Origin of the sequence: Micromonospora sp. NPDC050795 (assembly GCF_044456785.1) — a bacterium.
Lineage (GTDB): Bacteria > Actinomycetota > Actinomycetes > Mycobacteriales > Micromonosporaceae > Micromonospora.
Genome location: NZ_JBITGE010000024.1, coordinates 57,285 through 112,814, shown reverse-complemented (window position 1 = coordinate 112,814; position 55,530 = coordinate 57,285). Strand labels below are relative to the sequence as shown.

General features: G+C 70.6%; 53 protein-coding genes, 2 tRNA genes and 1 riboswitch (1 of these 56 cut by a window edge). Of the genes, 22 read left to right on the top strand and 33 right to left on the bottom strand.

The genetic code is table 11. The features are described from left to right. Nucleotides 1-91: 91 nt before the first annotated feature. The 3 genes from ACIBEF_RS21570 to ACIBEF_RS21560 form a co-directional block, all read right to left on the bottom strand. A complete protein-coding gene (locus ACIBEF_RS21570; protein ID WP_396794973.1) occupies nt 92-1,948 on the bottom strand; it encodes an acyl-CoA dehydrogenase in 1,857 nt (618 codons plus the stop codon). A 129-nt stretch (nt 1,949-2,077) separates the two neighbouring features. Continuing rightward, entirely contained in the window at nt 2,078-3,202 is a 1,125-nt protein-coding gene (locus ACIBEF_RS21565; protein WP_396794979.1) for a PP2C family protein-serine/threonine phosphatase, read from the bottom strand. 104 nt (nt 3,203-3,306) lie between these two features. Then, nucleotides 3,307-3,945 (bottom strand): septal ring lytic transglycosylase RlpA family protein, encoded by a 639-nt coding sequence (locus ACIBEF_RS21560; RefSeq protein ID WP_357228011.1) that lies wholly within the window; start codon nt 3,943-3,945, stop codon nt 3,307-3,309. 187 nt (nt 3,946-4,132) lie between these two features. Between ACIBEF_RS21560 and ACIBEF_RS21555 the strand changes: the two genes are divergently transcribed. Genes ACIBEF_RS21555 through ACIBEF_RS21545 form a run of 3 tightly spaced genes read left to right on the top strand, consistent with a single transcriptional unit; the run spans nt 4,133 to nt 6,241 of the window. After that, nucleotides 4,133-4,684, top strand: a complete 552-nt coding sequence (locus ACIBEF_RS21555; protein ID WP_396794972.1) for a phosphoribosyltransferase family protein — start codon at nt 4,133-4,135, stop codon at nt 4,682-4,684. A gap of 33 nt (nt 4,685-4,717) precedes the next feature. After that, entirely contained in the window at nt 4,718-5,752 is a 1,035-nt protein-coding gene (locus ACIBEF_RS21550; protein ID WP_396794971.1) for a questin oxidase family protein, read from the top strand. Between the two features lie 57 nt (nt 5,753-5,809). Continuing rightward, on the top strand, nt 5,810-6,241 hold the full coding sequence (locus ACIBEF_RS21545) for an ASCH domain-containing protein (RefSeq protein WP_396794970.1): 432 nt from the start codon (nt 5,810-5,812) through the stop codon (nt 6,239-6,241). 66 nt (nt 6,242-6,307) lie between these two features. On the opposite strand, the gene ACIBEF_RS21540 is transcribed toward ACIBEF_RS21545, so the two are convergent. Next, complete coding sequence (locus ACIBEF_RS21540) at nt 6,308-7,189, bottom strand: LLM class flavin-dependent oxidoreductase (protein ID WP_396794968.1); 882 nt, start codon at nt 7,187-7,189, stop codon at nt 6,308-6,310. A gap of 47 nt (nt 7,190-7,236) precedes the next feature. On the opposite strand from ACIBEF_RS21540, the gene ACIBEF_RS21535 reads away from it, so the two are divergent. The 3 genes from ACIBEF_RS21535 to ACIBEF_RS21525 all read left to right on the top strand — a co-directional run bounded on the left by ACIBEF_RS21535 (nt 7,237) and on the right by ACIBEF_RS21525 (nt 9,115). Then, nucleotides 7,237-7,656 carry a hypothetical protein gene (locus ACIBEF_RS21535; RefSeq protein WP_396794967.1) on the top strand — a complete coding sequence of 140 codons (420 nt, stop codon included), beginning with the start codon at nt 7,237-7,239 and terminating at the stop codon, nt 7,654-7,656. Nucleotides 7,657-7,733: 77 nt separating this feature from the next. Continuing rightward, complete coding sequence (locus tag ACIBEF_RS21530; protein WP_396794966.1) at nt 7,734-8,438, top strand: dihydrofolate reductase family protein; 705 nt, start codon at nt 7,734-7,736, stop codon at nt 8,436-8,438. A 32-nt stretch (nt 8,439-8,470) separates the two neighbouring features. Further along, entirely contained in the window at nt 8,471-9,115 is a 645-nt protein-coding gene (locus ACIBEF_RS21525) for a dihydrofolate reductase family protein (protein ID WP_396794965.1), read from the top strand. A 24-nt stretch (nt 9,116-9,139) separates the two neighbouring features. Here the strand turns inward: ACIBEF_RS21525 and ACIBEF_RS21520 are convergent, their stop codons facing one another. Beyond that, nucleotides 9,140-9,481, bottom strand: coding sequence for a VOC family protein (locus ACIBEF_RS21520; protein ID WP_396794964.1), 342 nt, complete (start codon nt 9,479-9,481; stop codon nt 9,140-9,142). Between the two features lie 99 nt (nt 9,482-9,580). Beyond that, a complete protein-coding gene (locus ACIBEF_RS21515; RefSeq protein ID WP_396794963.1) occupies nt 9,581-10,165 on the bottom strand; it encodes a TetR/AcrR family transcriptional regulator in 585 nt (194 codons plus the stop codon). Nucleotides 10,166-10,262: 97 nt separating this feature from the next. On the opposite strand from ACIBEF_RS21515, the gene ACIBEF_RS21510 reads away from it, so the two are divergent. Both ACIBEF_RS21510 and ACIBEF_RS21505 read left to right on the top strand, forming a co-directional pair. Further along, entirely contained in the window at nt 10,263-11,198 is a 936-nt protein-coding gene (locus ACIBEF_RS21510) for a 2-dehydropantoate 2-reductase N-terminal domain-containing protein (protein ID WP_396794962.1), read from the top strand. Nucleotides 11,199-11,392: 194 nt separating this feature from the next. After that, nucleotides 11,393-12,331, top strand: a complete 939-nt coding sequence (locus tag ACIBEF_RS21505; protein ID WP_396794978.1) for an LD-carboxypeptidase — start codon at nt 11,393-11,395, stop codon at nt 12,329-12,331. A 125-nt stretch (nt 12,332-12,456) separates the two neighbouring features. On the opposite strand, the gene ACIBEF_RS21500 is transcribed toward ACIBEF_RS21505, so the two are convergent. The 3 genes from ACIBEF_RS21500 to ACIBEF_RS21490 all read right to left on the bottom strand — a co-directional run bounded on the left by ACIBEF_RS21500 (nt 12,457) and on the right by ACIBEF_RS21490 (nt 13,781). Continuing rightward, a complete protein-coding gene (locus ACIBEF_RS21500; protein ID WP_396794961.1) occupies nt 12,457-12,777 on the bottom strand; it encodes a hypothetical protein in 321 nt (106 codons plus the stop codon). Between the two features lie 103 nt (nt 12,778-12,880). Then, nucleotides 12,881-12,954 (bottom strand) — tRNA-Gly (locus ACIBEF_RS21495). A gap of 269 nt (nt 12,955-13,223) precedes the next feature. After that, complete coding sequence (locus tag ACIBEF_RS21490) at nt 13,224-13,781, bottom strand: pyridoxamine 5'-phosphate oxidase family protein (RefSeq protein WP_396794960.1); 558 nt, start codon at nt 13,779-13,781, stop codon at nt 13,224-13,226. 96 nt (nt 13,782-13,877) lie between these two features. On the opposite strand from ACIBEF_RS21490, the gene dcd reads away from it, so the two are divergent. Beyond that, nucleotides 13,878-14,456, top strand: coding sequence for a dCTP deaminase (dcd, locus tag ACIBEF_RS21485; protein WP_030332009.1), 579 nt, complete (start codon nt 13,878-13,880; stop codon nt 14,454-14,456). A 61-nt stretch (nt 14,457-14,517) separates the two neighbouring features. Here the strand turns inward: dcd and ACIBEF_RS21480 are convergent, their stop codons facing one another. Next, nucleotides 14,518-15,558 (bottom strand): NlpC/P60 family protein, encoded by a 1,041-nt coding sequence (locus ACIBEF_RS21480; RefSeq protein WP_396794959.1) that lies wholly within the window; start codon nt 15,556-15,558, stop codon nt 14,518-14,520. Between the two features lie 13 nt (nt 15,559-15,571). Next, nucleotides 15,572-15,707, bottom strand: a riboswitch (cyclic di-AMP (ydaO/yuaA leader). 235 nt (nt 15,708-15,942) lie between these two features. On the opposite strand from ACIBEF_RS21480, the gene ACIBEF_RS21475 reads away from it, so the two are divergent. Beyond that, a complete protein-coding gene (locus ACIBEF_RS21475) occupies nt 15,943-17,925 on the top strand; it encodes an N-acetylmuramoyl-L-alanine amidase (protein ID WP_396794958.1) in 1,983 nt (660 codons plus the stop codon). 107 nt (nt 17,926-18,032) lie between these two features. Here the strand turns inward: ACIBEF_RS21475 and ACIBEF_RS21470 are convergent, their stop codons facing one another. The 5 genes from ACIBEF_RS21470 to ACIBEF_RS21450 all read right to left on the bottom strand — a co-directional run bounded on the left by ACIBEF_RS21470 (nt 18,033) and on the right by ACIBEF_RS21450 (nt 24,303). Continuing rightward, on the bottom strand, nt 18,033-19,046 hold the full coding sequence (locus tag ACIBEF_RS21470) for an NlpC/P60 family protein (protein WP_396794957.1): 1,014 nt from the start codon (nt 19,044-19,046) through the stop codon (nt 18,033-18,035). Between the two features lie 167 nt (nt 19,047-19,213). Then, entirely contained in the window at nt 19,214-20,215 is a 1,002-nt protein-coding gene (locus ACIBEF_RS21465; RefSeq protein WP_396794956.1) for a hemolysin family protein, read from the bottom strand. Continuing rightward, nucleotides 20,208-21,530 (bottom strand): hemolysin family protein, encoded by a 1,323-nt coding sequence (locus tag ACIBEF_RS21460; protein WP_396794955.1) that lies wholly within the window; start codon nt 21,528-21,530, stop codon nt 20,208-20,210. Before ACIBEF_RS21460 ends, ACIBEF_RS21465 begins: the two co-directional genes overlap by 8 nt. A 106-nt stretch (nt 21,531-21,636) precedes the next feature. Next, on the bottom strand, nt 21,637-23,835 hold the full coding sequence (locus tag ACIBEF_RS21455; RefSeq protein WP_396794954.1) for a (Fe-S)-binding protein: 2,199 nt from the start codon (nt 23,833-23,835) through the stop codon (nt 21,637-21,639). A 204-nt stretch (nt 23,836-24,039) separates the two neighbouring features. Beyond that, on the bottom strand, nt 24,040-24,303 hold the full coding sequence (locus tag ACIBEF_RS21450) for a cell division protein CrgA (protein ID WP_112583988.1): 264 nt from the start codon (nt 24,301-24,303) through the stop codon (nt 24,040-24,042). A 221-nt stretch (nt 24,304-24,524) separates the two neighbouring features. Here ACIBEF_RS21450 and ACIBEF_RS21445 point away from each other — a divergent pair, with 221 nt between their 5' ends. The 4 genes from ACIBEF_RS21445 to ACIBEF_RS21430 are packed head-to-tail and all read left to right on the top strand — an operon-like array spanning nt 24,525 to nt 27,940. Next, nucleotides 24,525-25,325, top strand: coding sequence for a DUF881 domain-containing protein (locus tag ACIBEF_RS21445; RefSeq protein ID WP_396794953.1), 801 nt, complete (start codon nt 24,525-24,527; stop codon nt 25,323-25,325). After that, nucleotides 25,322-27,001 (top strand): class E sortase, encoded by a 1,680-nt coding sequence (locus ACIBEF_RS21440; RefSeq protein WP_396794952.1) that lies wholly within the window; start codon nt 25,322-25,324, stop codon nt 26,999-27,001. The genes ACIBEF_RS21445 and ACIBEF_RS21440 overlap by 4 nt, the downstream gene beginning before the upstream one ends. Nucleotides 27,002-27,005: 4 nt before the next feature. Continuing rightward, complete coding sequence (locus ACIBEF_RS21435; RefSeq protein ID WP_112583986.1) at nt 27,006-27,287, top strand: hypothetical protein; 282 nt, start codon at nt 27,006-27,008, stop codon at nt 27,285-27,287. 2 nt (nt 27,288-27,289) lie between these two features. After that, on the top strand, nt 27,290-27,940 hold the full coding sequence (locus ACIBEF_RS21430; protein WP_396794951.1) for an aminodeoxychorismate/anthranilate synthase component II: 651 nt from the start codon (nt 27,290-27,292) through the stop codon (nt 27,938-27,940). Nucleotides 27,941-27,995: 55 nt separating this feature from the next. Here the strand turns inward: ACIBEF_RS21430 and ACIBEF_RS21425 are convergent, their stop codons facing one another. From ACIBEF_RS21425 to ACIBEF_RS21390, 8 genes are read right to left on the bottom strand one after another with little or no spacing between them, the layout of a single operon-like run. Beyond that, the gene (locus ACIBEF_RS21425) at nt 27,996-28,682 is read right to left on the bottom strand and encodes a vancomycin high temperature exclusion protein (RefSeq protein WP_396794950.1); all 687 of its coding nucleotides are present in this window, start codon (nt 28,680-28,682) and stop codon (nt 27,996-27,998) included. Between the two features lie 5 nt (nt 28,683-28,687). Next, nucleotides 28,688-30,505 (bottom strand): Stk1 family PASTA domain-containing Ser/Thr kinase, encoded by a 1,818-nt coding sequence (gene pknB, locus ACIBEF_RS21420; protein WP_396794949.1) that lies wholly within the window; start codon nt 30,503-30,505, stop codon nt 28,688-28,690. Continuing rightward, a complete protein-coding gene (locus ACIBEF_RS21415) occupies nt 30,502-31,911 on the bottom strand; it encodes a protein kinase (RefSeq protein ID WP_396794948.1) in 1,410 nt (469 codons plus the stop codon). Before ACIBEF_RS21415 ends, pknB begins: the two co-directional genes overlap by 4 nt. A 1-nt stretch (nt 31,912) precedes the next feature. Continuing rightward, a complete protein-coding gene (locus ACIBEF_RS21410; protein ID WP_396794946.1) occupies nt 31,913-33,418 on the bottom strand; it encodes a peptidoglycan D,D-transpeptidase FtsI family protein in 1,506 nt (501 codons plus the stop codon). Further along, nucleotides 33,415-34,908, bottom strand: coding sequence for an FtsW/RodA/SpoVE family cell cycle protein (locus ACIBEF_RS21405; RefSeq protein WP_396794945.1), 1,494 nt, complete (start codon nt 34,906-34,908; stop codon nt 33,415-33,417). The genes ACIBEF_RS21410 and ACIBEF_RS21405 overlap by 4 nt, the downstream gene beginning before the upstream one ends. Before the next feature lie 30 nt (nt 34,909-34,938). Next, on the bottom strand, nt 34,939-36,414 hold the full coding sequence (locus ACIBEF_RS21400; protein ID WP_396794944.1) for a protein phosphatase 2C domain-containing protein: 1,476 nt from the start codon (nt 36,412-36,414) through the stop codon (nt 34,939-34,941). Beyond that, complete coding sequence (locus ACIBEF_RS21395; RefSeq protein WP_366609941.1) at nt 36,411-36,896, bottom strand: FHA domain-containing protein; 486 nt, start codon at nt 36,894-36,896, stop codon at nt 36,411-36,413. The genes ACIBEF_RS21400 and ACIBEF_RS21395 overlap by 4 nt, the downstream gene beginning before the upstream one ends. Nucleotides 36,897-36,902: 6 nt before the next feature. Further along, nucleotides 36,903-37,691 carry a DUF3662 and FHA domain-containing protein gene (locus ACIBEF_RS21390; protein WP_007454122.1) on the bottom strand — a complete coding sequence of 263 codons (789 nt, stop codon included), beginning with the start codon at nt 37,689-37,691 and terminating at the stop codon, nt 36,903-36,905. 206 nt (nt 37,692-37,897) lie between these two features. Here ACIBEF_RS21390 and ACIBEF_RS21385 point away from each other — a divergent pair. The 3 genes from ACIBEF_RS21385 to ACIBEF_RS21375 all read left to right on the top strand — a co-directional run bounded on the left by ACIBEF_RS21385 (nt 37,898) and on the right by ACIBEF_RS21375 (nt 39,966). After that, nucleotides 37,898-37,983: transfer RNA gene (locus tag ACIBEF_RS21385), tRNA-Leu, on the top strand. 64 nt (nt 37,984-38,047) lie between these two features. Further along, nucleotides 38,048-39,163 (top strand): NAD-dependent epimerase/dehydratase family protein, encoded by a 1,116-nt coding sequence (locus tag ACIBEF_RS21380; protein ID WP_396794942.1) that lies wholly within the window; start codon nt 38,048-38,050, stop codon nt 39,161-39,163. Next, nucleotides 39,160-39,966, top strand: a complete 807-nt coding sequence (locus ACIBEF_RS21375) for a WecB/TagA/CpsF family glycosyltransferase (protein ID WP_396794941.1) — start codon at nt 39,160-39,162, stop codon at nt 39,964-39,966. Before ACIBEF_RS21380 ends, ACIBEF_RS21375 begins: the two co-directional genes overlap by 4 nt. A 67-nt stretch (nt 39,967-40,033) precedes the next feature. Here the strand turns inward: ACIBEF_RS21375 and ACIBEF_RS21370 are convergent, their stop codons facing one another. Next, complete coding sequence (locus ACIBEF_RS21370; protein WP_396794940.1) at nt 40,034-41,590, bottom strand: S8 family peptidase; 1,557 nt, start codon at nt 41,588-41,590, stop codon at nt 40,034-40,036. A gap of 216 nt (nt 41,591-41,806) precedes the next feature. Between ACIBEF_RS21370 and ACIBEF_RS21365 the strand changes: the two genes are divergently transcribed. After that, a complete protein-coding gene (locus tag ACIBEF_RS21365; protein ID WP_396794939.1) occupies nt 41,807-42,406 on the top strand; it encodes a hypothetical protein in 600 nt (199 codons plus the stop codon). On the opposite strand, the gene ACIBEF_RS21360 is transcribed toward ACIBEF_RS21365, so the two are convergent. The 3 genes from ACIBEF_RS21360 to ACIBEF_RS21350 form a co-directional block, all read right to left on the bottom strand. After that, complete coding sequence (locus tag ACIBEF_RS21360) at nt 42,374-42,772, bottom strand: hypothetical protein (protein ID WP_238658498.1); 399 nt, start codon at nt 42,770-42,772, stop codon at nt 42,374-42,376. The genes ACIBEF_RS21365 and ACIBEF_RS21360 overlap by 33 nt on opposite strands. A 214-nt stretch (nt 42,773-42,986) precedes the next feature. Continuing rightward, a complete protein-coding gene (locus tag ACIBEF_RS21355; protein WP_366609951.1) occupies nt 42,987-43,208 on the bottom strand; it encodes a DUF397 domain-containing protein in 222 nt (73 codons plus the stop codon). Further along, nucleotides 43,178-44,059, bottom strand: a complete 882-nt coding sequence (locus ACIBEF_RS21350) for a helix-turn-helix transcriptional regulator (RefSeq protein WP_091396372.1) — start codon at nt 44,057-44,059, stop codon at nt 43,178-43,180. Before ACIBEF_RS21350 ends, ACIBEF_RS21355 begins: the two co-directional genes overlap by 31 nt. 626 nt (nt 44,060-44,685) lie before the next feature. Between ACIBEF_RS21350 and ACIBEF_RS21345 the strand changes: the two genes are divergently transcribed. After that, on the top strand, nt 44,686-44,970 hold the full coding sequence (locus tag ACIBEF_RS21345) for a hypothetical protein (protein ID WP_091396374.1): 285 nt from the start codon (nt 44,686-44,688) through the stop codon (nt 44,968-44,970). A gap of 103 nt (nt 44,971-45,073) precedes the next feature. Beyond that, complete coding sequence (locus ACIBEF_RS21340; protein WP_396794938.1) at nt 45,074-45,529, top strand: hypothetical protein; 456 nt, start codon at nt 45,074-45,076, stop codon at nt 45,527-45,529. 7 nt (nt 45,530-45,536) lie between these two features. Here ACIBEF_RS21340 and ACIBEF_RS21335 read toward each other — a convergent pair whose 3' ends face one another. Beyond that, nucleotides 45,537-46,352: a PASTA domain-containing protein gene (locus tag ACIBEF_RS21335; protein ID WP_396794937.1), complete on the bottom strand. Its 816-nt coding sequence runs from the start codon at nt 46,350-46,352 to the stop codon at nt 45,537-45,539. Between the two features lie 157 nt (nt 46,353-46,509). Further along, nucleotides 46,510-47,190, bottom strand: a complete 681-nt coding sequence (locus ACIBEF_RS21330) for a PASTA domain-containing protein (RefSeq protein ID WP_396794936.1) — start codon at nt 47,188-47,190, stop codon at nt 46,510-46,512. 123 nt (nt 47,191-47,313) lie between these two features. On the opposite strand from ACIBEF_RS21330, the gene ACIBEF_RS21325 reads away from it, so the two are divergent. Next, nucleotides 47,314-48,738 (top strand): hypothetical protein, encoded by a 1,425-nt coding sequence (locus ACIBEF_RS21325; protein ID WP_396794935.1) that lies wholly within the window; start codon nt 47,314-47,316, stop codon nt 48,736-48,738. A 123-nt stretch (nt 48,739-48,861) separates the two neighbouring features. Here ACIBEF_RS21325 and ACIBEF_RS21320 read toward each other — a convergent pair whose 3' ends face one another. Together ACIBEF_RS21320 and ACIBEF_RS21315 are read right to left on the bottom strand one after the other, a co-directional pair. Beyond that, nucleotides 48,862-50,340: a glutamate--cysteine ligase gene (locus tag ACIBEF_RS21320; protein WP_396794934.1), complete on the bottom strand. Its 1,479-nt coding sequence runs from the start codon at nt 50,338-50,340 to the stop codon at nt 48,862-48,864. Nucleotides 50,341-50,651: 311 nt separating this feature from the next. Further along, nucleotides 50,652-51,233, bottom strand: coding sequence for a YceI family protein (locus ACIBEF_RS21315; protein ID WP_357222303.1), 582 nt, complete (start codon nt 51,231-51,233; stop codon nt 50,652-50,654). Nucleotides 51,234-51,332: 99 nt separating this feature from the next. Here ACIBEF_RS21315 and ACIBEF_RS21310 point away from each other — a divergent pair, with 99 nt between their 5' ends. Next, nucleotides 51,333-51,851 carry a MarR family winged helix-turn-helix transcriptional regulator gene (locus ACIBEF_RS21310; RefSeq protein ID WP_396794933.1) on the top strand — a complete coding sequence of 173 codons (519 nt, stop codon included), beginning with the start codon at nt 51,333-51,335 and terminating at the stop codon, nt 51,849-51,851. A gap of 285 nt (nt 51,852-52,136) precedes the next feature. Here the strand turns inward: ACIBEF_RS21310 and ACIBEF_RS21305 are convergent, their stop codons facing one another. Next, the gene (locus ACIBEF_RS21305) at nt 52,137-54,788 is read right to left on the bottom strand and encodes an ATP-binding protein (RefSeq protein WP_396794932.1); all 2,652 of its coding nucleotides are present in this window, start codon (nt 54,786-54,788) and stop codon (nt 52,137-52,139) included. A 133-nt stretch (nt 54,789-54,921) separates the two neighbouring features. Continuing rightward, nucleotides 54,922-55,530: the 3' portion of an acyl-CoA dehydrogenase family protein gene (locus ACIBEF_RS21300; RefSeq protein WP_396794931.1), read on the bottom strand. Its footprint extends 540 nt past the window's final position; 609 of the gene's 1,149 nt are visible here — the last part of the coding sequence; the start codon falls outside the window, past its right edge — the gene reads right to left on this strand; it ends in the stop codon at nt 54,922-54,924.

The following is a 55,530-nucleotide window of genomic DNA, read 5'->3' as shown; positions in this document are numbered from 1 at the left end:
CCACCCGCTACGACAAACTGGCCGTCCGCTACGAAGCCACCCTGACCATCGCCGCCATCAACCAGTACCTCCGAGCTTTATGAAACACGGGCTAGAAGGCCTCCTCCGAGAGGTCCATGATGTCGAGGTCGGCGCCCTCGATGATCCGCCGGTCGGCGCCGATGCGGGGCAGCACCTCACGGGCGAAGAAACGGGCAGCGGCCACCTTGCCGGTGTAGAACGCCTTGTCGCTGGCGGAGACCTCGCCGGCGAGCGCCTTCAGCGCCACATCGGCCTGCTTCTGGAGCAGCCAGCCGACCACCAGGTCACCGATCGCCAGCAGGAAGCGCCGGCTGCTCAGCCCGACCTTGTAGAGGGCGCGGGTGTCGCCGCCCTGCGCCTCGCCCAGCCAGCCGGTCATCACACCGAGGATGTTCTGCACCTCGCCGAGCGCCCTGCCGAGCGCCTGCCGCTCCTCCTTGAGCTGGCCGTTGCCCGCCTCGGTGGAGATGAACTCCTGGATCTCGCCGGCGACCGCCATGAGGGCCTTGCCGTTGTCCCGAACGATCTTGCGGAAGATCAGGTCCAGGCTCTGGATGGCGGTGGTGCCCTCGTACAGGGTGTCGATCTTGGCGTCCCGGACGTACTGCTCCAGCGGGTAGTCCTGGAGGAACCCGGAGCCGCCGAAGGTCTGCAGGGACTCGTGCCCGAGCATCTCGTACGCCCGCTCCGAACCGACGCCCTTGACCAGCGGCAGCAGCAGGTCGTTCACCCGCTTGGCCAGCTTGGTGGCCTTCTCGTCGCCGGCCGCCTCGGCGATGGCGACCTTGTCCTGCCAGGTGGCGGTGTAGAGAACCAGGGCACGCAGGCCCTCGGCGTACGACTTCTGCAGCAGCAGCGAGCGGCGCACGTCCGGGTGGTGGGTGATGGTGACCCGCGGCGCGGTCTTGTCCGCCTGCTGGACCAGGTCGGCGCCCTGCACCCGGTTCTTCGCGTACTCCAGGGCGTTGAGGTAGCCGGTGGAGAGGGTGGCGATGGCCTTGGTGCCGACCAGCATCCGGGCATACTCGATGATCATGAACATCTGGCGGATGCCGTCGTGCTTGTCGCCCAGCAGCCAGCCCTTGGCCGGTACGCCGTGCTCGCCGAAGGTCAGCTCGCAGGTGTTGGAGACCTTCAGGCCCATCTTGTGCTCGACGTTGGTGGCGTAGACGCCGTTGCGCTCGCCCAGCTCGCCGGTGGTCTCGTCGAAGTGGAACTTCGGCACGACGAAGAGCGACAGGCCCTTGGTGCCGGGGCCACCCACGCCTTCCACACCCACCGGGCGGGCCAGCACGTAGTGCACGATGTTGTCGCTGAGGTCGTGCTCACCCGAGGTGATGAAGCGCTTCACGCCCTCAATGTGCCAGGAGCCGTCCGGCTGCTGGATGGCACGGGCGCGGCCGGCGCCGACGTCCGAGCCGGCGTCCGGCTCGGTGAGCACCATGGTGGAGCCCCACTGCTTGTCGATGAAGAGCTTGGCCCACCGCTTCTGCTGCTCGTTGCCCTCGACCTCCAGCACGTGCGCGAAGGACGGGCCGGAGGCGTACATCCAGATCGGGGCGTTCGAGCCGAGCACCAACTCGGCGAGGGCCCACCAGAGCGCGCGGGGGGCGTTGGTGCCGCCCAGGTGCGGCGGCAGGTCCAGGCGCCAGAACTCGGAGTCCATGAATGCCTGGTAGGACTTCTTGAACGACTCCGGGAGCGGCGCGGTGTGCGTGCCCGGGTCGAACACCGGCGGATTGCGGTCGCTGTCCGTGTAGCTGGCGGCCAGGTCCTCGCGAGCGAGGCGATCAAGCTCGGAGAGGAAACTGCGGGCGGTGTCGGCGTCGAGTTCGGAGTACGGTTCCTGGCCGAACGCCTGGTCCGCCCCGAAGACCTCGAACAGGTTGAACTCAAGGTCCCGCAGGTTGCTCTTGTAGTGGGTCATGCTCGCTGGCCCCGCTTCCGGACAGGTGTTACCGATCAGTAACCCCGACTGTATTACTCGCGGGTAGGCAGCGACAAGCGGATCACCCAAGTGACGGCGATTACACACCTGCGGGCGCGGTCGGCCGGCTCAGCCCTCGGCGGCGCCGACCTCCCAGCTCGGGACGGCGACGGCCGCGCCGGCGCGGGCACCCACGTACTCCATCAGAACCAGCGCGATGTCGTCGTCGAGCCGACCGTGCACCCACTCGACCAGGGCGGTCTCCAGCGATGCCAGCCCGTCGGCCACGGTGCCATGGCCGAGCAGCCGCCAGGCACGGTCAGCGGTCGGGAAGAACTCGCCGTCCCGCCGCGCCTCGCCGAGACCGTCGGTGAACAGCAGCAGCCGGTCCCCGGGCTCCAGGCGTTCGACCCGGGGGCGGACCACCGGCATGAACCCGAGCGGAGGCGCCGGGGCCGGCGGTTCCAGCGGGATCACCGCACCTCGGCGTAGCAGCAGCGGTGGCGGATGCCCGCAGTTGACGATCGTGAGGGTGCCACCACGCTCCTCGACCAGTGCCGCCGTGACGAAGTCCTCGTCGCCGACGTTGCGGGCCACCGCGCGGTCCAGGTCGGCGACGACGGCCCGCAGGTCGGCCCGCTCGTACGCCACGTGCCGGTAGGAACCGAGGACGATGCTGGCCAGCCGGACCGCGTCCAGGCCCTTGCCCCGCACGTCACCGATGATCATGCGGACGCCGTATGGGGTGTCGATCGCCTCGTACAGGTCGCCGCCGATCTCGGCAGTCGCGGTGGAGGAGATGTAGCGTCCCGCGACCGAGAGCGTGCCCACCTGCGGCCCGAGCGGGCGCAACACCGCCTGCTGGGCCACGGCGGCGAGCTTGGTCAGCTCCACGATCCGCTCGGCCTGCCGCTGGCGAACCCAGGCCACCGCCACGGCCATTCCGGTGACGAGAGCGACCGCGACAACGTTGACCGAGGTGGCCAACGAAACCTTCGGCGCGACCAGCGCGAAACCGGCGCCGATCAGTGTCGCCGCGACGCCCACCCCCAGGACCACCAGCCAGGACGCCAGGGCGGCGGCGAGAACCGGCGCGGCCGCCAGGAGCGCGACGTAGTGCACCTTACGGCCGTCCGCCGCCTCCACCGCCGAGACGATCGCGAGCAGAACAAGGGCCGCGCCGAGGCCGGCGCGGGATCCGGGGCTCAGCGGGCGACGGCCCGACTGGAGGAGTCGCGTGGGTACGAGGGACAGTTTGCCTGATCCACGTGAACCGGTGAATGAACCTGACCCGTCGTCTGAGGAGGTTCTGTCCGGCCGGCCCAGTCGGTCGACCGAATCGGCGTCGCCACTCCCGCTCAGCCGAGGACCTCGTAGCGGACGGTGAGCGCGCCCACGTCGACCGACGCGATGCTGGCGAAGGCGGCCCGGGAGAGGTCCAGGCAGCGGCCGTCGATGAACGGGCCACGGTCGTTGATCCGCACCGTCACCGACTTGCCGTTGGCCGGGTTGGTCACGCGGACCTTGGTGTTGAACGGCAGCGTCTTGTGCGCGGCGGTCAGCGCGTCGGGGTTGAACGACTCACCGTTGGCGGTGAGCTGCCCGTCGGAGTAGAACGAGGCGCCGCACGAACCGCTCTCCAGCACCTTCGCCGCGGCCGTGGTCTTCTTGACGGTCGGCTTCGGCTTGGGCTTCGGCGACGTGGTGCGTTCCCTGCCCCGCGAGGCGGCCTGCTGCGACCGGGTCGCGGACGGGCTGGCGGTCACGCTGGGCGAGGCGCTGACGCTCGGGGTGGCGGCCGGGGAGCTGGGGGTGAGGCTGCTGGCGGCGGTGGTCGGGGTGAGGTCGAGAGCCACCTGCCCGGACTGGTCGGGGCCGGAGACCAACTGCACGGCACCTACCGTGCCGCCGACGGCGAGGGCGACGCCGACCGCCGCGGTGGCCACGATGCCCGCCGGGGAGGAGAAGATGCGGGTACGGGAGTGCTTGCCTGCCACCGGCCCGGTCCTTTCGTCGTCTGAACAAACCGGATCGGACCGTAACGAGAGAAGCACTTCCGAAGTCAACGTGATCATGGTGGTATGCCCGTATTTGCACAGATACGTGTAGCCGATCATCCGACCCGGGGTGGGCCGGGTGGCCCGGGTTCCGTCGCGCCCGCCGCCCGTGCCGCAGGATGAGCGGATGCCCGCCGATCTGACCGAACGCCTGGCCGCCCTGTTCCAGTGGATCGACCCCGGCCCGGGCACCAGTCACCTGGTCAGCGACATCTCCGGCTGGTGGCGGGACCCAGTGGTGCTGGCCGAGCTGGGGCCGGCCCTGGTGGCGCCGTACCGCGCCGCCCGGCCAACGGTGGTGCTCGCGCCGGCCGTCACCGGGCTCCTGCTCGGGCCGTTGGCCGCCACCGCCCTCGGGGTCGGCTTCGTGGCCGCACACAAGCCCGGTGACGGACGCCTGCCGGCCGGGCCACTCACCTGGGCACAGAGCCCACCGGACTATCGGGGCCGACGGGTGGACCTCGCCGTACGGGACCGGCATCTCGGCCCCGACGACCGGGTGCTGGTGGTGGACGACTGGGTGCGTACCGGTGCGCAGCTGCACGCCCTCTACGACATCTGCGCAGCCCGGGGCGCCGAGGTGCTGGGCACCGCAGTGGTGGCCGTGGACTGCCCGCCCGAGGTCGCGGCCGACCTACGGATCACCGGCCTGATCGACGCCGCGGATCTGCCGGGTTGACCTCAAGCGAGGTTGAAGAACGACGATCGGTGGATGAGCGAGGGAACACTGGACGAGGCGTACGAACGACTGCACCGCACCGGCCCGGAGTTCGAGGGCTGGCTGTCCAACCACGGGCCGATGGCCGTCGAGGCGCTGGTCCGGCACGGGCACCAGCAACGGGTGCACCGCTGGCTCGACGACTACCTCGGCCGACTCGATGAGCTGCCCCGGGGGCTGCACCCGATCGACGACTGGCGGGACGCGCTCGGCGACCCGAAGCGCGCCGGTGACTGGCTGGCCTACTTCGACCGGCAGTTGCGCGAACACCAGTGGCGTGACGTGCTCGGCACCTGGTGGCCCCGGCTGCTGCCGGGCATCGCCGCCGGCGCCACCCACGGTGTGATCCGGGTCGGGCACGCCGTACGCGCGCTCGAAGCGGACGAGGAGAACCCACGGCGGCTCACCGAGTTGGGCCAGGCCCTCGGCTACTGGGCGGCACGCTGGCAGCCGATCCCCGGCACCGACCGGCTGTTCACCGGCGATCCCGACGAGCCGGGTACCGACGACATCGACGTGGCGGGCGCACTGGCCGGGCTGCCCCGGATCGAGGACCAGACCGGAGGGGTCCGGGACCGGCTGGGCCGGCTGCCGGCCGTACCTCGGTGGGAGCCTGCGCTCGCGGCGCTGCGCCCCGCACGGAGCCCGGCCGAGGCGCAGCGAGGGCTCACCGCGCTGGTGCACCGGGCCGGCCTGGACTACCTGCGTTTCGGGCACACCGAGCCGGTCATGCTGGTGCACGCGGTCACCGCGCCGACCGCCGTGCTGCGTACCCTGCCGGCACTTGACCGGGCTCTGTGGGCGCCGAGCTTCGCCGCGGCCTGGGCCGCGACGGCGGCCATGACCTCCGTGTACGCCCCGGCCACCGGCATCGCGCCACCGACCGTCACCCCCGCGACGCCGTCGGAGGTCTTCGCCCGCGCGGCCCGCCACGGCGACGAGCACGTGGTCAAGCTCGCCGACGCGTACGCGACCAGTGCCGACGACCGGCTCCTCACCGCACCCGGCTACGCCGGCCAACTGATCTGAGCGGGGCGACGGGTATTGCGGCGGCGGCCGGGGTCGCCCTGGCCTAGCCTCGGCAGGATGTGGCCTCGGATCGGTGAACTGCGCGCCCTCGCCCTCGGCACCCCCGGCGAGTTGCGGTCGACCCTCAACACCCTGGTGCTGGCCGGTGTGAAGACCGCGACGGCCGGCCGGCTCGCCGAGTACGCGGAAGAAGGCGAGGAGTTGGAGCACGTCGGCGAACGCCTGGCCCTGGTCGACGACGACAACGCCCTGGCCGGCGTCGTGGAGATCACCGGAGTCGAGGTGGTCCGCTTCGCCGACGTGCCCTGGGACTTCGCCCACGCCGAGGGCGAGGGTGACCGCTCGATCGAGGAGTGGCGGGCCGGGCACTCGGCCTACTGGGCGCGGCTCGGCACGCCGGTCGACGGCGACACGCCGATCGTCTGCCTGCGCTTCCGCCTGGTTTCCGGCGGCGAGGGCGGTGTGGCCAGCGGCGACCTCGGCACCTGACGCGGCGGCTCCCAGCCGGGTCGATGCGCTGGCTACCCACCGGGCCGACGTGTCGGCCTGGCGGGCTCAGTCGCGCAGTTGTGGCAGCAGCCGCGTCGCCACGTCCACCAGGACGGACTCGTCACCGGCGTACCAACTGCTGACGCGTGGCCAGTGCGTCACCACGTCGGTGAAGCCCAGCTCGGCGGCGCGGCCGACCTGGTCGGCGAAGAACTGTGCGCTGCTGAGCGAGAAGACCGGCGCGGCATCCAGCGAGAGGTAGCGGTCCAGGCTGGCCGGGGCACGGCCGGCCTCGTCCAGGGTCCGGTCCATCCGCGCGGACAGCGCCGACACACTGGCCCACCAACCCTCCAGGTCGTTGTCGTCACCGGTGCCGGTGGTCACCCACCCCTGCCCGAAGCGGGCCACCAACCGCATCGACCGTGGCCCGTTGGCGGCCACCACGAAAGGCACCCGCGGCTGCTGCACGCAGCCGGGGTTGTTGCGGGCATCCACAGCGGCGAACCAGTCCCCACGCCAGGTGGTGCCGTCCTCCCGAAGAATCAGGTCCAGCAACTCGGTGAACTCGGCGAACCGGTCGACCCGCTGACGAGGCGGCAGCGTCTCACCACCCAGCACCGCCGAGTCGAAGCCGATGCCACCCGCTCCCAGACCGAGCAGCAGACGACCGGCGGAGACATCGTCCACAGTGGTGATCTGCCTGGCGAACGCGGCCGGGTGCCGGAAGTTCGGCGACGCCACGAGAGTGCCCAGTCGAATCCGCGAGGTCACCGTGGCAGCAGCGGTCAGCGTGGCCATCGAGTCGAACCACGGGCCGTCGACCAGGTCACGCCAACCCAGGTGGTCGTACGTCCAGGCGTGGTCGAAGCCCCACTCGTCGACCTGCCGCCAGCGACGCTGCGACTCCGCCCACCGCTGGTCCGGCAGGATCACGATGCCAATCCGCATGATCGCCACCCTAGTCGGGCCGGCCACCCGCGCCCTACCCTCCGGTGGTGCCCTCCGAAGCAACTGCCGCCCGCGTACCCCCGGCTCGCCGGTTCCGCATGATCCGGACGGTGGCGTTGCTGGTCGGGGTGGTCGTTCCGTCCCTCATCCTGCGGGAGTTGGTCGAGTCCCGGTTCGGCCGCGGGCCGCTCGCCGACCTCAGCGCGGTCGCGGTGCCGGTGGCGGCGACCGCGTGGCTCGCGCCGTACGCCTCCTATCGGCGACGCGACGCCCTGCTCTGGCTGATCGGCCCGGGCATCTACGTCTTTACCGTGATCGCCTGGCGGGTGGCCCTTGCGCCCTACCGGGACTGGAGCCCCCGCCCGGAGGAGAAGGCCCGGATGCGCTGGTCACGCGACCCGGAACACGCCGGGCAGTGGCACCTGACCGAGCCGACGAGTGGCACAGGTCACACTTCTTCCCGGTAGGGACGCCGCGTTCGGCTCCGACCCCTCGGGGAGCGGCACCCAGGCGGGGTGTCGACCGAGGAGAGGACCAGAGCGCGATGACGAAGGTGACCGCACAACTGTCGGTGTCGGTGGACGGCTTCTACGCCGGGCCGCAGTTCGACGGGAACGGCAACTGGATGGACTCGGAGGAGAGCGCGAAATTCTTCCGGGTGACCCGGTGGGCGACCGAGGCGGCGGCCTGGCGCGAACGGCAGGGCTTCGCCGGCGGGGAGCAGGACACCAACTCCGAGGTGATCGCCGAGTCGTTCGGCGCGGCCGGCGCGTACGTGATGGGGTGCCGGATGGCCGACGGAGGTGAGATCCCCTGGGGTGAGGAGCCGCCGTTTCGCGCGCCGGTCTTCGTCGTCACCCACCGCCCTCGCCAGCGCCTGCTGCGGGGAGGCGGCACCAGCTTCACCTACGTCACCGATGGCGTGGTCAGCGCCGTCGAGCAGGCGCGCGCTGTGGCCGGTGGCAAGGATGTCGCGGTGGCCGGGGGCGGCGGCCTGGTGCGGCAGGTGCTCAAGGCCGGCCTGCTCGACGAGTTGGAGCTGCACGTCGTACCTGTCGTGCTCGGCACCGGCCTGCGCCTCTTCGACGCGGACCTCGACCTGGGCGACCGGGAAGGGCTCGAGCTGACGCCGACCCGCGTCCTTGCCACCCCACAGGTGACCCACATCCGGTACGCGGTGCGGGGTCGCGCCCCGCTCGTGCTCGACGACCGGGGCAGCGGAGGCGGCCCGACGGTGACCGCGAACTGAACCACGGCCCCTCGAAGGAAGGAGGAGAAACCATGCCGCAACTGTTGCGGGTGCAGTGCTTCAACGTCTCGCGCGACGGGTTCGGGACCGGAGAGGGGCAGAGCCTGGAACGGCCCTTCGGTCACGCGGACCCCACCCCGCTGTTCTCCTGGCGTTCCGCCACCGCCAGCTTCGTGTATCGCACCGAGCCGGGTGGCAGCCGTGGCCTGGACGACTACCTGACCCGCGACGCCGAGTGCAACATCGGCGCGGAGATCATGGGCCGCAATAAGTTCGGCCCCCAGCGTGGCCCCTGGGAGAACCTTGACTGGCAGGGCTGGTGGGGGGCCAATCCGCCGTTCCACACGCCGGTCTTCGTGCTCACCCACCACCTACGCCCGTCGTTCAGCCTGTCCGACACCACGTTCCACTTCCGCGATGTCAGCCCGGCCGAGGCACTGGCCGAGGCGAAGCAGGCGGCCGACGGTCGAGACGTACGCCTCGGAGGTGGGGTCGCCACCATCCGCGAGTTCCTCGAGGCCGATCTGGTCGACACGATGCACATCGCCGTGGCGCCCGTCGACCTCGACCGGGGCGAGCGGTTGTGGGACAGCCCTGACGAACTGCTCGACCGCTTCCACCTCGAGTCGGTGCCCAGCCCCAGCGGAGTCACCCATCTCCTGTTCTGGAGACGATGACCGCGCCCTTCCCGGCGCTGTCGTCTACAGCCGCGCCAGCACCAGCAGGCGGTTGCCGTCGGGGTCGGTGACCCGCGCGGACCGCTCACCCCAGGGCTGGTCGACCGGCTCCTCGGTGACCGTCGCCCCACCCGTGCGCAGCGCGCCCACCGCCGCGTCGCAGTCGTCGGCGTAGACGCACAGCTCCCAGCGGTGTGAGTCGGCCGGCCCGCCAGCCTCCGGGTTGGCGGCCAGGCCGAGCTCGCTGCTGCCCAGTCGGAGGGCGACGAACTCCGGTGCGCCCTCGTCCGGGAACCGGTAGGTCAGCTCGAAGCAGACCACGTCCCGGTAGAACGCGATCAGTCGTGGCAGGTCAGGTGTCGTCACGATCGGAAACGCTTCGGTGAACACGGACCACCTCCAAGCCGGACCCTAGCCGCTGCCGGGTCCAGCAGGAACTACCACTGTCGATCCCGGCAGATGTCATCACTTCGCTGGAACACCTGGTGTGGTGCGGCGCAGGCCGGCGAGAACGAGAGTGATGACGCCGTCCGCGTCGGTTCGGTAGGTCGGGTGGTCGTAGGCCGCACAGATGCCGTGGAGGGTCATCATGACGGCGCCAGCGCCCACGTCGTCGCGGATGGTGCCGGCCTTGGCGGCGGCGGCCAGGAGGTCGTCGATCACCTGGCCCAGGGCTTGGGCACCCTCTGCCAGCGCACCCGATTGGGTGGCCATGAGCGTGGCGAGTGTGCGGGCGAGGCCCTCGTGGCGGTGCAGGTGGTCCACGAAGCCACGCAGGAAGGATTCCAGCGCCTCGTCGGCGGGGAGGGTGGCCTGCAGCTCGCGGGCGCGGTCACACATCGCGGTGAGTTCTTCGCGGTAGACCGCCTCGGCCAGGGCTTCCCGGGTGGGGAAGTGGCGGTAGAGCGTGCCGGTGCCCACGCCAGCGAGTTTGGCGAAGTCGTCGAAGCGCAGGTTGAAGCAGCCGCTGGCGAAGAGCTCGCGGGCCTTCGCGATCAGGGCGTCCCGGTTGCGGCGGGCGTCGGCGCGCAGTGGCTTGGCATCGGTCACGTGGGGCTCCATGTTGACAAGTGGAGACTGTCTCCATATTTTGAGAACCGGAGACGGTCTCCGATTATAGGGTACGAGGTGCCGCGTGAAGATCTTGATGTTCGGCCGGGGCGTCATCGGCGCGACGTACGGATGGGCCCTGGAACGGGCCGGGCACCACGTCGAGTTCTATGTCCGGCCGGGGCGGGCGACGGCGTACGGCGATGCGATTGATCTCGACCTGCTCGACGCCCGGCGACGGCCGTGGGGGAAGCGCGTCGCCGAGAGGTGGCCAGTGCGCTACCGCGAGTCGCTGGAGCCGGACCATGACTTCGATCTGATCGTGCTGAGCGTGCAGCACTACGGCTTCGCGGAGGCTGCGGCCTTCCTGGGACCGCGCGTGGGCAGAGCCACCGTGCTCGTCTTCAACAACCTCTGGGTCGAGCCGATGACCGCGACCGAACACCTTCCCGCTGATCAGGTGGCCTGGGGCTTTCCCGGGGCCGGCGGCGGCTTCGGCGACGACGGTGTGCTGCGTGGGGCCCTGCTGCCCATGGTCTTCTTCGGCACTCTCGACCGGCCGCCGACCGAGCGCGAGCGGGCCGTGCGCCAGGTGTTTCGCGAGGCGGGGTTCAGACTCCGGGAGAGCTCCGACTTCCGTGGCTGGCTGTCGATCCACTTCGTTCAGAACGCGGGCCTGCACACGCAGAGCCTCAAGCAGGGCTCGTTGTCCAAGCTGACCCCCGGCAACGTACGCGAAGCGATCCTCGCCACCCGCGAACTCCTGCGGCTCGTCGAGGCTCGTGGCGTTGATCTGCGGCGGCACCGCGGCGAGCTACGTCCTTTCACCGCGCCCGTCTGGCTGGCAGCACCGGCGATGGCCTGGCTGTTCAGGCACTTTCCGCCGATGCGCCTGGTCATGGAAGCCCATGCCAACCCCGAGGAGCTGCGCGCGGTCTGCCGCGACACCCTGGCGGAGGCGCGCAGGCTGGGCGTGGAGGTGCCCCGACTGGAGGCGGCCGAGCCCTACTTCGCTGCCGAGAGAACGGCCTAGGCATCCACGCGCTGGTGCTGAAACGCCTCAGGCGTGCGCCGAAATGAGATGCGTACGGACCGGCACACCTGTTGGATCTCGACATGGAGCATGAGCTTGTTCGTCCCCGAAAAGCGCGCCCCGGGGACCACCTCGCGGTCCTCTCACCATCCTTCGCCGCCGCCGGCGCCTATCCGGTGATCCACGAGCAGGCCATGCGACGGCTTGCCGACCTGACCGGCCTCGTACCTGTCGAATACCCCACCACCCGCCAGGTGGGTGCGACCGCGGCAGCGCGTGCGGCGGACATCAACGCCGCCTTCGCGGACCCCCAGGTACGCGGCATTCTCGCCGTCATCGGCGGTGAGGACCAGATCACTGTCATCCCCCACCTGGACGCCGACCTGGCCCGTGCCGACCCGAAGCCGTTCCTCGGCACCAGCGACAACACCAATCTGCACCACTGGCTCTGGGGACTCGGCATCGCCAGCTTCTACGGCGGATCCTCCCAGGTGCACCTCGGCCCCGGGCCTGCCGTCGACGACGTCCACGTCCGGTCGCTGCGAGCGGCGTTGCTCACCGGGGAACGGCTGGAGATCACGGACCCGGGTGAGTCCGAGGACATCGGCGTCGACTGGGCAGATCCGCAGGCGTTGAAGTCGTTCGGAGAGCGCGAACCGACGGAGCCGTGGAGCTGGCACGGGCCGGCCCGAGCGGTCACCGGCCCCACCTGGGGTGGTTGCCTGGAAGTCATCCAGTGGATCCTGACGGCGGGACGCTTCCCGTTTCCCCCGGAGGTCCTGCACGGCGGGGTGCTGATCATCGAAACCTCGGAGGAGCTTCTCCCAGCCCGCGAGGTCGGCTGGATCGTCCGATCACTGGGTGAACGCGGTCTCCTCAGCGCCGTCGACGCGGTCCTGGTCGCCCGTCCGCCGGTCTCCGACCACACCCGTCGACCCCCGGCCGCAGATCGGGCGCGACTTCGCGAGCAGCAGCGCGACACGGTCGTCGACGTGGTGACCCGCTACAACCCCGAGGCGGTCGTCTGCGTCGGCGTGCCGTTCGGCCACACCAGGCCACAATGGATTCTTCCGCATGGTGGCCCGGTAACCGTCGATGGCGTGGCACGTCGGATCTTCGCCGACTACCGGTGAGGCGCTACGAGACCGAGGATCTTCGTCATGCCCTCCTTGGCATGGCCCTTGACCGCGGAACATCGAAGGCCCGGCTGCCGCCGACCCGCCCCCTGGCACATCACCGAGCGCGGCTAGTTGCTGGGTCACTCCCGCGATATGACGAGCCAAGCCAGCGCAGCTACGGCAACCAGGATCGCCACCGCCAACAAGATGCCCGAGATCAGGAAGGGCATGGGTACGAGCGACGTACTCTCCAGGATCAGCACACTCGTGGCAACCAACATGACGCCAACACCAACGCGGACCCGTCGGGATTGCTGGCTTTCTGTCGGATGCGCGGGCCGAGCCCAGGTAATGGGGAACCGTCGCGACACGGTGAGACGGACACCGAGTGCGAACAGGAGCAAGAAGAAGACCACGAGCACCAGGCGGAAGGCGACCAACACGGAGTTCGCGTCTCTCATGCGGCCATCATTCATGGGGGCGTCAAAGCTGTTGGCGCGAGCCATCACACGACAACGAATGAGGCCCCGGCCAGGAAACATGTCCTGAGCTGGGGCCTCACGGTGGAGCGGGTGACGGGAATCGAACCCGCACTGTCAGCTTGGGAAGCTGATGTTCTGCCATTGAACTACACCCGCAAGCGGCACCACTGTACCCGAGTCGACGAGCCCGTGCACCCAGGCACCCCCGGTGACCGCAGGTGTCCGAAGACGGTGCCGCCGGGGTGATCCACCCGGTTTTCTGGAAGTCGGGGCATCCCGGGCGCCGGGATACCGCGGTTTTGCTGAAGTCGAGTGGATCATGCGGGGGTTGCGGCCCGCCAGGCGTGGCGGGTGTGGCAGGCATGCGCATCGGTGCCGGCTCCGTCACGACGGAGCCGGCACCGATGCGTCTTCCGGTCGTGGGGTCAGGCGGCCGTGCACTGGACGTCACGGCTGAGGAGGGTCGGGCGCGTCTGCGGGACGGCGAGGGGCGCTGCCACCGCCGACTGGGCGTTTGGGTCGAGCCAGACCCGGACTGCCGGCCGACTCGGCCCGAGACCCGGAATGCCCGTGATGTGCTGCTCGCGGCGGGTGAGCATAGCCACGTCGACGGTGAACTCGAAGAGCCGCCAGTCGACCTGCGGCTCGGCTCGGGCGCTCTGTGCCAGCTGCGCCACCCGGATCGGATCGGTCACCGGGCAGGCGTGACCCGCCACGTACGCCTCGTCGTCGCTCTCCTCCGCAGGAAACGAGTGCAGCGCGTAACGGCCGTCACGTTCGAGGTCGCGGCGCTTGGGCGAGTCGATGATGAAGCAGAACAGCCCCTCGGCGGTGATGACCGGGGAGACCGGATGGACGCGGGGCCCGCCGTCGGCACGGACCGTGGCCAGATAGCCGAAGCCCGGCCCGTACTGCTGAAGGAGAACGCGGATCCCGTCGGCGAGTCGGGGCTCGTCGGCGGCGAATTCGGACCAGGAAGCCACGTGGGCATTCTATCGAACAAATGTACGAGCAGCGACCTCGACGCGCTGGTCACCGCCACCGAATCTGGCCGCCACCGGGAAGGCTATGGTGGTCCGATGCTGCTCTCCGACCGTGACCTGGTCTCCGAGATCAAGGCCGGCACGCTGGGCTTGGAGCCGTTCGAGCCCACCCTGGTCCAACCCTCCAGCATCGACGTCCGACTCGACCGGCTGTTCCGGGTCTTCAACAACCATCTCTACACCCACATCGATCCGGCCATGCAGCAGGACGACCTGACCTCGGCGGTCGAGGTCCCCGACGGCGAGCCGTTCGTGCTGCACCCGGGGGAGTTCGTGCTCGCCTCGACGCTGGAGGTCATCTCGCTGGGTGACCAGCTCGCCGGCCGGCTGGAGGGCAAGAGCTCCCTGGGCCGGCTCGGGCTGCTCACGCACTCCACCGCCGGTTTCATCGACCCGGGCTTCTCCGGTCACGTGACGCTGGAACTCTCGAACGTGGCGAACCTGCCGATCACCCTCTGGCCGGGCATGAAGATCGGGCAGCTCTGCATCTTCCGGCTCTCCTCGCCGGCCGAGCACCCGTACGGCTCGGTGGTCTACGGCTCGCGCTACCAGGGCCAGCGGGGGCCGACACCCAGCCGCGCCTGGCAGCACTGGCGCACCTGGCCCACCCGCTAGGACCCAGAACGACGAGGGCCCGCCGCGAGGAGATCGCGACGGGCCCTGCGGTCACACTGGGTCAGCCTGGACGGCCGTAGCTGTGGATCGGTCCGTCGTCGACCTTCTTCATCTTGACCGGTTGACCGGCCTGCGAGGCGTGCACCACCCAGCCGCCGCCGACGTACATGCCGACGTGGTGGATGTCGCTGTAGTAGAAGACCAGGTCGCCGGGGCGCAGGTCACCCTTGCTGACGTTCTTGGTGACCCGGCTCTGCGCGGCGGCGTTGTGCGGGAGCGACACGCCGGCCTTCGCCCAGGCGGCCAGCATCAGCCCGGAGCAGTCGTACGAGTTCGGACCCTCGGCACCCCAGACGTAGGGCTTGCCGATCTGCGCGCAGGCGAACTTGACCGCGGTGCCCGCGCCGCCGCCGGGGTAGCTACCCGGGCAGGGTGCCGGGCGCAGCGGACCGCCGCCGCCGCTGCCGTACACCTTCAGGCGCAGCTTCTGCAGGCGGTCGATCTCGTCGTTGATCTGCTTCTTCTTCGCCGCCAGCTGAGCTTCCGTGCGGGCCAGCTGGGCCACCATCTCGTCCAGTGGCGCCTTCTGCGCGGCCAGTTGGTCGCGCAGGTCGGCCACCTGGCGTACGTCCTTCTGCTGGTTGTGCGCGAAGCGGTCGAGCATTTCGAGCTGGCCGACCACCTCGCTGGGCGACCGGCTGCCCAGCATCGCGTTGACGGTCGAGACGTTCTCACCCATGTAGGCGCGTACGGCAAGGGCGCTGACCTTGTCCATCGCGGCGTCGACCTGGCGCTCGAGCGGAGTGATCCGGCCGGCCAGGGCGTCTGCCTGCTTGCGCTTCGCGGCGAGATCGATGCGGGTGGCGTTGTGCCGTTCGATGATCGGTTCGAGCTTGTTCCAGTCGGCGTCGATCTGGCGCTCGATTTCCGCGACGGAGGGGTCGGCGTGGGCCGCCGTGGCACTACCGGTCAGAACGACGGCGACGCCGGCCAGCGCGGCGAGTGCGGTGGTGAAGCGGGACCAGCGTGGGCGCGGCACGATCGACGCCGGGCCGGCTGATGCCGACCGCTCGGACGACGGCCGCGGGGCATGGAGTGCCACCGGGGTTCCGTACTCCTTCTTCCTGACCGCCTACCGGGTTAGCTGACGGGTTCGGGCGGGAAGTCGGCGCCCTACCGCAGTGGCTGCGGATTCACCCCGAGGGACCTGGGTCCCCGGTTCGCTCGGAAACGACTCGGCGGTGTCGGTCCGTTACCGCCCGGGGTGGGCGGAGCTGCTGTCGGGCCGACAAATGACCAGAGTAGAGACGCCCGTTACCGATCCGCAACCCGTGCGGCCGTGACACTCCGTACGGATTGGACGAGGTCACCGACCGTGTGTGAAGAATTCTTTCCGTACACTTCGATAGATGGAAAGGTATTGACGCAAGCTCCCGGACGGCGCGATGGTGACCTGACCTCACTCCGCGAGAATCTAGGGGGTTCGATGCACCATTCAACCCTGTCGACCGGCTGGCGCGCACTGCTCGCCGCCACCGTGGTCGCCGCCGCGACCACGGTGCCACTCTCCGCCGGCCCGGCCGCCGCCGCGCCCACCACCGACCGCCAGCAGCAGTACACCGACGCGGCCACCGAGTACGGCGTACCGGCCGTCGTGCTGCTCGGCGTCTCCTACCTGGAGTCCCGCTGGGACACCAACGCCGGCACACCGAGCACCAGTGGCGGCTACGGCCCGATGCACCTCACCGACGTGCGGCACGTGGCCGCCCTACCCGGACGCGGTCACCACGACGCCGGTGCCGAGGACCCACGCGGCGACGATTCCCGGCCAGCCCGGGTGCCCGCGCCCCGCCCGGTCGAGGCGCCCGCCCCGTCCACCGCCGCGTTGCAGACCGTCGACGCCGCCGCCGCGCTGACCGGCGCCGCCCCCGAGGCACTGCGCACCGACGCGGGCCTCAACATCCGGGGTGGGGCCGCGCTGCTGGCCGCGTACCAGAGGGATCTGGGCGCGCCGGTCGGCGCGGACACCGACCCGGCGGCCTGGTACGGCGCGGTGGCCCGCTACTCGGGCGCGGACAGCGCCGACGCCGCGGCGGCCTTCGCCGACGAGGTCTTCACCACCATCGGCGCGGGCGAAGCCCGGGTGACCGACGACGGCCAACCGATCACCCTGCCGGCCCGGGCGGTGCGGCCCGAACGTTCCTGGCTGGACCGGCTGGGCCTGCGCCGGCTGGCCCGCCCGGACGGGGTGGAATGCCCCCGCACCATCTCCTGCGAGTGGATCCCGGCACCCTACGAGGCGTTCGGCGACGGGGACTACGGCAACCACGACCTCTCCGACCGACCCACGCGGCAGAAGATCGAGTACATCGTCATCCACGACACCGAGGCGAGTTGGGCCACCACCCTGCAACTCGTCCAGGACCCGACCTACGTGAGTTGGCACTACTCGCTGCGCTCGGTCGACGGGCACATCGCCCAGCACGTGAAGACGAAGGACGTCGGCTGGCACGCCGGCAACTGGTACGTCAACGCGAAGTCGATCGGGTTGGAACACGAGGGCTTCGCGGCGCAGGGCACCTGGTACACCGAGGCGATGTACCGGACCTCGGCGAAGCTGGTCCGGCACCTGGCGCTGCGGCTGGGCATCCCACTGGACCGCCAGCACATCATCGGCCACGACAACGTGCCCGGCACCATCCCCTCGACAGTGCGGGGGATGCACTGGGATCCGGGCCCCTACTGGGACTGGACCCACTACTTCGACCTGCTGCACGCCCCTCGACTGGACACCGGCACCCCGGCCACCGGGCTGGTCCGGATCGACCCGGACTACACCACCAACCAGCCGGCGTTCACCGGCTGCGTCACGGCGGGCGTGCCCTGCGCGCCGCGCGGCTCCTCGGCGGTGGTGCTGCGCAGCGCACCGTCCGCTGACGCGCCGCTGGTCAACGACATCGCGCTCCGCCCGGACGGCAGCCCGAACACGATGGCCGTGTCGGACCACGGGGCCCGGGCGTCCGCCGGGCAGACGTACGCGCTGGCCGGCAGGCAGGGCGACTGGACGGCGATCTGGTACCTCGGGCAGCGGGCCTGGTTCCACAACCCGGCGTCCGCGCCGACCGCCAGTTGGACCGTCGGAGTCGTGGCGACGCCGAAGCCCGGAAAGGCCACCGTTCCGGTGTACGGACGGGCGTACCCGGAGCAGTCCGCGTACCCGGACGGGGTGCCCTACCAGGCGATCTCGCCGCTGCAGTACACGCTGGCCGCCGGGCAGCGGTACGCCGTCGGCGCGGTGCTGGCCGGCGAGTACTACCGGGCCAGCACGTTCGACGGCTCCTCACCCGGGGACTGGACGGTCATTCGCGGCAAGAACCGGTACGCGCAGATCCAGTTCGGCCACCGGATCATGTACGTCGACCTCGCCGACGTGCAGCTGTTGCCCTCCCCGGTGGGGGCACCCCGCTGAGAACCACGACGGCCCCCGGTCGGTGACCGGGGGCCGTCGTGTCGCGCTGGGGCCTGTGTCAAAGTCCTCGGTCGAGCCGAGGCGCTTTGACACAGGCCCTGGGTGGATCAGCCAGGTCTGCGGAAACCGGCGACGGGCATGGTGGTGATGCTGGACACCTGCACCGGTTTGCCGGCGCGTGGCGCGTGCACCATCTGGTTGTTACCCAGATACAGCCCGACATGACTCAGGCCGGAGAAGAAGAACACCAGGTCACCGGGGCGGGCGTCGGCGCGCGAGACGGCCTTGCCCTCGTTCCACTGGTCACCGGTGTGGTGCGTCAGGTAGATCCCGGCCGCCTTGTAGGCGTACTGGGTCAGCCCCGAGCAGTCGAACGAGTTCGGCCCGGTGGCACCCCAGACGTACGGCTTGCCGACCTTGCCGCAGGCGGTCCTGATCGCGGTGCGGGCCGCCGCACTGACCACGCCGTTGATGGTCGGGCAGGCCGCCGTCTTGACGGTGGTCTTGGGCATCGACGCCTCGAGCTGCTTGATCTCGGCGTCGATCTGCTTCTTCTTGGCCGCCAGATCGTTCTGCTGCTTGGTCTGGGTGACGATCAGCGCGTCCAGCTTCTGCTTCTCGCCGTCGTACTTGGCCCGCACGGCCAGCACGCCCTCGACCTCCTTGCGCTCCTGCGAAGCGAGCCGGTCGAGGATGGTGAGCTGCTCGGTGAGCGTGTCCGGCTTGGCGCTGACCAGCAACGCACCGATGTCGTGTGACGGGCCGGAGATGTAGTAGCGGGAGGCGAGGTCGCCGACCCGGTTGAGCGCCAGCTCGCTCTGCAGCGCCAGCGGCTCGATCTTCTTCTGCAGGTTCGCCGACTTCTGCCGGTTGACCTTCAGCTGCGCCCGGACCTTGTTGTACTGCTCGATGGTGGGCTCCAACTGCTCCCACTTCTTGTCGATCTGCGCCTCGATCTCGTCGACCGTGGGCGCGGCATGTGCCGGCGCGGTCAGCAGACCGGCGCCGACCGCCGCCGCGGCGACCAGGATCAGCACCCGGTGCGCGACGCGACGCAGGCCACCAGAGCGAGCAGACGCTTTCAGGTCGTGACGATGAGGGGGCATGGTTGCCACCGGCACCGACTCCTTTGCAACCGACCGCCGGGCGCCTCGCGTGAGGAAAGGGCCGAGGCAGACGACCCACAGCGGTCGGTGCCTCACATTAGGGAAGCTCGCGGCGGTAATCAAGGCGAGGGCGGTAACCATCACTGTCGTGCAACCGCTTGCACACCAAGGGTATTGGTCCATCACCCAACGATTGCGGTCAATACGTCGTCAAGAGTGACCACACCGATCGGCCGTCGCCCGTCGCTGACCAGCACCATGTGCCGCCGTTCGCGACGCATGGCCAGCAGCAGGTCGGCCAGCGTACGGTCCGGCGGCACCACCGCCAGCGGGCGGTAGACGTCGGCCGGCACCGGGGACCGGCGGCCCTGCCCGGCGTACCCGAGCACGTCCTTGACGTGCACGAAGCCGAGCACCCGACGGGTCGACCGCTGCACCACCGGGAACCGGGACCGGCCGGTCCGGGTCGCCAGCACCTCCAGTGACGCCGGCGAGACGTCCTCGGCCACCGTCACCACCGTCGACCACGGTTGCAGCGCGTCCGCCGCCGTCCGGGCGTGCAGGGCCAGCGCGCCGGTGATCCGCGCGTGCTGCTCCGCGTCGAGCAGCCCCTCGGTCCGCGCCTGCGAGACCAACCCGGCCAACTCCTCGGCGGTGAACACCGTCTTCACCGCCTCGGACGCCTCGATCCGCCAGAACCCGAGCACCCTCCGGGCCGCCCATTTCATCGCGAGCAACAACGGTTTGGTGGCCACACAAAATGCCAGCATCGCCGGGCCGAGCCAGAGCGCGGAGACCTCCGGACCGGCCAGCGTGATGTTCTTCGGCACCATTTCACCGACGACCGTGTGCAGAAAGACCACCACGCCCAGCGCCAGCACGAAAGCCACCGGGTGCACCGCCCGCTCCGGGAGGCCCGCCGCGTGGAACGGCGGCTCCAGCAGATGAGCGAGCGCCGGTTCGGCGATCGCGCCCAGACCCAACGAGCAGACAGTGATGCCGAGCTGCGCGCCAGCGATCATCAGCGGAATCTGGTTCATCGCCGACAACGCCCAGCGGGCGCGTTTCGACCCGGCGGCCAGCGGCTCGATCACCGTCCGACGGGACGCGATGAGCGCGAACTCGCTGCCCACGAAGAACCCGTTGCCGAGCAGCAACAGCACCGTCACCAGCAGCTCAGTCATCGTCGTCCGGGTCCGCCGGGCGCAACACCCGGACCTGCTCGATCCGGTGCCGCTCGACCTCGACCACTGTGAACTCCCAGCCGTCCGCCTCGACCGTCTCGCCGGCGAGCGGGATGTGCCCGAGCTGGGCCATCAGGAACCCGGCCAGGGTCTCGTACGGCCCCTCGGGTAGCCGGAAGCCGGTCTGCTCGGCCAACTCGTCGGAGCGGAGCACACCGTCGACCAACACTGTGCGCTCACCGCCCGGCACGGTCAGCTCGTCCGACCCGTTGTCGTCCACGCTCGCCGGGTCGAACTCGTCGGCGATCTCCCCGACCAACTCCTCGACGAGGTCCTCGACGGTCACCACGCCGTCCGTGCCGCCGTACTCGTCGACCACGATGGCCAGGTCGGCCCCGGCCGCCTTCAACGCCGCCAGGACACCGTCCAGGTTCAGGCTCTCCGGCACGTACACCGGCTCGCGGGCCACCGAACCGACCCGGGTCGACGCGCGGTCGGCCAGCGGCACGCCCAGCGCGTCGGGCACCCCGGCCACGCCGGTCACCAGGTCCAGGGTCTCCTCGTACACCGGAAACCGGGTCCGCCCGGTCCGCCGCGACTCCTCCAGAAGCTCCGCCACGGTGGCCGTGGCGCGCAGCGCGACCACGTCCACTCTGGGGGTCATCGCCTCCGCCGCCCGCTTGTCACCGAAGCGGATGGTGCGACGTAGCAGCATCGCGGTGTCCGTGGGCAGCGCGCCGGCCCGCGCCGAGATGCCCGCCAGCAGGCCCAGTTCCTCCGGTGAGCGGGCGCTGGCCAACTCCTCCTGCGGTTCCACGCCGAACGCCCGGACCAGTCGGTTCGCCGAGCCGTTCAACCCCCGGATCACCCAGCCGAACGTCCGGGAGAAGGTGTGCATAGGGCCGGCCGTGGCCAGCGCCGCCGGCATAGGCCGGGCCAACGCCGCGTTCTTCGGCACCAACTCGCCGAAGAGCATGGAGATCAGCGTGGCCAGGGCCAACGCGAGGAACGGCGTGAGCCGCTCCGTGCTGTCCCCGGCCAGCGGGCGCAACAGCGGGGTGAAGAGCCGAGCCAGGGCCGGCTCGGCCAGGTAGCCGGTGAGCAGCGCGGTGATGGTGATGCCGAGCTGCGCCCCGGAGAGCTGGAAGGAGAGTTCGCGCAGCGCCGTGCGTACCGTCAGGGCGGCCTGGTCGCCCGCGGCGGCCCGCCGGTCGATCTCCGCCCGATCGACCGTGACCAGGGCGAACTCGGCCGCGACGAAGAACGCGTTGCCCGCGGTCAGGGCTGCGAAGCCGACCAGGGGCAACAGCGTCATCAAGAGCAGGCCGTCGATGTCGCCTCACCTCGGCGAGATTCTTGCACGACGGCGGCGGCCCCTGAGGGCCGCCGCCGTCGATGAACAGATCCCGGAGGTACGCGTCTCAGCCGCCGATCGGCGCGGTCTCCCTGCCGCCCTGCGGCTGCTCGGGCTTGACCGAGCGGAGCAGCACGCTGGCCACGTCGATCACCTCGACCTGTTCGCCGGCACCCTTGCCGTTGACCCCGTCGTTGAGCATCGTCGAGCAGAACGGGCAGCCGACCGCGACCGTCTTCGCCCCGGTGGCCATGGCCTCCTCGACGCGGTCCACGTTGATCCGCTTGCCGATCTTCTCTTCCATCCACATCCGGGCGCCGCCGGCACCGCAGCAGAAGGACCGTTCGCTGTTACGCGGCATCTCGGTCAGGTCGCCGGCGATGGCGTCACCGAGGACCTCGCGGGGGGCCGCGAAGACGCGGTTGTGCCGACCCAGGTAGCAGGGGTCGTGGTAGGTGACGCCGCCGTCGACCGGCTGCACCGGCGTGAGCTTGCCGGTGGCGACCAGGTGCGCGAGCAGTTGCGTGTGGTGGACCACCTCGAACTCCCCGCCGAGCTGCCCGTACTCGTTGCCCAGGGTGTTGAAGCAGTGCGGGCAGGTCGCCACGATCTTGCGCTTGGCCTTCTCCCGACCCTCGAACGCCTCGTTCAACGTCTCCACGTTCTGCTGGGCGAGCATCTGGAAGACGAACTCGTTGCCGATCCGTCGCGCCGGGTCGCCGGAGCAGGTCTCGCCCTCGCCCAGGATCGCGAACTTCACGCCCGCCTCGTTGAGCAGCGTGGCCACCGCACGGGTGGTCTTCTTGGCCCGGTCCTCGAACGCGCCGGCGCAGCCGACCCAGAACAGGTACTCGAAGTCGTCCGCCTCGCCGACCCGGGGCACCTCGAAGTCCAGGCCCTTGGTCCAGTCCTCGCGGGTGTTCTGCGGGGCGCCCCACGGGTTGCCCTTGTTCTCCAGGTTGCGCAGCATCACCCCGGCCTCGGAGGGGAAGCTCGACTCGATCAGGACCTGGTAGCGGCGCATGTCGACGATGTGGTCGACGTGTTCGATGTCCACCGGGCACTGCTCGACGCAGGCACCGCAGGTGGTGCAGGACCAGAGCACGTCCGGGTCGATCACACCGCCCTCCTCGGCGGTGCCGATCAACGGCTTGTCGGCCTCGGCGAGGGCCAGCACGTCCAGGTGGGCGAGCTGCGCCTGGGTGGCCTTCTCCTCGCCGGTCAGGTCCTTGCCGCCGCCGGCCAGCAGGTAGGGCGCCTTGGCGTACGCGTGGTCGCGCAGGCTCAGGATGAGCAGCTTGGGCGACAGGGGCTTGCCGGTGTTCCAGGCCGGGCACTGCGACTGGCAGCGACCGCACTCGGTGCAGGTGCTGAAGTCCAGGAGGCCCTTCCAGCTGAACTGCTCGACGTGGGCGACGCCGAACTGGTCCTTCTCCGGGTCCGCCTCCTCGAAGTCGAGCGGCTTGCCCTGGCTCGTCATCGGGCGCAGCGCGCCGAGACCGGAGCCGGCCGGCTTGGCCGGCTCCCGCTTGAAGAAGATGTTGGGAAACGCCAGGAAGCGGTGCCAGGCGACGCCCATCGTGACGTTCAGGGAGATGACGATCAGCCACGTCATCGAAATAATGATCTTGATGGCCGCGGCGACGCTGACGCCGTCCGCCCAGTCGGGCAGCACCGCACCGACGGCGTGGCTGACCGGGGTGGCCCAGAACGGGAACTCGAAGTGGTCGGTGGCGACCTTGAAGCCCCGGATCACGAAGCCGAAGATCAGGACCAGCAGCACGATCCACTCGACGAAGTAGCCCTGCCACATGGTCGAGCCGGTGAACCGGGACCGCCCTCCCGGGCGGGTCGGCCGGTTGCGCAGCCGGATCGCCATCAGCACCAGGATGCCGACCAGACCCAGCACCCCGATGATCTCGGTGACCAGACCGAAGATCGTCCAGTGCCCGATGATCGGCAGACCGCCGTCGGTGGTGACCACCTCGAAGTACGCCTCGAGCACCAGCAGCGACAGCACGACGAAGCCGACCATCACGAACCAGTGCGCGGCACCCACCACGCCCCACTTGAGCATCCGGGTGTGGCCGGCCGTCTCCACCAGCATCGTCCTGGCGCGGGCGACCTTGTCGGAGAACCGCTCCGGCGCGGGTTGCCCGAGCCGGATGACTGCCACCATCTTCAGGACCGCACGCACCGCAAGCCACACCGCCACGGCGGTGATGGCGGCCGCGAGGATCGTGGTGACGATCTGGACGCTGCCCATCGAGTTGGCCTCCCCGGTCTGCTACCTGATGACCTCGCTCTGCTCGGTCATGCAGTGCAGCCTACGCGAAGGTTACCCGGGGGTAACGTGAGTCATCTCGCAGTAGGCCGCGCTGCCTGCGCACACCATAGGGGGCCCCACCCGATCCTGCTGGGCAGGGGCTCGACGGGGTGACGTGGGACCGCCGACACGACGGTCGGCGGATCAGCGCCAGCGAGAGAGCAACGCCAGCGAGGCGACCATCGCACCGAAGCCGACGGCGAGGTTCCAGTAACCCCACGCCATGACCGGGTACTCCTGCTCGGACAGGTAGTAGAGCACCAGCCAGCCGATGCCGACGACGATCAAGGCGACCGCGGTGATCGGCAACCACACCGGGCTAGGCTTGCGCGACGACGACGTCGTCGTCGGACGCACGTCCGTCGGCGGGGTGTACACCTTCTTCTTACGGACCTGAGACTTGGGCACGGCGCTCTCCAGAGGGGTGACGACCTCGTCCGGCCTGACAACCGGGCGCGGGGGCGACGGTCCATGGCCAATAATGTTCGAGAGCTAGCGTAGTCCCGATTGGCCGCCCGGACCACGAATGGGGTCAGGCCGGTGCACGGAGTGACCGAAAGAGGCGGGACTGTTCGCATCACCGGCCCAGCCGGCGCGGACCGATCCCCGACACGCGGAAGGAACGCTCGGTGGAGTACACATCCGGCGCAACCTCCTGGCAGAAGGTCCTCCGACGGGCCGCCGCGGGGCTGCTGCCCCGGCGACCGCGCCAACGCCGTCCGGGCTGGTCGATCGGGGTGCCCCTGATCGCCGCGGCGGCCGGGTTGCTCTTCACCACCACCGCGACCACCGCAGGCGGCACCTCTCTCCGGGAGGACCGACGCCCCCAGCTCAACCAGCTCATCGAGGACCGCCGCGAACAGGTCGCCGCCAGCGAGCGCCGCGCCGCCACGCTGCGCGGCGAGGTCGAGCAACGGACCAACACGCTGGCCGGCTCGGACGCCCCGATCAAGGCCCAGCAGAATCGCGCCCAGGGCAGCCTCCAGGACGCCGGGTTCACCGCCCTGGGCGGGCCCGGGGTCACCGTCGAGCTGAACGACGCGCCCCAGCTCGACCAGACGCAGTCAGACGCCAGCAACGACGACCTGGTGGTGCATCAGGGAGACGTACAGGCGGTGGTCAACGCGCTCTGGGCCGGTGGAGCCGAGGCCATGTCAATCATGAATGTCCGCGTGCTCACCACCAGCGCGGTACGCTGCGTCGGTAACACCCTGCTACTTCACGGCCGGGTGTACTCCCCACCGTTCAAGATCGTAGCGATCGGCGATCCCGCTGCCCTCCAGCAGGCCCTCGCCAGCTCTCAGGGAGTCCGGTTGTTCAAGGACGCGGTCGACGACTACCAGCTTGGCTACAAGGAGACTGCCTCCACGGTGCGAGTTCCCGCATTCGAGGATTCCACCGCCCTGCGCTCGGCTACGGTGCCCAAGTGAGCGGGCCGGACGAACGACGCGACGGGCGACACCGGGACCAGACCGACGAGCCGACCGCCTTTCTGCCCAAGGTTGACCGGCCCGAGTCGGCACCGGGCCGACCGACCCCGGCCAGCAACTGGCCCGAGCCGGTGCTGCAGTCGCCACGAGCCGAACAGCCGCAACGACCTGAGCAGCCACTGCGAACCCAGCAGCCGCCACCGAACACCACTCGACCTGCGCCGAGCGGGCCTGCGGGCCGCCCGAGTGTCGAAGCGCCACCGCCCTGGCCGGGCAGCGCAACTGCCGGGCTGGGCTCGCGCGGCGGGGCCGGCGTTCCCCCCGCGACCACCCCCGGACGGCCGTCCGCCGGCAACCAGGGCCCGGTTCGGCCCGCTGCCCCCGGCAACGCCCCGACCCCACCCCCCTCGCCCAGCGCCGCACCGACCCGCCCGCCAGGTGCCGGCAACCCACCAGGTGCCGGCAACCCACCAAGTGCCGCACCGACCCGTCCGGCCACGCCCGGCGGGATGCCGACGCCAACCCGTCCGGCGGCCCCTGGCACGCCGAGCCGGCCGGTCTCCTCCGGCCCTCCGACGCCGCCGCTGGCCGACTCGCCGACCGCGTACATCCCGCAGGTCGCCGCTCGGCCGGCCCGACCCACCGACTCCCCGGTCTCCCCGCCCGCACCAGACCGCGTCGCAGCGACCGGGCCCAGCCGGGTCCCGCCGACCGGGCCGGGCCGGGTGCCGCCGAGCGCTGGCGGGGATCGCGGCGCGGACCCGGCCGCCACCGCGATGATTCCGGCCGTGCCCTCCGCTCCTGCCACCAGGCCGCCGACCATGGACTCGACAGCGTTGATGGGTGCCGTCCCCCGCACCGCCGTCCCGGATGAGCCGACCGGTGCCAACCCCGCCGACCCTCCCCAACCCCGACGCGGCGAGCGGGTGGTGCAACTCCGGCCGCACCAGACCGGAGAGGGCTACAAGAGCGTCTACTCCGAGCTGACCCGCCCGTCGTTCGGCTCGCGACTGCGCACCGGCATCCGCGTCACCGGCGAAGTCCTGATCACCTTCGGCCTGGTCGTCCTGCTCTTCGCCGGCTACGAGGTCTGGGGCAAGTCGGCGATCGTCGACGCCCACCAGAACGAGCTCAACAACGAGTTGGCCCAGGCGTGGGGTCCGACCGACGACCCGACGGTGGCCCCGTCGGTCGGCCCGAGCGTCAAACCGTCCCCACCGGTACGCGGAAAGCCGCTCGCGGGCCTCTACATCCCCAAGCTCGACAAGAACTGGGTGGTCGTCGAGGGCGTCACGCAGGAGGACATCCGCTTCGCCCCCGGCCACTACCCGACCAGTGCGCTCCCCGGCCAGGTGGGCAACTTCTCCGTCGCCGGCCACCGCAACCGGGCCACCTTCTGGCGGCTGGACGAGCTGAATGACGGCGACCCGATCGTGGTCGAGAGCAAGACCGACTGGTACGTCTACCGGGTGTCGCAGTCCCGGATCGTCCGGCCGACCCAGGTCGAGGTGGTGGCGCCGGTGCCCGGCGAGCCGGACAAGAAGGCAACAAAGCGGATGCTCACCCTCACCACGTGCAACCCGAAGTTCGACAACTACCAGCGCCTGATCATCCACGCCGAACTGGACCGCACCCAACCCAAGTCCGCGGGACGCCCGGCGGAGCTGGGAGGCTGACCCGATGTACGCGTTCATCTGGCGCAAGTTGCCGTTCGGCGTGGTCGGGAAGCTGACCGGCTCGGTGCTCCTGGTGGCCGCCACGGTGGCCCTGCTGTGGTACGTCGCCTTCCCGTGGGCCGAGCCCCTGCTGCCCTTCGACGACGTGCAGGTCGAGTCCGGCGTACCTGCCGAGACGGGTGGCGGCGGCGACCCGGTGACCGGGGAGACCCCGGCCGGTGACGAGCACGAACTGCCCTACGACACCGACCAGAACAACTCCGCGCCCCCCTCCCCGAGCAGGTGACCATGCGCGTCCTGGTGATCGACAACTACGACTCCTTCGTGTTCAACCTCGTGCAGTACCTGGGCCAGCTCGGCGTGGACTGCGAGGTCCGCCGCAACGACGAGATCGACGTCGCCGAGGTCGGCACGGTTGGCGCCGACGGCATCCTGCTGTCGCCCGGGCCGGGCAGCCCGGACCGGGCCGGCGTCTGCCTGGACGTCATCCGGGAGTACGCGGGCAAGCTGCCGATCTTCGGCGTCTGCCTCGGCCATCAGGCGATCGGCGAAGCGTTCGGGGCGACAGTGACGCGCGCCCCCGAACTGCTGCACGGAAAGACCTCCGAGGTACGCCACAACTCGGTCGGCGTACTCGCCGGTCTACCCGACCCGTTCACCGCCACCCGGTACCACTCGCTCGCCGTGCTGCCCGAGACGCTCCCCGACGAGCTGGAGGTCACCGGCTGGACCGGCTCCGGCGTGGTCATGGCGATGCGGCACCGGACGCTGCCCATCGAGGGCGTCCAGTTCCACCCGGAGTCGGTGCTCACCGAGGGCGGTCACCTGATGCTGGCCAACTGGCTGGCCAGTTGCGGTCACCCCGAGGCGCTGGAGCGGGCACCCGCACTGGCCGCCGAGGTGGACGCGCGTCGTCTGGCAGCCTTCGCCACCGCCTGAGGGCCGGACGTCAGCGCCCGGTCACCGGATCGTCGGAATCCCGCGCCGGGCCGGGTCAGCCCCGCAGCGCGTCCAGCACCGCAGAATTCGCTGGCGAACGCACCGCCGGCGGTCGGTCGCGCACCGCGTCCCACGCCGCCTTGCCACTGGCGAAGTAGTCCCGCACCGACTTCTCGGCCAGCAGGGCAGCGCCGCAACCATCGCAGCGGGCCGTCACCCCGTCGACGTCGACGCCGAGCTGCCGGCACAGCGTCACCGCCCGGGACAGGTGGTACGACTGGGTGACGATCAGGGCCCGCTCGACGCCGTACACCTCGCGCGCTCTGGCGCAGCTGTCGTAGGTGTCCAGGCCGAACGGGTCGGCCACCACCCGACGCCTGTCGACGCCGCGCTCGGCGAGGTACGTCGTCATCACCTCCGGCTCGTCGCCGGACGCCCCGCTGCCGTCGCCCGACACGAGGACGACAGTGGCCCGCCCGCTGGTCACCAGCTCGGCGGCGGTGTCCAGCCGGCCGGCGAGGCGGTCGCCCGGTCGCTGCCGATCGGCCGCCACCTCGGTGCCGAGCACGATCACCACATCAACGGCCGGCGCGTCGGCGGCGGCGTACACGTGCCCGCGTGCGGCGAGCGTCGTCCACAGCCACGGGGAACTGGCGAGCACCAGCACGACGAGGCCCGCGACGGCCAGCCGGCGGAGGCGGCGAGGCCACCGCCGTACCGCCCCGGCCAGGGGCTTTGACACAGGCCCTAGTCCTGGGGCCGGCCCGGCGGGGGCGGGAACGGCAGACCGACGCCGCCCCCGTTGCCGGGGGTGGTCGGCGTGCCCGTCGGTGTGGTCGTCGGCGTGCCCGTGGGCGTCGGGTCGGTCTCCGGCTCGGGCTGACTCACCTTGATGGTCACCTTCGTGCCGGTGGGCTTCTTCTCCTTGCCGTTCGGGCTCTGGTCGGTGACCTTCCCCGCCTCGGCGGCGGGCACCTCCGGCCCGTTCTGGACGACGACAACGAAGCCGCGGTCCTTGAGGAACCGGGTGGCATCGTCCTGGCTCAAACCGACGACATCCGGCACCTCACGGACCTTGCCGTTCGAGACCGTGAGCTTCACCTTCGTGCCTTCGGGAACGCTCTCGCCCGAGGGCGGGTCGACGTCGAGAACCTCGTCCTGGCTCGCCTCGTCGTCCACCGTCTTGATGTCGTACGTGAGCTTCGCCTCGGTGAGCCGGGCGATGGCGCTCTCCTGCTTGCTCCCCTTGAGCCCGGCGGGAACGCGCACCTCGGGCTTACCGCCACAGATCTGAATGGTGACAGTGCCGTTCTGCTTCACCTGGGTGGTCGGCAGCGGGTTCTGCTGAACCACAGTGCCCTCGGTGCAGTCACTTGCCAGCACCGGCTCACCCACCTGTGGTGACAGACCGGCCTTCTGGATCTCGGCGATCGCCACGTCCCGGGCCTTGCCGGTGAGGGTGGGCACCGACTTCAGCTCGTTGCCCTTCTGCTGGTCCCAGAGCAGGGCGGCGACCAGGGCGATCACGGCCAGCACGCCGACCGCGCTGAACAACGCGATCAGGAACGAGGACGCCTTGCGCTGACGAGGATCGCCCACCCGGGCCGGGATCTGCCCGGTCTGCGGCCCACGGCCGGGAGCCGGATAGCCGCCCCCACCGCCGGCCGGGGCCATCGCCACCGTCTCCGCCTCGCGCAGCACCGGGGTGGCCAGCACGGGCCGGCCGGCGGCGGCGCGGAGCAGGTCGGCCCGCATCTCGCCAGCACTCTGGTAGCGGTTGAGCGGGTTCTTCGACAGCGCCTTGAGCACGATCGCGTCGACCGCCGGGGTGACGTCCGGGTTGATGTCGCTCGGCGTCGGCGGCGTCTCCCGTACGTGCTGGTAGGCGACGCTGACCGGGCTGTCACCGACGAACGGCGGGTGCCCGCAGACCAACTCGAACAGCACACACCCGGCCGCGTACACGTCGGAACGGGCGTCGACGGCCTCGCCGCGCGCCTGCTCCGGGGAGAGGTACTGCGCCGTACCGATGACCGCGCTGGTCTGGGTCATGGTGGTCGCACCGCTGGCCAACGCGCGGGCGATGCCGAAGTCCATCACCTTGACCTGGCCGGTCTGGGTGAGCATCACGTTGCCGGGCTTGATGTCCCGGTGGATGATCCCGTGCCGGTGGCTGAACTCCAGGGCGGCGCACATGTCGGCGCAGATCTCCAGCGCACGGCGCGGTTGCAGTCGCCCCTCGGCGCCGAGGACCTCCTTCAAGGTCCGCCCGTTGACGAACTCCATGACGATGAACGGCAGCGTCTCACCGGTCGGCGCGGTCTCCTCGCCGGTGTCGTAGACCGCCACGATGGCCGGGTGGTTGAGCGAGGCGGCGTTCTGCGCCTCCCGACGGAACCGCATCTGGAACGTCGCGTCCCGGGCTAGGTCGGTGCGGAGCATCTTGATCGCGACGTCCCGACCGAGCCGGAGATCGCGACCACGGTGCACCTCGGCCATGCCGCCATAGCCGAGCAGCTCGCCGACCTGGTACCTGCCACCGAGCAGGCGGGCCTGCGCTGTCATCGCGTCTGTCGTCCTTCGCTCGTCGTCGTCCCGCCGTCGCCCGGCTGGAGTCGTACCTCTCGACGGTACGACGTCCGGGTCGGATCGTCGCGCCCGTCGAGTCGTAGCGCGCCGGACGTCACGGTGCGCGGCGCAAGCCCGGCGGATGCGCCGTCCTGCGACTGCTTCCGTAGGTTGTAGGAAATCACGCCAGAGCAGAGCAGGACCAGCACGGCCAGCAGGATGGCGAGAAGCACCATTCCAGGCCGGGACCGCTGGGGCTGGGGCGACGGCGTCGCCGGGCCGGCCTGCCGGGCGTACGCCGGCGGGTGTTCCTGCCGGGGCGGCCCGGACGGCACCGCTGCCGCACCGCGTGGGTAGCCGTTCGGGGCCCCCTGCGGGCGGACGGGCTGGACGGCCGGCGCGACGGCGGTGGGGCGTGGCTGTTGGGCGGGTGCGACAGCGGTCGGCCTCGCTCCGGCCACCGGCGGGCGGGCGGCCGGCGGACGCATCTGGTGCGCCTGCGGCACCTGGGCCCGGCCCGGCGCGGCCGGCGAGGCGGGCGCCGCGGACACCGGCCCTGAGTTCGCGCCGGCCCGAGCCTGCTGGGAGAGCGCGGCCTTGAGCTGACGGGCGACCCCGGCGAGTGCGGCGGCGCTCGGCCAGCGGGCGGCAGGATCCTTCGCCAGCGCCCGTTCGACCAGAGCGCGCACCTGCGGAGGGATGTCGGCCGGCAGGGGCCGGGGGGTCTCCCGGACGTGCCGCATCGCGATGTCGAGGGGGTTGTCGCCCTCGAACGGCCGCCGACCGGCCAGGCACTGGTAGGCGACAACACCCAGGGCGTAGACGTCGGACGCCGGGGTGGCCACACCACCGGTGGCCTGCTCCGGTGAGATGTACGAGGCGGTGCCGAGCACCGAACCGGCGGCGGTGAGCTGGCCGACCATGTCGGAGCGGGCGATGCCGAAGTCGGTGAGCACCAGTGTGCCGTTCGGCCGGACCAGCAGGTTGCCCGGCTTCACGTCGCGGTGCACGATGCCCTTCTCGTGGGCGGCGTGCAGCGCGTCGGCGGCCTGCGCGACGAGGGCCATCGTCCGCGCCGGGGTGAGCCGGCCGACCCGGCTCAACGTGGACGACAGGGCGTCACCCTCGACGTACTCCATGACCAGGAAGGCGATCTGCTGGTCGTTGCCGAAGTCGTAGACGTCCACCACGCCGGGATGGTTGATGGTCGCCATGGTGCGGGCCTCGCCGCGGAACCGCTCGCCAAAGTCCGGGTCGTCGAGCAGAGCGGGGAGCAGGCTCTTCACCGCGACCGTCCGGCCGAGCACCTGGTCGGTGCCGCGCCAGACGTCGCCCATGCCGCCGCTGGCGATCCGCTCGTCGAGACGGTAGCGGTTGCCGAGCTGCACGCCGGGGCTGAGCATGTCAGCGACCCCCTGGGTCGGCGATGGCGGCCTTCATGATCTGGCCGGCGATCCGAGCCGCCTCGGCGCTGCCACCAGGGCCGGCCTGCTCCAGCATCACGCAGACAGCGGAGACCGGGTTGCCGTTCTTGTCCAGGGCGAAGCCGATGAACCAGCCGTGATCGGGCCGGTCCGGAGCGGACTGGGCGGTGCCGGTCTTGCCGCCGACCGTGTAGCCGTTGATCGCGGCCTTCCGCCCGGTGCCGTTCTGGACCACGCTGACCATCATCTCGCGCAGGTCGGCGGCGACCGGCGGCTCGACGGGCTGGCGCAGCTCCCGCGCCTTCGCGCTGTAGTAGCTGGTGGTCCGGTCCGGGGCGAGCAGCTGCCGCACAAGGTACGGCCGCATCTGGCTGCCGTTGTTCGCGATCGCGCCAGCGATCATGGCGCCTTCGAGCGGGGTCATCCGGACGTTGTTCTGGCCGATCGAGGACTGGGCCAGTGCGGCCTGGTCGGTGGTGCCGTCCGGGTTCTGGATGTCGCCGGTCCGACTGGCCGCCGTGGGCAGGCCGCCCTCGCCGAGCTGGCCGACGGTCAGATCGTCCTGCTCGAAGCCGAACTGCCGGGCCTTTTCCTTGACGGTCTCCGCGCCGAGCCGTACGCCGAGCTGCGCGAAGCCGGTGTTGCACGACTCGGTGACCGCCTCCAGCAGGCTGACCTTCGGCTCCGGGCAGATCGAGGCGGCGGCGTTACGGATCGGGGTGCCCGAGGTGGGCGGGGTCCAGCTGGAACCGGCCGGAATCTGGGTGGCCTTGGTGATGCCGTTCTCCAGTGCCGCCGCCGCGACCACGATCTTGAAGGTGGAGCCCGGCGGCAGCGTCTCGGAGAGCGCGCGGTTCTTCAGCGGACCTTCAGGGTCCTTCTCCAGCTTGTTGTACGCCGCCGCTGCCTCGTTGGTGTCGTGGCTGGCCAGCGGGTTCGGGTCGAAGCTCGGCATGGACACCAGCGCCTGGACGGCACCGGTACGCGGGTCGATGGCGATCGCCGCGCCCCGCTTCGCACCCACCTCGTTGTTGCGCAGCTGGTCGTACGCCACGTCCTGGGCCCGCTTGGAGAGCGAGAGCAGCACGTTGCCGCCGCCGGTGTCGTCGCCGGTGAACATGTCCTTCAACCGGTCGCCGATCAGCTGGTCGCTGGTGCCGGCCAGGAAGTCGTTCTCGGCCCGCTCGATGCCCTGGTCGGCCAGGTTGACCGGCTTGTAACCGAGCACGTGGGCGTACTTGGCGCCGCTGGGATACATGCGCCGGAACTTCAGGTTGCCGGTGGTCTCCTTGCTGGTCGCCAGGGCCGTGCCGCCAGCCTCGATGTTGCCGCGCTTGCGGTCGTACTCGGCGACCTGGACCCGACCGTTGTAGTCGCTGGTCCGGTATTCATCCGCCTTGTAGGCCTGGATCCAGTTGAGGTTGGCGAAGAGCAGACCGAACAGGACCATGACGACGACGCCAACGCGGCGCAGGGGTGCGTTCACGGCTTGATCACCTCCGTGGGAGCACCGTGCAGCTGCTCGGGCGGGCCACCGCTGGGACGAGCCGCCTTGCCGCCGCCGCCTCCCGTCACCGGTCGGCGGGCGCCGTCGGAGACCCGCAGGAGCACCGCGATGAGCAGCCAGTTGGCCATCAACGACGACCCGCCGGCGGACAGGAAAGGGGTCGTCTGACCGGTCAGCGGGATGAGCTTGCTGATCCCGCCGACGATCACGAAGACCTGGAGGCCGAGGGTGAACGCGAGACCGCCGGCGAGCAGCTTGCCGAACGAGTCCCGTACCGCCAGCGCGGCGCGCAGCCCGCGCTCCACGATGAGCAGGTAGATGACCAGCAGGGCGGAGAGGCCGAAGAGGCCGATCTCCTCACCGATGCCGGCGAAGATGAAGTCGTTCTGCACCTCGGGCAGGATCTCCGGCTGACCGCCGCCCGGCCCGGCACCGAAGAGCCCGCCCGTGCCCAGGGCCAGCAGGCCCTGCACGAGTTGGTAGCCCTTGTTGGTCGGGTCGGCGAACGGGTCGAGCCAGATCTCCGCCCGCACGTAGAAGTTGGCGAACGGCCCGCCGACCGTCGAGCCGAGGACGTAGGCGAGGTACGCGCCGCCGAAGAAGAGGACCAGGCCGATCAGCAGCCAGCTGACCCGTTCGGTGGCGATGTAGAGCGTCACCACGAACATGCCGAAGTAGAGCAGCGAGGTGCCCAGGTCCTTCTCGAAGACCAGCACCAGGACGCTGATCAGCCAGACGCCGACCACCGGCCCGAGGTCGCGGCCACGCGGAAAGTCGATGCCGAGGAAGCGCCGACTGGCCAGCGAGAGCACCTCACGCTTGCGCACCAGGTAGTAGGCGAAGAAGACCAGCAGCGCCAGCTTGGCGAACTCACCCGGCTGGATGGAGAAGCTGCCGACCCGCACCCACAGCTTCGCGCCGTTGATCTCGGAGATGCTCGACGGCAGCACCGCCGGGATCATCACCAGCACGATGCCGGCCAACCCCAGGGTGTACGCGTACCGCGAGATCGACCGGTGGTCGCGCATGATCGCGAGCAGGGCGGCGGCGAGGATCACCGCACCGAGCGTCCAGGCCAACTGACGCCCGCCCTGCCCCGCGAAGACGGCAAGGCCCTCCCGCTCGGCCACCGGGGCGTCGCCCAGGTCGATCCGGCGCAGGAAGCCCACCCCGAGCCCGTTGAGCAGGGCCACCGCCGGCAGCAGCGCCGGGTCGGCGAACGGGGCCAGGAACCGGATGACCAGGTGCAGGCCGAGGAAGACCGCGCCGAGCGCGGCGGCCGGCATCCAGAAGTCCGGGGTGACCGTGTCCAGCAGGTTCGCCTCGACGGTCGCCCCATACGCGGCCACCAGCACCATCGCGAGCAACAGCAGGTACAGCTCGGCGTTGCGGCGGGACCGCGCCAGGCGTACGCCGGATTGCTCGCCCGCGGTGGCGGGCGAGGGTGCCGGTGTGGCCGCTACGGTCACGGGTGGAGTCCTCAGGATCTCAGCCGACGCTCACTCAGGAGACCGGCAGCCGGCCGGGTCGAGCGCCGGCGGGGCCGAGTCGGAGGGCGTGACGTCGGGTGTGGTGGTCGCGCCGGCCCCACCGAGAGCGGTGGTGGCACCCGCGGTCGGGCTTGCGCTGACAACCCCGTTGGGGGTCGGCGACGCGTTGGCGCTCGGGCTGCCGTTCGGGGTCGGCGTCGAACCGAGTGGGGTCGGCGTCGGCGTCGGCGTGGTGACCCCGACGGCGGTCGGGTCGAGCGGGCAGAGCGGCTTCAGGTTCGGGTTGCTCGGCGTGTCGCTGGTCAGCTCGGCGAGCTGACGCTCGGCGTCCGGCTCACTCTTCGCCCGGATGCCGACCTTGACGGTGTCCTGCGCGGCGACGGTGAGGTCGTCCAGGCGGGTGCCGCTGCGGCGGTGCACGCTGGACAGGTCCATCCCGGCGATCTGACCCTGGACACCGCGGAAGACGGCAACCTGGCCCTCTTCGGTGGCTCCCACGTAGTACTGCCGCTGGGTGTACGTCCAGCCACCGAACGACGCACCGCCGACGATCACCAGCAGGGCCAGCGCCATGGCGGCGGTCCGGACCGGGCGTCGCTTCGGCCGGTCGGCGTCATCGTCGGAGGCCGCCGGCTCCTCGGGTGCGGCCGGACGCGGCGCGGAGAGCGCCGAGGCTCGGGCGGCCGGAGTCGAGTCGTCGGCGGAGGTCGCCATGCCCCGGTCCCGGGCGGCGGCGCCGCCCACGATCGGGGTCGCCTCGACGATGTCCTGGTCGGTGGCGTCGGCGATGATCACCGTGATGTTGTCCGGCCCACCGCCGCGCAGCGCGAGCTGCACCAGCCGCTCGACGCACTGCTGCGGGTCGGTGTACTCCCGCAGGGTCTCGCCGATGGTTTCGGCGCTGACCACACCCGAGAGGCCGTCGCTGCAGATCAGGTACCGGTCGCCGGGCATGACCTGGCGGACCGAGTATTCCGGGTCGATGTCCCGACCGTCGAGGGCACGGGTGAGCAGCGACCGCTGCGGGTGGCTGCTCGCCTCCTCGGCGCTGATGCGGCCTTCGTCGACCAGCATCTGGACGTAGGTGTCGTCCTTGGTGATCTGCGCGAACTCGCCATTGCGCAGCAGGTAGGCCCGCGAGTCGCCAATGTGGACCATCCCCAGCTTGCTGCCGGTGAAGAGGGTCGCCGTCAGCGTGGTGCCCATCCCCTCCAACTGCGGGTTGGCGTCCACTGTGTCGCGGAGTTGTTGGTTGGCGGTGCCCACTGCCGAACGCAACGCGTCGACGAGAGCGTCCCCTGGGACGTCCTCGTCGAGCGGCGCCATGGCACCGATGACGATGTTGCTGGCGACGTCACCGGCGGCCATACCGCCCATGCCGTCGGCAACGGCGAGTAACCGCGGCCCGGCGTAGACGGAGTCTTGATTGCCGTCTCGGATCAGACCGCGGTCGCTGTGGGCCGCATAGCGCAGGGTCAGAGTCATGGCCGTAATTCGAGGGAAGTGCGGCCGATCCGGATCGGCACGCCGAGGGGGACGGGGGTTGGTCCGGAGACCTTAGCGCGATCGAGGTACGTGCCGTTAGTCGAGCCGAGATCCTCGACGTACCACTGCCCCTCACGCGGCACGAGCCGGGCGTGTCGCGCGGAGGCGTAGTCGTCGGTGATGACCAGGGTGGAGTCCTCAGCCCGACCGATGGTGATCTGCGCTTCCCCGAGAGTGATTTTGGTGCCGGCCAGCTGACCGGCCGTCACCACCAGTTGGTGTGCCGCTCTGCCCCTTTTCACCTTCGCTGGCTTGGCCCCCTGCCCCGTCGAGGCGCCCACCGCGCGTGGCGCGGCCACCAGACGACCGGACCGGGCGCCCGCGAAGAGGTCCCTGCGGATCACCCCGACCACCGTGAACACGAAGATCCACAGCAGGATCAGGAACCCGAACCGGGCAACGGTGATGACCAGTTCCGGCAAGGCGGGTCAGCCGTCCACGCGGAAGGTCAGCGTCGTCGTCCCGAGCTGGACCATGTCACCGGGGTTGAGCGCGACGGCGGAGACCCGCTGCCCGTTCACCATGGTGCCGTTGGTCGAACCCAGGTCGGTCAGCACGACCTGGCCCCCGTCGAAATCCAGCCGGGCGTGTCGCCGGGAGATGCCGACGTCGGGCAGACGCAGGTTGGCCTGGTCGCCGCGACCGATCACCGTCGACCCCATCTGAAGGGGGTAGGTGCGACCGTCGCCGGAGACCAGCCGCACGTTGCGACCGCCACCGTGCCCGGGCGGCGGGCCGTAGCCACCACCCTGGTCGTACGCGGGGTAGGCGGGCGGGCCGGCGTCGTAGCCGGGTGCCGACACCGGGGCGACCTCGCCGCCGGTGTAGACCTCGGCCGTGACACGGAACATGCCCGTGTCCAGGCCCTCGCCTCGTTCGATCTCGACGATCACGTCGCCGTAGACCGTCCACGCCTGCTCGCCGATGAACTCCGCCTGCGACTGGGCCAACTCCTGGGCCAGCGCGGCGGCGTACGGCGCCAGCCGACTGTGGTCGAACGGCGAGAGATCGATCACGTAGCGGTTGGGCACCAACGTGCGCCCACCGGCCAGGATCGCCTTGTGCGCCTCGGCCTCCCGCTGCATGGCGTTGAGGATCTCCACGGGGTGGACCACCCCTTTGAAGACCTTGGCGAAGGCCCCTTCTACCAGGCCTTCCAGACGCTTCTCGAAGCGTTGCAGCACGCTCACCGGCTCCTCCTCGGGTCCCGAGGACATGATGGTATCCGGCCGGCGCGCGCGCAGCTCACACGCCGCTCGGCCGGCTGCTCTCGACCCGTTCGGAAGGGCCGGGATTGTCGTGCTAATCTTTCGTCCGCCACGAACGGTAATCGTTCGTGGCGAGCGTCAGGGACAGCGTAGTATTCCCGGGGCCCGTTGGAGACAGCGGGGCCGGGCAGCTAGAGTGTTCCGGGTTGTGCCACGGGGATGTGGCGGAATGGCAGACGCGCACGGTTCAGGTCCGTGTGCCCGAAAGGGCGTGGGGGTTCAACTCCCCCCATCCCCACCACCGACGAGGGCTCCGCTTCATGCGGGGCCCTTCCGTCATATCGGGGCGTGCCGGACGTCACGCTATGCTCCGATGGATTCTGCCTCCGATGGACCAGGAGTGGCGTGTGAGTGTCGCGTTGGTGACAGGGTCGGGTGGTCTGATCGGCTCCGAAGCGGTCCGGCATTTCGCCGGCCTCGGTCTGGACGTCGTCGGCATCGACAACGACATGCGCCGGTACTTCTTCGGCGAGGACGGCTCCACCTCGTGGAGCCTGGAACGGCTCGGCCGTGACCTGGGTAACGCGTACACCCACTTCGCGGTGGACATCCGGGACCGGGACGGCCTGGAGCAGGTGTTCAAGAAGTACGGCTCGGACATCGCAGTGGTGATCCACAGCGCTGCCCAGCCGAGCCATGACTGGGCAGCCAAGGAGCCGTACACGGACTTCGACGTGAACGCCGGCGGCACGCTCAACATCCTGGAGAACACCCGCCGGCACGCGATCGACGCGCCGTTCATCCACTGCTCGACGAACAAGGTGTACGGCGACCGGCCCAACAGCCTGCCGCTCATCGAGTTGGAGACCCGGTACGAGCTGCCCGAGGACCACCGCTGGTACCAGGGCATCACCGAAGAGATGTCGATCGACCACTCGCTGCACTCGGTCTTCGGCGCCTCCAAGGTCGCCGCGGACGTGATGGTCCAGGAGTACGGGCGCTACTTCGACATGAAGACCGCCTGTTTCCGGGGCGGCACGCTGACCGGCCCGGCGCACTCCGCTGCCGAGCTGCACGGGTTCCTGGCCTATCTGATGCGCTGCGTCATGGAGGGCCGGACGTACAACCTCTTCGGCTACAAGGGCAAGATGGTCCGGGACGCGATCCACTCGCACGACGTGCTGACCGCGTTCGAGGCGTTCTTCCGGGCCCCGCGATCCGCGGAGGTCTACAACCTCGGTGGCGGCCGGCACTCCAACACCTCGCACATCGAGGCGTTCCGGATCGCGGAGGAGATCACCGGCCGCGAGGCGCAGATCAACTACGTCGAGCAGAGCCGCACCGGTGACCACCAGTGGTACGTGAGCAGCATGGCCCGGTTCGAGGCGCAGTATCCGGACTGGAAGATCACCTACGACGTGCCGATGATCCTGCGGGAGATCTACGAGGCCAACGCGGACAAGTGGGTGGCCCAGCCATGAGCGCCCGGACGAAGCGCAACGTGCTCGGTGTGCTGGTCGACGCCACCGACTACGCCACGGCGACCGACGCGGTGGTGACCGCGGCACACGAACGGCGTCCCCTCGCGCTGACCGCGTTGGCAGTGCACGGTGTGATGACCGGGGTGCTCGACCCGGCGCACAACGCGCGGCTCAACTCCTTCGACGTGGTGACGCCGGACGGGCAGCCCGTGCGGTGGGCGCTCAACCTGCTGCACCACGCAGGGCTCAGCGACCGGGTGTACGGACCGACCCTGACCCTGCACGTGCTGTCGCGCTTCGCCGACGAGGGGTTACCGGTCTACCTGTACGGCTCGACCGAGGAGACCCTCGCCCGGTTGATCCCGGCCCTGGAGCAGATGTTCCCGGCGCTGAAGATCGCCGGGGTGGAGCCGTCCAAGTTCCGTGCCGTCCAACCCGGTGAGGACGCCGAGATCGCCGACCGGATCCGGTCCAGTGGCGCCCGGTTGGTGCTGGTCGGGCTCGGCTGCCCGCGCCAGGAGGTCTTCACGTACGCCATGCGGCCGCTGCTCGACATGCCGCTGATGGCGGTCGGCGCGGCCTTCGACTACCACGCCGGGCTGCTGCGCCAGCCCCCGCCGTGGATGCAGCGCGCCGGCCTTGAGTGGTTCTGGCGCCTCGGTCTGGAGCCGAAGCGGCTCTGGCGCCGCTACGTCATCCTCAACCCGGCCTACCTGAGCCGGCTCGCCGCGCAGAAGGTCGGCCTGTGGAAGGCCCGCCCGCCGGCCCCGGCCACCGAGCGGCCGGCCACCTTCTCGGTCTGAGCTTGATCCGTACGACGCGAGGCCCCACCCGACGTGCCGGGTGGGGCCTTGCGTCGTCGGAACCCGATCAGACGGTCAGGGTCCAGGTGTTGATGTAGCCGGTGTCGACCGAGTAGGTGTCCCGCACCTGGAGTCGCCAGATGCCGTCGGCGGCCTCACCGGACACGTTGACCGTGTACGTGGCGTTCACGTTGTCGGCGCTGTCCGAGGTGCTGCTGTTCTTCAGCCGGTACGAGCTGCCGTCCGGGGCGAGCAGGTCGATGACCAGATCACCGCGGTAGGTGTGCACGATGTTCACCGCCACGGTGGAGGCCGAGGAGGCGTTGCGACCGCAGCCGGAGATGGTGATCGAGCTGGTCACCGCCGAACCGGCGTCCGGGATCGACACGTCGGTGCCGTTGGTGCCGGTGCAGCCGGTGGGCGGCGGGGTGGTGCCGCCGCTGCCCACGTAGAGCAGCAGGTTCGGCGAGCCCGAGCCGGGGTTGCTCACCACGTTGGGCGTGGCGTTGGCCACCAGTTGGTTGCGGACCTGAGCCGGGGTCCAGCTCGGGTTGGCGCTGGCCACCAGGGCCGCCGCTCCGACCACGTGCGGGGTGGCCATCGAGGTGCCGCTGATCGTGTTGGTGGCCGTGTTGCTGGTGTACCAGGCCGAGGTGATCGACGAGCCGGGCGCGAAGATGTCCAGGCAGGTGCCGACGTTGGAGAACGACGACCGGGCGTCCGTGCTGGTCGTCGAGCCCACAGTGATGGCTTCCGTGGTACGCGCCGGCGAGGTGTTGCAGGCGTTCGCGCCGCTGTCGTTGCCGGCCGCCAGGCCGTACGTGACACCCGAGGCGATCGAGTTGCGGACGGCGTTGTCCAGCGAGCTGTTCGCGCCGCCGCCGAGGCTCATGTTCGCCACCGCCGGCTTGATCGCGTTCGCGGTGACCCAGTCGACGCCGCCGATCACACCGGCGTTGGTGCCACTGCCGGAGCAGTTCAGCACCCGTACGCCGACGAGCTGGACGGCCTTGGCCACCCCGTACGCGGACCCGCCGACGGTGCCGGCCACGTGCGTGCCGTGCCCGTTGCAGTCGTCGGCCGACCCGCCGTCCACCGCGTCGTAGCCGGAGGTTGCCCGGCCGCCGAAGTCGTTGTGGGAGAACCGGATGCCGGTGTCGATGATGTAGGCGTGCACGTTGCTCGCCGTGTTCGGGTAGGTGTAGGAGCTGTCCAACGGCAGGTTGCGCTGGTCGATCCGGTCGAGGCCCCAGGAGGGCGGGTTGGTCTGCGTGCCGGAGATCGAGACGGTGTGGTTCTGCTCGACGTACGCCACATCCGGGTCGGCCGCGATCCGCGCCGCCGCGCGTGCGCTGACCTTCGCCTCGAAGCCGCGCAGCGCCGCCCCGTAGGTGCGGGCCACGGTGCCGCCGTGTCGGCCGGAGAGCCGCTTCGCCGCGTCGCCGACCCGGTCCCGGGCCACGGCGCTGTCCTTGAGTACGACGATGTAGCTGTCCGGCACGGCGGTGGCTCCGCCGGCGGCCCGAACCACACCCACGGGTTCGGCGGCCAGGGCTGGGGTACCGACGGCCAGCACGGTCGCCGCGGCCACCCCGATCAGTACGGACCTTCGTGGAAGACCCATTTCCTACCTCCCTCTGACCGGCGGTGGAACGTGACCACCGGTCCCAACATCAATCGACCGTTGCCAATCTAGCTGAGGGTAAGTCAGCCGTCGGGCAGTTGAACATGTCGAAACGGCCATACCGTCGAGTGATGACCCCCTACGGGCCCGGCGTCCGGGGCGAACGGGGGGCACGCCCGGATTCGCTCCGCCCGGATTCGGGAAAGACTCTCGAACATGGAGAGTCAGCTCAGCATCCTGCTCCCGGTCGCCGCCGTCTGGCTGGCCGCCGGCGTCGTCGCCGACGGCCTTCCCCGGCTGCGCAACACCCGCATGCTGCGTCGGCGTACCGGATGGTTGCTGGTGCTGGCCCTCACCGGCGTGGCGCTCACCGCCGCCGTGCTCGGCGGCGGGCTGTTCAGCGCTGGCACCGCTCCGATCGACCGGGCCGCCGCCGGGCTCATACTGGCCGCCGGTCCGGCGCTCGTGGCGGCGGTCTGCTCGGTACGACGGATCCGCCGGCTGTGGGCCGGCGCGGGCGCGTTCGTCAGTGCCCCCGCCGCCCCCGCGCCGCACGGGCTGCGCGCCGCCGCGGCCCACCCGCTGGTCGGGCTGCCGCTACAGGTCACCGCCCTGGCCACGGTGCCGGCGTTGATCGCCGCCGCCGGCGCCGATCTCGGGGCCGACCCCGGCGTCACCGGGCCGGCGATCACCGTGGGCGCGCTTGCGGTGATCGCCATCGGGGTCCGGCACGCGCTACGCCACAACCGCCTCGCGGAGCGGGCCCAGCCCGCCGTCGCACGGTCAACGCGGGCGGCTGGCGCTCTGCACGTATAGCAGCTCCAGGATCGACCTGGTGGCCTCGAACCAGCGGTCCAGCCAGTCCTGCGAGGGCACTGTGCCCTTCGGCGGCAGCTCCATCAGCAGACCACGCAGCAACGGGTGGTCCGCCAGGGACTCGGGCGGCTCCATCGGCCAGCCCGCCGGCGGGAACGACGGCTCGATCAGCGGGTTCGGGTCCAGTGAGGGCAGCGACAGCGGAGGATCCGTCGTCTCGGAAGCACCCTCCCGCCCGCTCAACTCCTGGTCGGTCGAGACCACCTCGGTCAGAACCGTGTCCCGACGAGCGCCGCGGTACTTGCCACCGAACCGCTCCGGCTTGGCCGGACCGGTGGTGAGGTTGTCTGAGCCGATCGTCGTCATCCGTCTCGCCTAATCGCTCGGTTGCGGGTCGGTGCGGCGGGTCGTCGACCAGCGCCGTACCGACCGGTTCAACGAGACGGGGACGCTCTGGCGACGGGAATCCCGACGGAACCTGGCCGACTCCTGCCGCGACGCGGCAGTCAGCCGCGCCTGACCGCGGACACGGCGGAGTCCCCGTCCGGCGAACCGGACGGGGACTCCACTGACCAGTCGGTCAGACCGCGCCGAACACACCACCCCGGGTGCCTGAAACGAAGGAGTGCCAGTCACCCGGTGCGAAGACCAGGGCGGGGCCTGCCTTGTCCTTCGAGTCCCGCACTCCGACCGCGCCCGTCACGTACGCCACCTCCACGCAGTTGTCACAGTTCGGCCCGCTCTTCGAGCTCTTGAACCATGCTGCCTGCGTCAGGTCCACGGGGAACCCTTTGGTCGCCATTTCCACAACGGCTCCTCTGCCAGTTTTGCGATGTGTGCGACGGACTCCTCCGGACGTATGGCCGCAGCGCGGATGTGATCGAAGATGAAGCTGTACTTCTGTAGTTCGTCGCTCTTCTCGAGGAAGAGCCCACCCGTGGCGTTCTCCGCGTACACAACATCCGGATCACCGGGCTCAGGGAAGCTGAGGATCGTGAACGTGCCGTCCATGCCGGCATGCGCACCCACCTCGAAGGGCAGGATCTGCAGCGTCACGTTCGGCAACTCGGCCACCTCGACCAACCGCTTGAGTTGACCGCGCATCACCTCGTCCCCGCCCACCGGCCGACTTACCACCGCCTCATCGAGCACCACCCACAGATCGACCGGATCGTCCTGGGTCAATAACGACTGACGACCCAAACGGACACGCACTCTTTGATGTACCTGATCGGCGGTGAAGTCCGGCCGAGCGGCACGGATCATGGCCCCGGCGTACTCCTCGGTCTCCAGAAGACCCGGAACGACCTGCTGTTCGTACGCCCGGATCGAACTGGCTGCCGCCTCCAGCCCGACGTACGCGCCGACGAGCACGGTGCTGTAGGGGTGCCACCAGCCCTTCTGGCGGGCCTCCCGGGCGATCTGCACGAGCTCGTCGCTCTCGGCGCCGACGACGCCGTAGATCCGCAGCATGTCCCGCACGTCGCGTGGGGTGGCCGTGGTGTGCCCGGTCTCGATCCGGGAGACCTTGGACGCCGAGCATTCCAACTGTTCGGCGACCACCTCGATGGTGATCCCGGCGGACTCCCGCTGGCGACGCAGCTCGGCCCCGAGCCGCCGCCGTCTGATGGTGGGACTGCGCCGCTCACTCATCGCGCAACCCGTGAGTCACTGGTCTCCGCCGCTGGCTGCTCGACCCCACTCGGGCTACCTCCGGTAACGCGCCACTGGGTGACACCCGCCGGGGGCGCGACCGTCGACCGGCGAGCGTTCGCGACGAAGGGGGTGGTGCCGGTCCTCGGCCGGCCGCGACGGGCGAAACCGGTCCCCAGTCTGCCGCCCACACGCGGATGGCTTCAATAGGCCTTTCGCGCGACACGCTCACGTATCGGCAAAAGTCGACGTGCAACTTGCATGAAGCACGTCCCTGATGCACTCTGTCCGTATGGCACGGATCACTCAGCGTCTCCGTTCGGTCCCTCGGAGTGGTGACCCCACCGCTTCGGGGAAGCCGGGCACGACGCGGGCCCGGCCGACGACAACGCGACCTGCTCCGGGGTAAGGACCCCGCCGCTGCAAGCCGGCAAGCTGCGGCGGCGGGCGCGGTTCCCGGAAGCAACCGGGTGGTGGTCGGGTGGCGGCACGTCACCAGCGGGGTACGGCCCGACCACCGCCATCCGCACCACCGGTTCACGAGGCACGACCCCGTCACCGGCCGAGACGTCCCCCGTTCAGGCACCGCCGGCGCAATCGCCGGCCGATCCTCCCCAGGAGCCCATGTGCTTCCCCGCACCGGTGACGTACTGCATGTGACACGCGCGGCGAGTGTCCAGTTCCTCAGGCCGATCAAGTTCCGGGTGATCCGGGTCCTCGACTGGCCGACCTATGACGGCTGGCTCTGGCTCGACGGCTACGAGTTGAACGCCGCGGGCGACGCTGTCACCCGACGGTCGATCTTCGTTCAGCGGGAAGGGTTGCAGCAACTGCAGGCCGCCCCCGAACCCCGTCCGCACACCGTGCGGGCCCGCCGCCCGGTCGCGCGTACCCCGCTCCGGGTGGGCTGACCGACCCGAACCGCCGCCGGTGGGCGTGCCGTCGCCATAGAATCGGTACGCCCACCCCGGCACGTTCCACCCGCTCGTCCAGGACCCTGACCCTGGGATGGTCATGGTCAATCAGCCCGCCCTGCGGCGGCACCACCGCTCTCTCATCGCCTATGCCTTCGGACTCCTCGCCCTCCTCGGGGCGATGGCGACACTCCTGGTCCTCGTCCGCGACCCGGCGATGTCGTCCACCCGGCTGACCGCACCGGTGCCCGCACCGGAGATCACCGTGCTCGACTCCGACCCGCCGACGGGCGACGGTCAGTCGGTCTACGAGAAACCCGGCTGGACCGACACCGACACCCCGGCCGACCAGGCGGGCGGCACCGACCTGACCGGGCCGGTGTCCGGGCTGGGTGCCGGCGGTCAGTCCGACGGCCGTCAGGAACTCACCGAGGCCGCTCCGGCGGGGCACAGCGCCACGGACATCCGCCATTCCCTCTTCTGGTCCGGCATCTTCGGCCTCGCCATCTCGCTGGCCGGCATCGGCCTCGTCGGCACCCGTCGACGGATGTGGTGACCAGCGGTCACGACGTGCTCGTCACAGTGGGGCTCGGTGTGGTCGGGCTCGCCCCGGTCGAGGGCTGGGCCTGGGAGATGATCAACAACACCTCGTCGTCGCTGGACACCGACGTGCCGGCCTCCGGCTCGGTGCCCACCACAGTCCCGGGCGGCAACTCCGACGGGCGGTACACCACCCGGTAGGTCAGGCCGAGCCGGGCCAACAGCCCTTCGGCGGTGGCCTGCGGCAGGCCGGCGAGCGGTGGCACCGGCAGCTCGTCCGGCGCTTCCGTGGTCGGCGAGCTGCTCGGCGACTCACTGGTGGGTGCCGCCGACGTGGGGGCTGCGCTGGTCGGCGGGGCGCTGGGGGCACTGGTGGGCGGAGGGGACGGCGTGGGCCCGCGATCGTCCCGGTCGTCGTCCTGCTGGGCGAGCACCACCCAGAGCGCGCCCCCGAGCAGGCCGGCGAGCAGCAGCGCCAGTACGCCCCAGAGGATCGGGGACCACCACCGCCGACCACCCTGCTCCTCGACGTACCACTCACCGCCGGCGTCGTCCGGTCGGGGCGAGCGCACCTCGGCCCGACCGGACCAGGCCGGTGGTATCGGCGCCGTCCGGTCGGCCGGCGGGCCCGGCCGGGTGCCGGCGGACCGGTCGATCGGCATTGTCTGGTCGGGGGAAAGATCGGGACGAGCCGGGACGGTCCGGTCGATCGGTGCCGTCTCGTCCGGTCCGTCAGCGGCGGGCCCGGTCGGGGCCGGCCGATCAGCGGCGGAGGGCAGGGGTCGCGTCCGGTCGTCGTCGTGCTCGTCGGCGGGAGGCTCCTGGCGGTCGTCGCTCATCGCACGTCCTTTCCCGAACCCGGACGGGCGTCATGGCCCTCGACCGCCAACCTAGTCGCCCACACCGCCGTCGGTGGGGATCAGCGTGCCGAGCCGCGCCGGCTGTCGGCGAGACAGCACGCGGTACGGGCCGCGCGGCGAACCCGCCGGCCTGGAATCAGGGAGTGGGTTTCGGGGTCGGCTGGCCGTCGGAGCCGCACCAGATGCTGACCTGGTCGTTCCACCGGGCCGGGCCGTCCTCGGCGGGCTCCTGCCGGCTGACCTTTCCCGTACGTCCGCTGAGGTAGCGCGGGTAGAGGCCCTCGTCGACCAACTCGTCGGCGGCGTCGGCGCAACTCTCGCCGACCACGTCCGGCACCTCGGCGGCCGGCGCTGGCCCGGCAACCTGTAGTTGCACCGTCGTCCCCCGGGCGACCTCGGTGCCCACGTCCGGTGTGGTGCTCTCGACCGTACGGCCGACACCGCCACCGAAGACCAGCCGCCAACCGAGCCGCTGCTTGCGCAGCGTATCCCGGGCCTGCTCGAAGTCGGTGCCGATCACCGGCGGCACGGTCAGGCCGGCTGTCCTGGTCGGAGTGGCGGAGGTCTGGACCGCCGACGGTGTCGGTCGACCGCTGCTCGGCCGGGGTGCGGTGGGCCGGGTCGTCGACGCGCCAGCCGTGGTCGCAACGGCCAGCGGGTCACCGGAGGATGTGTCGTCCTCGCCGGCCAACAACCAGCCGCCGGTCGCACCCACGGCGGCGAGCAGCACCGCTGCCAACCCACCGCCGAGCACGACGCTGGCCCGGCCCGCACCGCCACCGGCGGCATTCTGCTGGCCCGTGTTCGTGTCCGTCATAACGCCCACCGCCTCATCACCGGCGACCGTACCGCCCGCCGCCCAACCCGCCCGCACCGGCGGTCCACACCGGCGGGTCTCTGCGACTCGCCGCGCCGACGACGGGACGTTACGCTGCCCGGCATGGCCAGACAGGGCTGGGGAGTGTCGATCGCGACGGCGATCGGGGTCGCTGCCGGCGCGGGTGCCGCACAACTGGGCTTCGGCTACGGGCTCGGCGTCATCACCTGGACGCCCACCGATGCCGGTGCGACCGACACAGCCTGGGCGGACGGCCTCGCCTGGGCGACCTGGCTCGCCGCCAGTTCGACGGTCCTCGGTGCGGTCTGCGCGCAGCGGCTGCACCAACGCAACGCCCCGGCGAAGACAGTGGTCTCTCCGGAAACCTCGCCAGACGGTGCTGCCCGCCAGGAGGGCCTGCGGCTCGATGAGCGGCGGCCGGAGCACGACAGCCCGGTCGACGGACCTTCACCGGTCGTCGACACCGGCCGCCCGGAGGTGGCGGGCACGCCACCAGCGGCGGTCGACCCGCCGGTCAGCGACCGGGGCGGCCTGCTGCGCCGGGTGGCAGTGGCGCTTGGCGCCGGGCTGGGCGGGCTGGTCACCGTCCTGTTGATCGCGGTACCCGCGCGGGTAGCGACCGGCGCGGACACCGGCGCCCCGCAACGCACGGCCGCCGTACAGGCGACGCTGGGCATCCTGATCGGCGTCCTCGTCGCGATCTGGGCGCTTCGCTCCCGAGCCGCCGCGGTCAACGTGACAGCGACGGCCGCCTGGCTCTGGCTGCTCGCGGTGATCTCCGTCATCGACGGGGTACGCGTCGGACGTGGGCTGACCGGCGCGCAGCTCGGTACCTGGCAGTTCGACCCGGACCACGCCCGGTACTGGATCGGGGGCCAGCTCTACTGGCCCGGCGCGCTGCTGGCACTGCTGCCCGCGCTGCTGATCGGCGTACTGGCCGCCCGGCGGTCCGCCCGCTTGGGCGGACACCGCGTGGGTGCGGCGGCCTCCGGCGCAGCGGGCCCGGTGCTCGTCGCGCTCGCCTACCTGACCACCCTGCCGCACTGGTCGACGCTGGGCCCGGCGCAGCTGTCCACCCAACTGATCGCCCCGTACGCGGTGATCGCCGGTGTCGGCGGCTCGGTTCTGGCCGCCCGCCTCGGCGAGCGAAGCGACCGGAACCGCCTGGCCGAACAGAGCCGCCCGGCCCGGCGGAGTGCTGTGCCTCGGGAGACGGTGACCGACCCGGCCCCGGTGACCGGGACCGAGCCCGCGCCGCCGGTCCCCGGCGCGACGGCCGAACCCACTGCGTCAACTGCCGGAGCCTCGACGGCTGGAACCACGGGACGGCGCAAAAGGGTCAGCGTGCCGTCGCAGACGCCCAGGACGGGCTCGCTGCCGGGCGAAGCCACCGCCGCGCCGCAGGTGCCCGCTCCGCGTACGGATCCCGACCGCTCGGATCCGGCCCTCCCCACCGAAGCCACCACGGAGGACACGGCCCCGAACAGCCGCCGCACCCGTGCAGCCCGCCGCCCCACCACCGACTAACCCCGCCCGCCCTTACCCCGCCCGCCCCACCCTGTCGATCATGAAGTTGTTGCCACCTCGCTTGGCGTGTCATGGCGACAACTTCCTGATCAACGCGCTTCGAGGGGGTAGGGGTGCAGGGGGTTAGGTGGTTGGCCAGGTGTGGACGGGTTCGTTGGTGCGCTGGAGTTCGGCGTAGCGCTGGACCATGTGGTGCAGCGCGGCAGGCCGGTCCATGCCGTGGCGTCGCTCCGCCGCCCAGACCGCCTCGGTCTGCCAGACGGCGCCGTTACGGCCGGTACGGCAGCGCTGCTCGATGATGTCGAGCAACCGGTCCCGCTGCGCCGGGGCGACGCCGAACCCGTCCAGGCCGGTGGCGGCGGTGGGCAGTAGTTGCTCCAGGACCAGCTTGGTGACCGGCACGTCGCCGAGCCCGGGCCAGTGCAGCACGGCGTCGAGGCCACGTCGGGCGGCGGCGTGGAAGTTCTCCTCGGCGGAGCTGAAGGTGAGTTGGCTCCAGATCGGGCGGTCGGCCTCGGCCAGGCCGCGTACCAGCCCGAAGTAGAAGGCCGCGTTGGCCAACATGTCCACCACAGTCGGGCCGGCCGGCAGCACCCGGTTCTCCACCCGCAGATGGGGTCGGCCGTTCATGATGTCGTAGACCGGACGGTTCCAGCGGTAGACCGTGCCGTTGTGCAACCGCAACTCCCCGAGCTGTGGCACACCGCCGGCGTGCAGGACCTCCACCGGGTCCTCGTCCTCGCAGATCGGCAGCAGCGGCGGGAAGTACCGGACGTTCTCCTCGAACAGGTCGAAGATCGAGGTGATCCACCGTTCGCCGAACCACACCCGCGGCCGTACGCCCTGGGCCTTCAGCTCGTCCGGACGGGTGTCGGTGGCCTGCTGGAACAGGGCGATCCGCGTTTCGGCCCACAGTTGGCGGCCGTACAGGAAGGGGCTGTTCGCCCCGACCGCCACCTGCACCCCCGCAATGGCCTGGGACGCGTTCCAGTAGTCGGCGAAGCTGTCCGGGGCGACCTGGAGGTGGAACTGGAGGCTCGTGCAGGCGGCCTCGGGGGCGATCGAGTCGGTGTGCGTGCGCAACTGCTCGACGCCACGGATGTCCAGCTCGATGTCCTCGCCCCGGGCACCGACGATCTGGTCGTTGAGCACCCGGTAACGCTCGTTGGTGGAGAGGTTGTCCTCGACCAGGTGCCCCTCGGTGAGGGTGGGCAGGATGCCGACCAGGACGATGTTCGCGTCGGATCTGGCGGCACGCTCGTCGGCCCGGGAGAGGCTGCCGCGCAGGTCGTGCTCGTAGTCGGCGAAGCCGTTGCCCTCGATGAGTCGGGGCTCGGCATTCAGTTCCAGGTTGAACTGCCCCAACTCGGTCTGGAAGAGGGGGTCCGCGATGTCGGCGAGGATCTCCTCGTTGCGCATCGCCGGCTCGGCGGCCGAGTCGACCAGGTTGAGCTCGATCTCCAGACCGGTCATCGGCCGGTCCGCGTCGAAGCCGAAGTCGTCCAGCATCAGGGCGAAGACGTCCAGGCACCGCCGTACCTTCTGCCGATATCGGACGCGATCATCCCGGGTGAAGGCGCCCTCTGAGACGTCCCTGCCCATGTGTCCTCCCGACGGCCGGCGCGGTCGGGATCATCCCGTCCCGGAAGCGCTTTGTGAAGCATCCACGGTAAGAGCGCCACCTGACCGGGGCCAGAGGCCGACGGCGATGATCCGACGTCGACCGGGGCGGACGCGCTCGTGGCGCCATCTGTACCCCGTCGTCGACCGGCTGGACCCGAAAGGGGTGAGAACAACCCGTGACAATTACCACCAGCAGTGGGAACGACGCAGGGCCCGCGCCGACGTGCGGCGCGGGCCCTGCGTACCGGATCGCCGGGAGGATTCCCCTGGCCCTCCGGCGATCCCGAAGATCAGGCCTGGCGTACGGCCTCGCCCTCGATCTCGATCTTGATCTTGCGGCTGACCAGCACGCCCCCGGTCTCCAGGGCGACGTTCCAGGTCAGGCCGAACTCCTCGCGGTCGATCTCGGTGCTCGCGGAGAAGCCGAAGATGTCCTGGCCGAACGGGCTGCGGCCGACACCCTCGAACTCCACCTCCAGCTCGACCGGACGGGTGACGTCCTTGATGGTCAGCTCACCGGTGAGCACGAACTCGCTGCCGCTACGGGACTTGACCCCGGTGCTGCGGAACTCGAGCGTCGGGAACTTCTCGGCGTCCAGGAACTCGGGGCTGCGCAGGTGCGCGTCCCGGTCGGCCTGGGTGGTGTCGACGCTGGCGGCCTGAATGGTGGCGACGACCGACGACTGCAGCGGGTCCTCGGCGACGGTGATGGTGGCGGTCGCGTCGTTGAACTCACCGCGAACCTTGCTCACCATCATGTGGCGGGCAACGAAGCCGACCCGCTTGTGCGCCACGTCGAGCGCGTAGGTGCCGGCCGCAGGGATGGTGAGGCCGTCCCAGTCGCGGGTAACCGTCTCGATGCTGCTGGTCATGCTGCTGTCCTCCAGGGGATTGTTTAATAGCCCAACGACTGCCTGAGCAACTATAACCGCAACAACATTCCCCGTGTCAAGCACTGGTATGATGAACGGGTGACCAACGTCTTCGACGATCCCCGGATCACCGCCGTCGGCCTGCTCTTCGAGGCACACGCCGGGCTGTCCGCCCGGTTCAACGCCCAACTCGAGGAGCACGGCCTCTCCGCGGTCGAGTTCGAGGTCATCACGCGACTGGCCCGCTCGCCGGGCAACCAACTACGCATGACCGACCTTGCCGCACAGACCTCCCTGTCGACAAGCGGAGTGACCCGGGTCGTGGACCGGATGGAGCGCGACGGGTTGCTGACCCGCCGGGCCTGCCCGAACGACCGCCGCAGCTCGTACGCGGTGGTCACCGCCTCAGGGATGCAACGCCTCAACGAGACGCTGCCCGGGCACCTGCAGATGATCGAGCAGTGGTTCACCGGGCAACTCGACCCAGAGGCGCTGGTGGCACTCCTCGACGGGTTGCGTCGCGTCCGCGACGCCGCTCATCCGTGCGCGACCGCCGGCAGTGACGACGTCAGCCCGGAGCAGGCCGCCGCCACCGACGACGCCCTCCGACGGCGCTGATCACCACCCGCCCTCGGGCGGCGGCAGCGGCAGAAAGACCGGCAGAACTGATCCCGCCAAGCTGGAGAATTCGGTCCAAGCCGACTTTCTGCCACCCCACCGGTGGCAGGCTTCGGGCACCGGGGATCACCGGGGGGTGACGGCGCGGGCGATCAGCGAGGGGTAGCACCAAAGGGGGCTCTTCGCCCGCGCCACTCTCCCGTCCCGATCCGCCCGAAGACGGCGCAGGGCTCGATCCGCTTCGGGGGAAGCCCGGGGCTCGATCCCCTCCGGGGCAGCGCAGGGCTACTGAGCCGGTCCACCCCGGGCGGCGATCAGCGCGTAGAGCAGTCCCGACTCCTGCGGCAACAGCCGGATGCCGCTCTCCACACAGACCCGGTCCAGTCGATCGAGCACCGACGGGTCCGCAGTGCTCGCAGCCAGCCCCACCAGCGCCTCCACCACGTCGCGGCGATCCTGCCCCGCATGGTCGGCGGCGGCCGCGAACCACTCGGCAGCCAACTCCCGGTCTCCCCGGTGCAGCGCCAGGTTCCCCTCGATCAACGCACAGAGCCCGGCCTCCGGGCCACCCCAGACCAGCGCCGAGTCGTCCGAGCGCGGTCGCGGCACGGTCCGCGCCGGCAGCGTCTCCCCGCCCCCGGCGCGCAACTCGGTCAGCACCGCTGTCGCCTCCGCGGCCCGCCCGTCCTGAGCGAGCGCCAGCCCGACGGTCCCGAGCACCCGACGGCGACGCCCGGGATCACCCAGCTCGGACAGGGCAGCTATCGCTCGCCGACCACGGTCGATGGCGTCCCCGTACCAGCCCTCCAGTCGGGCGACCTCGGCTCGATTGGCCCAGCCCAGCACCCGCAGTCGCTGCTCCCCACTCTCGGCGGCGAGTCGGTCCACCGCGGCGAGTCGGCGGCGGGCCGCAGCCAGATCACCCGCGCGGATCTCGTGCCAGGCGAGGCTGTTCTGGGCCACCGCCAGGTCCCGGGTCCGCCCGTTGCGTGCGGCCAACCGCAGCAACGCCTCGGCCTGCTCGCGAGCCTCGTCCTGCCGCCGGACGGAGATCAGCAGGGTGCCGAGCACGTTTCGCGCCTCCAACTCCCCGGTGACGTCGACGGCCTGCCGGAAGGTGTCCAACGCCGCACGGGCCGTCGACAACTCCTCGGCACCGGCGCCGTGCTCCGCCGCCAGCCGGGCGACGCCGAGGGCGGCCCAGCCACGCAGGAGAGGATCGGCGTCAGCGGTCCGCGGGTCCGCCAGCAGCCGCCGCAGCCACTGCCGCCCGACGACGTCGCGTCCACGGAACCGCCACCAGCGGGTCAGGCAGGCCGCCAGCCGCAGCGCGGTCAACGGGTCGTCGGTGGCCGCGTGGGCCAACGACGAGCTGATGTCACTGCTCATCTCGTCCAGCCGGTGCACTGCGTCGGGTAACCGTGGGCCGATCAGGTCACTGGCGGTACGGGCCACCAGGCGCGCGATGACCTCCGCGTGCCGACGCCGGATGCAGGTCAGCTCACCTCCGCCGGCCGCCTGCTCGACGGCGTAGTCCCGGACCGCGTCGAGCAGCCGGAACCGGAACGAGCCGGTGCCGCGTACGCTCAGCAGCCCCAACTCGACGAAGCGGTCCAACAGTGGAACCGGGTCGATGGCCACGGTGCCGTCCCGGTCGGCCTCGTCGGCGAGCATCTCCTCGGCCAACTCGACCGACCAGCGGTTACCGAAGACGGCCAGTTGCCGCAGCGCGGCCTGTTCGTCGGACGCCAACAGGCGGTAGCTGAACGCCACCGCGTCCCGCAGGGTGACGGCGACCGAGACCGCCGCACCGGTGTCAGGTCCGTTCGTCCGGCTGCCGAGCGCCTCCGATGCGTCCCAGGCCGGGTGGGCGGACGCGTCCGCGGGGGTGGCCAGGTCGAGCACCCGGTCGCCGTACCTGTCGAGCAGTTCGGTGAGGTCGAGGAGCCGGCCCCGGGCGGCCATCAGCTCGATGGCCAGCGGCAGCCCGCCCAACCGGCGCACCAACGCGGCGAGCGCCGGCAGCTCGGCGGGGGTGGGCGGCTCCCGGCGGACCTGAGCGAGCCGGGCGGTGAACAACGCGACAGCCGGCCACGATTCGAGCCCGGAGTGCTCGGCCTCCGGTGGTGGTACGTCGAGTGGCGCGACCGGCCAGACCCGCTCGCCGGGTAACCCGACCGGATGCCGCCCGGTGACCAGCACCCGCAGCGAGGGCAGCGCTCCGAGCAACCGGTGCAGAGTCGCGGCCACCGGGCCCGGCGCGCGTTCCACCGCGTCCATCACCAGTAGCGTCGGCCGCCCAGCGAGCAGCGCCACGAGTTCGGACAGGCGCGCCACACCGAGCACCGACATCGAGGCGGCGAGCACGTCCGGACCGTCGGCGCCCTCGCCCACCAGCACCCCGGCAACACCGGCCGGGTGAGCGGCGGCCACCAGGTGCGCCACCGACGTCGCCAGGGCGGTCTTGCCGACGCCGGCCAACCCGACGAGGCTCACCAACCGGGGTCCCCGCTCCGCGGTCAGCATTTCCGCCAGCTCGGCAAGGTCGCGTTCCCGGCCGATCAACTCCACCGGCGGCGGGAGAGCGACCGACCTGTCGGCGGGGGCGGCGGCCGACGTGGCGTCGCCGCCGACCGCCAGCGCCGTCGAGGTGGCGTCCGGCGAGGCCGGTTCGGCACCGGCACCCCGGGCAGCGGCCAGGAACGCCGCCCGACTGGTGCCGGTCAGCGCCAGTGCCCCGGCGAGCAGTTCCACAGTGGTGCGTTGTGGCCGGTTCGACCGGCCACGCTCCAGGTCACGGACCGTCCGCACACCCACCCCGGCCCGGGACGCCAGCTCGGCCTGGGTGAGGCCGGCGGCGCGTCGATGCCCGCGGAGCAGCTCCGGCAGGGTGGTACGTCCAGCCGGGCTCCGCGACCGATCATGATCCGGAGTCATGGGCTCGAAGAGTACGGATGGACTACGACCGTCGGCAGTCGAACGTCGGGCTACTGACGCCCGCTCGCCGAAACCCGACAGCCGTACGGGCAGTCCGTCCTGGACGACCGGCAGACCAGTTCGGCTGGGCCGCTCAAAGGCCCAGATCCCGAGCAATGATCATCCGCTGCACCTCGCTGGTGCCCTCGCCGATCTCCAGGATCTTGGAGTCCCGCCAGAACCGTGCCACCGGGTACTCGTTCATGAAGCCGTACCCGCCGTGGATCTGGGTGGCCTCCCGGGCGTTGTCCACGGCGATCGTGCTGGCGTGCAGTTTGGCGATGGCGGCCTGCCGCTTGAACGGCTCGCCGGCCAGCATCCGTGCGGCGGCGTCGTAGTATGCGAGGCGAGCGGTGTGCGCCTTCAGCTCCATGTCGGCGATCTTGAACTGGATGGCCTGGTTGGCGCCGATCGGCCGACCGAAGGCGTGCCGCTCCTTCGCATACTTGATCGACTCGTCGACACAGCCCTGCGCGAGGCCGACGGCGAGTGCGGCGATCGCGATCCGGCCCTCGTCGAGGATCCGCAGGAACTGCGCGAAGCCCCGACCCCGGGCGCCGAGCAGGTTGGCGGCCGGCACCCGGCAGTCGTCGAAGGTCAGCTCGTGGGTGTCCGAGGCGGTCCAGCCCACCTTGGAGTAGCCGGGCGCGACGGCGAACCCGGGCGTTCCGGTGGGCACGATGATCGTCGACAGCTCCTTGGA

Excerpts from the sequence above, each read along its gene's own strand:
- ACIBEF_RS21570 (WP_396794973.1), bottom strand. The coding sequence starts at position 1,948 with ATGACCCACTACAAGAGCAACCTGCGGGACCTTGAGTTCAACCTGTTC.
- ACIBEF_RS21555 (WP_396794972.1), top strand. The coding sequence starts at position 4,133 with ATGCCCGCCGATCTGACCGAACGCCTGGCCGCCCTGTTCCAGTGGATC.
- ACIBEF_RS21550 (WP_396794971.1), top strand. The coding sequence starts at position 4,718 with ATGAGCGAGGGAACACTGGACGAGGCGTACGAACGACTGCACCGCACC.
- ACIBEF_RS21545 (WP_396794970.1), top strand. The coding sequence starts at position 5,810 with ATGTGGCCTCGGATCGGTGAACTGCGCGCCCTCGCCCTCGGCACCCCC.
- ACIBEF_RS21540 (WP_396794968.1), bottom strand. The coding sequence starts at position 7,189 with ATGCGGATTGGCATCGTGATCCTGCCGGACCAGCGGTGGGCGGAGTCG.
- ACIBEF_RS21530 (WP_396794966.1), top strand. The coding sequence starts at position 7,734 with ATGACGAAGGTGACCGCACAACTGTCGGTGTCGGTGGACGGCTTCTAC.
- ACIBEF_RS21525 (WP_396794965.1), top strand. The coding sequence starts at position 8,471 with ATGCCGCAACTGTTGCGGGTGCAGTGCTTCAACGTCTCGCGCGACGGG.
- ACIBEF_RS21510 (WP_396794962.1), top strand. The coding sequence starts at position 10,263 with ATGTTCGGCCGGGGCGTCATCGGCGCGACGTACGGATGGGCCCTGGAA.
- ACIBEF_RS21505 (WP_396794978.1), top strand. The coding sequence starts at position 11,393 with ATGCGACGGCTTGCCGACCTGACCGGCCTCGTACCTGTCGAATACCCC.
- ACIBEF_RS21500 (WP_396794961.1), bottom strand. The coding sequence starts at position 12,777 with ATGAGAGACGCGAACTCCGTGTTGGTCGCCTTCCGCCTGGTGCTCGTG.
- dcd (WP_030332009.1), top strand. The coding sequence starts at position 13,878 with ATGCTGCTCTCCGACCGTGACCTGGTCTCCGAGATCAAGGCCGGCACG.
- ACIBEF_RS21475 (WP_396794958.1), top strand. The coding sequence starts at position 15,943 with ATGCACCATTCAACCCTGTCGACCGGCTGGCGCGCACTGCTCGCCGCC.
- ACIBEF_RS21465 (WP_396794956.1), bottom strand. The coding sequence starts at position 20,215 with ATGACTGAGCTGCTGGTGACGGTGCTGTTGCTGCTCGGCAACGGGTTC.
- ACIBEF_RS21460 (WP_396794955.1), bottom strand. The coding sequence starts at position 21,530 with ATGACGCTGTTGCCCCTGGTCGGCTTCGCAGCCCTGACCGCGGGCAAC.
- ACIBEF_RS21455 (WP_396794954.1), bottom strand. The coding sequence starts at position 23,835 with ATGGGCAGCGTCCAGATCGTCACCACGATCCTCGCGGCCGCCATCACC.
- ACIBEF_RS21435 (WP_112583986.1), top strand. The coding sequence starts at position 27,006 with ATGTACGCGTTCATCTGGCGCAAGTTGCCGTTCGGCGTGGTCGGGAAG.
- ACIBEF_RS21430 (WP_396794951.1), top strand. The coding sequence starts at position 27,290 with ATGCGCGTCCTGGTGATCGACAACTACGACTCCTTCGTGTTCAACCTC.
- pknB (WP_396794949.1), bottom strand. The coding sequence starts at position 30,505 with ATGACAGCGCAGGCCCGCCTGCTCGGTGGCAGGTACCAGGTCGGCGAG.
- ACIBEF_RS21415 (WP_396794948.1), bottom strand. The coding sequence starts at position 31,911 with ATGCTCAGCCCCGGCGTGCAGCTCGGCAACCGCTACCGTCTCGACGAG.
- ACIBEF_RS21400 (WP_396794944.1), bottom strand. The coding sequence starts at position 36,414 with ATGACTCTGACCCTGCGCTATGCGGCCCACAGCGACCGCGGTCTGATC.
- ACIBEF_RS21390 (WP_007454122.1), bottom strand. The coding sequence starts at position 37,691 with ATGTCCTCGGGACCCGAGGAGGAGCCGGTGAGCGTGCTGCAACGCTTC.
- ACIBEF_RS21380 (WP_396794942.1), top strand. The coding sequence starts at position 38,048 with ATGCTCCGATGGATTCTGCCTCCGATGGACCAGGAGTGGCGTGTGAGT.
- ACIBEF_RS21375 (WP_396794941.1), top strand. The coding sequence starts at position 39,160 with ATGAGCGCCCGGACGAAGCGCAACGTGCTCGGTGTGCTGGTCGACGCC.
- ACIBEF_RS21370 (WP_396794940.1), bottom strand. The coding sequence starts at position 41,590 with ATGGGTCTTCCACGAAGGTCCGTACTGATCGGGGTGGCCGCGGCGACC.
- ACIBEF_RS21365 (WP_396794939.1), top strand. The coding sequence starts at position 41,807 with ATGGAGAGTCAGCTCAGCATCCTGCTCCCGGTCGCCGCCGTCTGGCTG.
- ACIBEF_RS21360 (WP_238658498.1), bottom strand. The coding sequence starts at position 42,772 with ATGACGACGATCGGCTCAGACAACCTCACCACCGGTCCGGCCAAGCCG.
- ACIBEF_RS21355 (WP_366609951.1), bottom strand. The coding sequence starts at position 43,208 with ATGGCGACCAAAGGGTTCCCCGTGGACCTGACGCAGGCAGCATGGTTC.
- ACIBEF_RS21350 (WP_091396372.1), bottom strand. The coding sequence starts at position 44,059 with ATGAGTGAGCGGCGCAGTCCCACCATCAGACGGCGGCGGCTCGGGGCC.
- ACIBEF_RS21340 (WP_396794938.1), top strand. The coding sequence starts at position 45,074 with ATGGTCAATCAGCCCGCCCTGCGGCGGCACCACCGCTCTCTCATCGCC.
- ACIBEF_RS21335 (WP_396794937.1), bottom strand. The coding sequence starts at position 46,352 with ATGAGCGACGACCGCCAGGAGCCTCCCGCCGACGAGCACGACGACGAC.
- ACIBEF_RS21330 (WP_396794936.1), bottom strand. The coding sequence starts at position 47,190 with ATGACGGACACGAACACGGGCCAGCAGAATGCCGCCGGTGGCGGTGCG.
- ACIBEF_RS21325 (WP_396794935.1), top strand. The coding sequence starts at position 47,314 with ATGGCCAGACAGGGCTGGGGAGTGTCGATCGCGACGGCGATCGGGGTC.
- ACIBEF_RS21320 (WP_396794934.1), bottom strand. The coding sequence starts at position 50,340 with ATGGGCAGGGACGTCTCAGAGGGCGCCTTCACCCGGGATGATCGCGTC.
- ACIBEF_RS21315 (WP_357222303.1), bottom strand. The coding sequence starts at position 51,233 with ATGACCAGCAGCATCGAGACGGTTACCCGCGACTGGGACGGCCTCACC.
- ACIBEF_RS21305 (WP_396794932.1), bottom strand. The coding sequence starts at position 54,788 with ATGACTCCGGATCATGATCGGTCGCGGAGCCCGGCTGGACGTACCACC.